This window comes from Streptomyces sp. NPDC048434 (genome assembly GCF_043200375.1).
GTDB lineage: Bacteria > Actinomycetota > Actinomycetes > Streptomycetales > Streptomycetaceae > Streptomyces.
On sequence record NZ_JBICXQ010000010.1, the window covers coordinates 1 to 57,671 of the forward strand.

Consider the following 57,671-nt stretch of genomic DNA (forward strand, 5'->3'; position numbering starts at 1 on the left):
GCGGGCGCGGGGGGGGGGGGGGGGGGCGCGCGCCGCCCCCCCGCCCCCCCCCGCCGCCCCCCCGCCGCCGGGCCGGGCCCCCCCCCCCCCCCCCCCCCCCCCCCCCCCCCCCGCCTGCGTCTTTGGGACCAGGCCGGTCCCCAAACCCGGCCGGTGATCACTCCTGCTGGTAGCGTGCTCTTGCACATCAATTGCAATAAGAAGTCGTAAGCAGTTGGAGAGGCTCGGCATGGCCACCTACACACTTCCTGAACTTCCGTACGACTACTCGGCGCTGGCCCCGGTCATCAGCCCCGAGATCATCGAGCTGCACCACGACAAGCACCACGCGGCGTATGTGAAGGGCGCGAACGACACCCTGGAACAGCTCGCCGAGGCGCGCGACAAGGACCAGTGGGGCAACGTCAACGGCCTGGAGAAGAACCTCGCGTTCCACCTCTCCGGCCACATCCTGCACAGCATCTACTGGCACAACATGACCGGCGAGGGCGGCGGCGAGCCGCTGGCGAAGGACGGCGTGGGCGAGCTGGCCGACGCGATCGCCGAGTCCTTCGGCACGTTCGCGGCCTTCAAGGCCCAGCTGACGAAGGCCGCGGCCACCACCCAGGGTTCCGGCTGGGGCGTGCTGGCCTACGAGCCGGTCAGCGGCCGGCTGATCGTCGAGCAGGTCTACGACCACCAGGGCAACGTCGGGCAGGGCTCGGTCCCGGTCCTGGTCTTCGACGCCTGGGAGCACGCCTTCTACCTGCAGTACAAGAACCAGAAGGTGGACTTCATCGAGGCCATGTGGCAGGTCGTGAACTGGCAGGACGTCGCCAAGCGCTACGCGTCCGCCAAGGCGCGTGCGCACAGCCTGCTGCCGGCGCCGTAACGGCCCCGCCCGCGGCCGCAGTCGTCCTGCCTCGTGATCGTCTTCTCACCGTTCACCCGGCAGGCGGAATGACGGAGCGCCTTCGCACGTCCGATACGTGCGGAGGCGCTCCCCTGTGTCTCGGTGCCGGACCTCAGTCGAAGATCGGGCCCTGCGTCCGCGTCCGCTTGATCTCGTAGAAGCCGGGGATGGACGCGACCATCAGCGTCCCGTCCCACAGCTTGGCGGCCTCCTCGCCCTTGGGGGCCGGGGTGACGACCGGCCCGAAGAAGGCGATCTGCTCGCCGTCGTGCCCGGGGACGGCGATGACCGGGGTGCCGACCTCCTGGCCGACCAGGTCGATACCGTCCTTGTGGGAGGCCCGCAGCTGCTTGTCGTACGCGTCGGAGTCCGCCGCATCGGCCAGTTCGGCGGGCAGACCGGCCTCCTGGAGGGCGTCCACGATGGTCTCGCGGGTGCGCTCCAGGCCGCGGTTGTGGAAGCGGGTGCCGAGCGCGGTGTAGAGCGGGCCGAGCACCTCGCTGCCGTGCTGCTGCTCGGCGGCGATGCACACCCGCACCGGGCCCCAGGCGGTCGCCAGCAGGTCGCGGTACCCCTCGGGCAGCTCGTCGAGCTTGTCCTCGTTCAGCACGGCCAGGCTCATCACATGCCAGCGCACCTCGACCGGCCGGACCTTCTCCACCTCCAGCATCCAGCGGGACGTCATCCACGCCCAGGGGCACAGCGGGTCGAACCAGAAGTCTGCGGGGGTCTTCGCGGTGTCGGACACGGGGTCTCCTTATGAGAGCTGTGCTGCGTCGGTCAACGGTGCTGTTCCGTGGAAGGTTCAACCGACAGCGGGCGTGCCATGATTCCCGTTGTTCGATATTCGAGACGAGGACGAGGGAGTCACGCCGTGCCAGGTGAGAATCTGTCCCGGGACGAGGCACGTGAACGGGGCCGGCTGCTGAGCGTCGACGCCTACGACGTGGCACTGGACGTCCGCTCAGCGGTCGCCTCCGGTCCGGCCGCTGAGACCTTCCGCTCCCGGACGACCCTGCGCTTTTCCTGTGCCGAGCCCGGCGCCTCGACCTTCGCCGACCTGCTGGCGCCCGCGGTCACCTCCGTCACCCTCAACGGCCGGGAGCTGGACCCCGCGGCGGTCTTCGACGGCACCCGGATCACGCTGGACGGGCTGGCCGCCGAGAACACCCTCGTCGTCGACGCGCGGTGCGCATACAGCCGGACCGGCGAGGGCCTGCACCGCTTCGTGGACCCCGAGGACGGCGAGGTCTACCTCTACACCCAGTACGAGCCGGCCGACTCCCGCCGGGTTTTCGCCAACTTCGAACAGCCCGACCTCAAGGCCCCGTTCACCTTCGAGGTCACCGCCCCCGAGGGCTGGCGGGTGCTCAGCAACGGCGCGCAGGAGGGCGGGGCCGAGGGCGGCCGGCACCGCTTCGCCACCACCGAGCCGATCTCGACGTACATCACGGCCGTGGTCGCCGGCCCGTACCACTACGTCTCCGACAGCTACCGCCGCACCTTCGAGGACGGCACCGAGCTGGAGATCCCGCTGGGCGCGCTGTGCCGCAAGGGCCTGGCGAAGCACTTCGACGCGGACGACATCTTCACCGTCACCAAGCAGGGCCTGGACTTCTTCCACGACCACTTCGACTTCCCGTACCCCTTCGGGAAGTACGACAGCGCCTTCGTCCCGGAGTACAACCTCGGCGCCATGGAGAACCCGGGCTGTGTCACCTTCCGCGAGGAGTTCATCTTCCGCGGGAAGGTGACCGACGCCTCCTACGAGAGCCGGGCCAACGTCATCCTGCACGAGATGGCGCACATGTGGTTCGGCGATCTGGTCACCATGCAGTGGTGGAACGACCTGTGGCTCAAGGAGTCCTATGCGGACTTCATGGGCGCCTTCGCCCTGGTGGAGGCGACGCGCTTCACGGGCGGCTGGATCACCTTCGCCAACCGCCGTAAGTCCTGGGCCTACCGCGCCGACCAACTGCCCTCCACCCACCCGGTCACCGCCGACATCCGTGACCTGGAGGACGCCAAGCTCAACTTCGACGGCATCACCTACGCCAAGGGCGCCGCGGTTCTCAAGCAGCTGGTGGCGTACGTGGGGCAGGACGCCTTCCTGGAGGGCGCCCGGCGCTACTTCAAGCGGCACGCCTACGGCAACACCCGGCTGACGGATCTGCTGACGGTGCTGGAGGAGACCTCCGGCCGGGACCTGGCGTCCTGGTCACGGTCCTGGCTGGAGACCGCGGGCGTCAACTCCCTGACGCCACAGGTCACTTATGACGCCCAGGACCGGATCACCGAGCTGAGCGTCCTCCAGGAGGCGGCCCCCTCGCACCCCGAGCTGCGGCCGCACCGGATCGCGGTCGGTCTCTACCGGCGCCGGGACGCGGACTCGGCACTGGTGCGCTACGCCCGCGCCGAGGTGGACGTCTCCGGGCCGCGGACCGGCGTGCCCGAGCTGGCCGGCCTCGAACGGCCCGAGCTGGTGCTGGTCAACGACGAGGACCTGACGTACGCCAAGGTCCGTTTCGACGAGGGGTCGCTGGCCACCCTGCGGGCCCGGCTCGGCGAACTGGCCGACCCGATGGCGCGGGCGCTGTGCTGGGCCGCGCTGTGGGGCCTGACCCGCGACGGGCTGATGCCGGCCCGCGACTACCTCGATCTGGTGCGGCGGTTCGCCGGCCGGGAGAGCGACATCGGCGTGCTGCAGTCGCTGCACGGGCAGGCGCAGACGGCGCTGGAGCAGTACTCCGCGCCGGACCGCCAGGAGCGCGCCACCCGGGAGTCGGCCGAGGGCGCGCTGCACGAGCTGCGGCTGGCCGAGCCCGGCAGCGGCCATCAGCTCGCCTGGGCCCGGCACTTCGTCGCCCTCGCCGCCGCCCCCGCCGATCTCCAGCTGCTCCAGGGGCTGCTGGACGGTACGGCGAAGATCGACGGCCTGGACGTCGACCAGGAGCTGCGCTGGACGATCCTGGAGCCGCTGGCCGCGCACGGCGTCGCGGACGAGAAGGTGATCGCCGCCGAGCTGGCCCGCGACAACACCGCCTCCGGCAAGCGCCACCAGGTGCGCTGCCTGGCCGCCCGCCCCTCGGCCGAGGTCAAGGCGCAGGCGTGGGCCCAGGTCGTGGAGTCCGACGCACTCTCCAACGCCCTGGTGGAGGCGACGATCGCCGGGTTCGCGCAGTTCGGGCAGCGGGAGCTGCTGGCCCCGTACCTGCCGCGCTACTTCGCGGCGATCGAGCGGGTGTGGCAGGAGCGCTCCATCGAGATCGCGATGGAGGTGGTGCGCGGGCTGTTCCCGTCCTGGCAGGTGGAGCAGGCCACGCTGGACGCCGCGGACGGCTGGCTGGCCGGGCATGCACAGGCGGCGCCCGCGCTGCGGCGGATGGTCCTGGAGAAGCGGGACGATCTGGCGCGGGCACTGCGTGCACAGGCTTGTGACGAGGCGGCCGGACCGAGGCCGTAACCCCCCTGGCGACCAGCTCTTTTCGGCAGTCGAACGCCCGTACTTTAGTACAGGGTTGTCCGGTTTGTGGTACGGGCGTGTAACAACGGTTAGGGGGTGGAGCGGGTGCGGGAATCGACGGGTCATGAACCACGACGCCCCGCTCTCCCCCCTCCCCCTCCGCCACCTCTCCGAGGCGCAGTGCCGGGTGATGACCACCCGTCAGCTGCGTGAGCACGGCATCCCGGCGGCGGAGACCGCCGAACGCTGCCGCCCCGGCGGCCCCTGGCAACAACTGCTCCCCGGCGTCTATCTCCTGCACCCGGGACCGCCCACCAGCGAGGAACGGCTGCATGCGGCCCTGCTGTACGCCGGCCACCGGGGGCCGACGGTGCCCCGGCAAAGCGACGGGTCCGACGACGCCCCCGAGGCGATGATCACGGGACTGGCGGCGCTCGCCCTGCACGGCTTCGCCGAGGTGCCCCCGCTGCTCGCCCTGGAGCGCATCGAGGTACTGGTGGCCCGCACCCGGCGGCTGCGCTCGACCGGTTTCGCGCGGATCGTGCGGACCGTGGAACTGCCCGTCGCGCAGGAGATCACCGGAGTGCCGGCCGCGCCGGTGCCGCGCGCGGTGGCGGACGCGGTCGGCACGCTCACCGACGCCACGAGAGTGCGCCGGCTGCTGACCGAGGCGGTGCGCGGCGGCCACTGCGAGGCGACCTCGGTGGTACGGGAGCTGAGCCGGGCCCGGCTGCTGACCCGGCCGCACGTGATGGACGCGGTGGACACCCTGCTGGCCGAGGGCCGGGCGCTGGCCGAGCAGCGGCTCTATGCGATGGTCCACGCCCACGGCCTGCCCGACCCGCTGTGGAACGTCGAGCTGCGGCTGCCGGGAGGGCCGCACCTGGGCGGCGTGGACGCCTTCTGGCCGGAGCACGCGGTGGCCCTGGAGATCGACACCCGGACACCGCGCCCCGAGGAGGACCCGCTGCAGTCGCCGTTCTTCCACAAGCGCGAGCATCTGGAGCGGCTGGGCATCACCGTCGTCCGCTGTCTGCCGCGCACCCTGCGCACGGCACCCGAGCAGCAGGCCGCGGTGATCCGTACGGCCCTGATGGCGGCAGGGGACCGGGAGCCGAGCGCGTATGTCGTGGTCCTGCCGCGCTAGGTGCGCCGACCGGACCGCCGGGGCCCGGCGCTCGGACCGGACGCCGTCAGTGCCGCTTGAGCAGCAGCTCGACGTTACGGTCCCGGGCCGTGCCCGCGAGGTCCGTACGGGCCTCGGGGGCGTTGAAGGACAGCTCGCGGTAGAGGGCGGCCAGTCCGGTCTGCGAGAGGTCGCTGAAGTCCGTGCGGTGCGGGGCGGCCGACTCGACCAGGGTGGTGAACAGCGACAGCGTGCCGTCGTGGTTGTCCACCAGCTCGATGACCCGGGCCAGCTGCGGGAAGTCGATGTGGGAAGCGGTGGAGATCTCCCAGAAGCTGCCGTGCGCGACGATGTCGTTCTTGTGGCTGTGGCCGTTGATCCAGCCGACGACGCGGGGGTGGGCGGCCAGCACGTCCACCAGCTCCGCGCCGGTGTGCCGCCGCTCCTGCGGGTGGGCCGGGTCGGGCCGGGTGTTGTTCATCGTCTTGCTGGTGTGGTGGCTGAAGACCAGGACATGGGCCTTCTCCCCCTTCTCGTTCTCCTTCAGCGTCCGCTCCAGCCAGCGCAGTTGGGCGTCACCGACGGAGCCGGTGTAGTGGCCGCCGGGGTCGGTGGTGTCCAGGCTGATCCCGAGGACATCGTCGGAGACCCGGAAGGTGTAGTAGAGGCGGTTCGTGTCGAGATGCGCGGCGGTGTAGCCGTGGCCGTGCGGGCCGGGGCCGGTGTGCGCCGGGTCGAGGTGGGCGCGCAGATACTCGGCCCGGGTGAAGGGGGCGCGCCGCTCGTCGGGGGTGACCGCCCTGGCCTGCTTGGCGTGCGCCTTCAGCAGCCGCTTGAAGTCCGCCCCCTTGGGGTCGAGGCCGTCCTTGACCGCCTTCCAGACCTTTGCGGCCTCCGCGGCGGGCAGCGTCTCCAGCTTGCGGCCGCCGGTGGCGATCTCGGTCCAGAAGGAGTCGCCGGGGGCGTAGCACCCGCCGGGCAGCGAGTCGTGGTTGCCCACCGTCGAATACCAGGGCAGTCGCAGTCCCGGGCTGTGGACGGTGCGGATCGCGGCCTGCAGGAACCCGTCCAGCTGCGGGAAGCCCAGCTTCTTGTCGGCGTCGCGCAGCGCGCTGTCCGGCTGCCAGTACAGCTTGTGCCCGCTGTCCTGGACGCCTTCGTAGCGGCGCGGGTCGCCGGAATTCGGGGTGATCCGGCCGCCGCTCATCGCGGTCAGGAACCACTCCAGCTCCAGCTTGGAGTTGTTGTCGGTGTTGTCGCCGGTGGTCATCACGAAGGACAGCGGGGCGCCGGTGGCGGGCCCGCCGGGCAGCGCATTGACCCGCTCGATCAGCGAGACGACCCCGGCCACCGACAGCGCCTCCTGCGGCCGCCAGGCGCTGGCGGTCTCGGCGCGCAGGTACTCGTAGCGCAGCGGGCTCTGCACATCGACCAGGTGCAGATCGGTGAACTGCACGAACGACGCCAGTGCGGTGCGCCGCCGGTCGCGCCCGCCGTGTGCCGTGGCGAGATCGGCGCGGACGACCCGGTCCCAGGCGGGGCCGTCGGCGAGCCGGCGATAGCCCCCGCTGCCGCGCGGGGCGGACACCCCGCCGAGGGTGGTGCCCCGGTGGTACGGCGTACGGGGAACGGCGGGGGCATCGACCGGGACGGGCGCCGCCGGGGCCGGGCCGGAGGTGACGGTGGCGGCCTGCGCCGGCCGGTCCGGGCCGACGCCGAAGGCCAGCCCGAGACCGGTGGCGGCACCGACGGCTCCGGTGGCGGTGAGGAACGTACGGCGGTCGAAAGTAGCGGCGGCGGACCGTATACGGGACATACGCAGGCTCCCCGGGTGCGAACGCGAAAGCGGCCGGGCAGCACAACTGCCCTGTCACCTGGGATGCTTGGCATCGGGGATGACCTGAGCGTGAACGCCACCGCAACGCGGAAAACCCATCACCGCACAGGGATCTGCCGGCCATCTGCCGGTCATGGAGCCCTGCCCGCGGGTGCGGCCGGCGGTCACCGGCCGTTCATCCCCCGGGGTACCCGGACCGCTCAGCCCCCGCCGACCCGGCCACTACGCACCGCGCATACATCGACACACTCTGTCGCCGTCCGGCCTCCCGACCCGCCACGGAATGGAACGGATTGGACAAGGCGACGGGTGTCACACACATGATGGAGGCACTACTGAGCAGGTGTTCCGAGCAGACACCTATGTCAGGTCCAGAAAGAAGGAGTCCCATGAGGATCGGAATCGTCGGAGCCACCGGACAGGTCGGCGGCGTGGTGCGGGGCATCCTCGCCGAGCGAAACTTCCCGGTCGAGCAGCTGCGGCTGTTCGCTTCGGCCCGGTCCGCCGGACGTACGCTCCCGTGGCAGGACACCGAGATCACGGTCGAGGACGCGGCCACCGCCGACTTCTCGGCGCTGGACATCGTGATCTTCTCGGCCGGCGGCGCCACGTCCAAGGCGCTGGCGGAGAAGGTCGCCAACGCGGGCCCCGTCGTGATCGACAACTCCTCGGCCTGGCGCCGTGACCCCCAGGTCCCGCTGGTCGTCTCCGAGGTCAACCCGTCGGCGATCACCGAGCGCCCCAAGGGCATCATCGCCAACCCGAACTGCACCACCATGGCCGCGATGCCGGTGCTGCGCCCGCTGCACGACGAGGCCGGTCTGGTCTCGCTGGTCGTCGCCACCTACCAGGCGGTCTCCGGCAGTGGTCTGGCCGGTGTGGAGGAGCTGGACGGCCAGGTCCGCAAGGCCGTCGAGCAGGACGCCACCAAGCTGACGCACGACGGTGGCGCGGTGGAGTTTCCGGAGCCGGACAAGTACGTCGCTCCGATCGCCTTCAATGTGCTGCCGATGGCCGGCTCGGTCGTCGACGACGGTCTGAACGAGACCGACGAGGAGCAGAAGCTCCGTAACGAGAGCCGCAAGATCCTGGAGATCCCGGAGCTGAAGGTGTCCGGCACCTGCGTCCGCGTCCCGGTCTTCACCGGCCACTCGCTGCAGATCAACGCCCGCTTCGCGCGTCCGATCAGCCCCGCCCGCGCCCAGGAGCTGCTGGCCGGCGCCCCCGGTGTCACCCTCTCCGACGTCCCCACCCCGCTCCAGGCCGCCGGCCAGGACGCGTCCTTCGTGGGCCGTATCCGCACGGACGAGACCGCCGAGAACGGCCTGGCGCTGTTCGTCTCCAACGACAACCTCCGCAAGGGCGCGGCGCTGAACGCCGTCCAGATCGCGGAGCTGGTCGCGGCGGAGCTGCGCGGCTGACCGCACCGCACCGCAAACGGCGGGTGCCCGTACGGAGACTCCGTACGGGCACCCGCCGTTTTCAGGCCCTAGCGGCCCGGCCGGACCTCGAACTGGAAGCACCCGTACTCCACGGCCCGGACGTGCACCAGAGCCACCTCCGGGTCCGCGAACGCCTCCGTGAGGGCCGCGTCGAACGCGGCCTGGGCGTCCTCGGGCACCTCCAGGGGCCGGCCGCCGACGATCCGCCCCTGGGTGTTGTAGCGGCGCAGCACGCGCAGCGCACCGGCCCGTACAGCCGGATACCTGCCGGCCGCACCGTCCGGCCCGCCGCACGCCCCGGCATGGATGAACACCGGCCCCTGCTCGTCGTACGCCCCGGGCTTCGCCCCGGTCCCGGCCGCCCAGCGGCGCAGCGGCGCGTACGCGACCAGGGCCACCCGCTCGCCGGCGCGGGCGTCGCGCAGACAGCAGCGCAGCAGCGACCCGACGCAGTCGTGCGGCACACCGTCCTCACGGGCGGTGAACGGTTCGGTGGGCCACCCGGCGTCGTCGGTGACCCGGAGTTCCTTGAGGGCGGTCTCCGGGATGGCAAGGGCGGTGTGGGCCGTCGGGTGCGGGGCTCGGTGGGTCCGGTGCGCGGTGTGGGTCGTCATGGGTCCAGCGTCGGCGTCGCGGGCGCGGAGCGCTGGCGGGAATCGGACGCCGCGTTTGCGGCCGCGGGCGGCGGGCGGCGGGCGCGGACCGGGCGGCGCCCGATCGCAAACTGTCCGCGATCACGGGCCCCGCGCCGTGGAAGGATGACGGGAACGCCGCATACGAGGACGCTTACGAGGAGATGACCTGGTGCCTGGCACGAATCTGACCCGCGACGAGGCGCAGCAGCGGGCGCGCCTGCTGACCGTGGACGCGTATGAGATCGATCTCGACCTCTCCGGCGCGCAGGAGGGGGGTACCCCGGGCGACGCCGAGAGCGGGGGTGGCACGTTCCGGTCGGTGACGACGGTGCGTTTCGATGCGGCCGAGGCGGGCGCGGACTCCTTCATCGACCTGGTCGCGCCGGCCGTGCGCGAGGTGGTGCTCAACGGCGAGGCGCTGGATCCGGGCGAGGTGTTCAAGGACTCGCGGATCGCCCTGTCGGGGCTGCGGGCCGGCGGCAATGAGCTGACGGTGGTGGCGGACTGCGCCTACACCAACACCGGTGAGGGGCTGCACCGCTTTGTCGACCCGGTGGACCAACAGGCCTATCTGTACACGCAGTTCGAGGTACCGGATGCGCGACGGGTGTACGCGTCCTTCGAACAGCCGGATCTGAAGGCGACGTTCCGGTTCACCGTGAAGGCCCCGGAGGGCTGGACGGTGATCTCCAATTCGCCGACGCCGGAGCCGAACGGAAACATCTGGCAGTTCGCCCCGACACCGCGGATCTCGACGTACATCACGGCGCTGATCGCCGGTCCTTACCACAGCGTGCACAGCTCGTACGAGAAGGACGGGCGGACGGTGCCGCTGGGCATCTACTGCCGGCCGTCGCTGGCGAAGCACCTCGACTCCGAGCAGATCTTCGCGGTCACCCGGCAGGGCTTCGACTGGTTCCAGGAGAAGTTCGACTACGCCTACCCGTTCGAGAAGTACGACCAGCTCTTCGTGCCGGAGTTCAACGCCGGCGCGATGGAGAACGCGGGCGCGGTGACCATCCGCGACCAGTACGTCTTCCGGTCGAAGGTGACGGACGCGGCGTACGAGGTGCGTGCCGAGACGATCCTGCACGAGCTGGCGCACATGTGGTTCGGCGACCTGGTCACCATGGAGTGGTGGAACGACCTGTGGCTGAACGAGTCGTTCGCCACCTACACCTCGATCGCCTGCCAGGCCTACGCCCCGGGCTCCAGGTGGCCGCACTCGTGGACGACGTTCGCCAACTCCATGAAGACCTGGGCGTACCGGCAGGACCAGCTGCCCTCCACCCACCCGATCATGGCCGAGATCAACGACCTCGACGATGTGCTGGTCAACTTCGACGGCATCACCTACGCCAAGGGGGCCAGCGTCCTCAAGCAGCTGGTCGCCTACGTCGGCATGGACGAGTTCTTCCAGGGCGTACAGGCCTACTTCAAGGCGCACGCGTACCGGAACACCCGGCTGTCGGACCTGCTCGGCGCGCTGGAGGAGACCAGCGGGCGGGATCTGAAGACCTGGTCGAAGAAGTGGCTGGAGACGGCGGGGATCAACATCCTGCGGCCGGAGATCGAGGTGGACGCCGAGGGCGTCGTCACCTCCTTCGCGGTCAGGCAGGAGGCCCCGGCGCTGCCGGCCGGCGCCAAGGGCGAGCCGGTGCTGCGACCGCACCGGATCGCGATCGGCGCCTATGAGCTGCAGGGCGGAAAGCTGGTCCGCACCGAGCGGATCGAGCTGGACGTGGACGGTGCGCTGACCCCCGTACCGCAGCTGACGGGCAAGCAGCGTCCGGCCGTCCTCCTCCTCAACGACGACGATCTGTCGTACGCCAAGGTCCGGCTGGATGAGGAGTCGCTGAAGGTCGTCACCGAGCACCTCGGCGACTTCACCGAGTCGCTGCCGCGCGCCCTGTCGTGGGCGTCGGCCTGGGACATGACGCGGGACGGCGAACTGCCCACCCGCGACTACCTCTCGCTGGTGCTGTCCGGCATCGGCAAGGAGTCGGACATCGGCGTCGTCCAGTCGCTGCACCGCCAGGTGAAGCTGGCGCTGGACCTGTACGCGGCGCCGGAGTGGCGCGAGACGGGGCTGGCGGCCTGGACGGCGGCGGCCCTGGAGCAGCTGCGGGCGGCCGAGCCGGGCAGCGACCACCAGCTGGCCTGGGCCCGTGCGTTCGCCGCCTCGGCCCGTGAGGACGAGCAACTGGACCTGCTGCAGGGCCTGTTGGACGGTACCGAGGAGATCCCCGGGCTCGCCGTGGACACCGAGCTGCGCTGGGCGCTGCTGCACCGGCTGGCCGCCACCGGCCGGGCGGACGAGAAGGCCATCGCGGCGGAGCTGGACCGGGACAAGACCTCGGCGGGCGAGCGGTACGCCGCGACGACCCGCGCGGCGCGTCCCACGGCGGAGGCGAAGGCCGAGGCCTGGGCCACGGTGGTGGAGTCGGACCAGCTCCCCAACTCCCTGCAGGAGGCCGTCATCGGCGGCTTTGTGCAGACCGACCAGCGGGAGCTGCTGGCGCCGTACACCGCGAAGTACTTCGCCGCGGTGAAGGACATCTGGAACTCCCGCAGCCATGAGATGGCCCAGCAGATCGCGGTGGGTCTCTACCCGGCGCTGCAGGTCTCGCAGGAGACGCTGGACGCCACGGAGGCCTGGCTGGCGTCGGCCGAGCCGAGCGCGGCGCTGCGCCGGCTGATGACCGAGTCGCGGGCGGGGATCGAGCGGGCCCTGAAGGCGCAGGCCGCGGACGCGGCGGCCTGACCCGCTGCCCGGTGGTGTCCGCCGGCGCGGATCGCGCCAGGCCCCCGTCCTCGGGGGTTGCCCGCCGTGGCGGCGGGATCTCCTTCCGCCGCCACGGCCGGTGCTGACGCCCGGCGGACGGGCCCGGTGGCTTCCGTCCGCCGGACGCGCCGGTGTCCACCGGGCCCCGCCCCTCCGTCGGGGCCCGGTGGAAGAGGGGGTTGCGGCTCAGCCGTCGAGGGCGTCGAAGCGGCTGCCGAGGGCGGCGCGGCCCGCCGCGGTGAGGGCGCCGTGCAGGCGCAGCCGCGCGAGGCCGCCGTCGGGGAAGACGTCCAGCCGTACGTGGGTGGCCGTCACGGCCGCCGGCAGCTTGAAGCGGTGCGGGGTGTCGGGCTGGAGCTTCGTCTTCGGCAGGATCTCGAACCAGGAGGCCTCGTCGGACGGGTCGCCGTCGCACCCGGACAGGGCGGCCCAGCCCGCTGAGTTGCCCTTGAGGTAGGCGGTGTCGATCTCCACGGCGCGGATCTCGCCCTGGGCGGCGAGACGGAAGCGCACCCAGTCGTTGGTGTTCTTGACCCGGCGGCGGCGGTTCTCCCAGCCGTCGTCCATCTTGCGGGACAGATCGGGCCGGATGACCTGGGTGGGCGAGGAGTAGAAGCGGTCGGAGGCGTCCTCGACGGTGCCCCCGTGCATGACGGAGGCCAGGTCGAGGGTGCCCAGCACATCGAGCCACTCCGGGTCCGGCACGACCTCGCCGTGGACCCGGAGGCGGGCTATGCCACCGTCGGGATGCTGCTTGAGCCGCAGGTGGGTGAAGCGGCGCTCCACGGTGACCGCGAAACCGTTGGCGGCGTGGCCGCGGACGGGGGTGCGCGGGACCAGCTCCTCCCACTTCACCTCGTCGGCGAGCAGCTCCTCGGGGCTCGGGCTGCCGGGGAGGGCGGTGGCCTCGACGGTGACCTGCTGGGGGTAGTTGCCGCGGAAGTGGGCGGTGTCGACGATGACGCCGCGGATCACGCCGGGGGCGGCGAGGCGGATCAGGGCCCAGTCGTGCTCGTCGTCGGCCGGGAAGGGGTTCTCGCCGTCGGTGCCGCGGCGGCGCCGGGTCTCCCAGCCGTCCATGATCTTGCCCTTGTGGCCGAAGTGCTCGGGGTCGAAGACCGCCGGGGTGGGCTTCAGCAGATTCTCGCGCTCGGCGAAGAACTCGTCGTTCGCGGCGATCACTCCGGCGCCGAAACGGCGGTCGGCGAGATCGACGAACGAGGTGAAGGGGAAGTCCCCGCCGCGGTAGTCGGCGTAGGGGTCTCCGCCACCGTACGGGTTGGCGTCGTTGGCGTGCGGATCAGTGGTGTCGGCGGCCGGGTTGGCGGTCATCGTGGCCTTTCGATGGGCGGGAGGTGCGGACCGCTCCACGGTCGCAGCGGGCGACCCCTCAGGTCCATCGAAAGTTTTTGAGGAATACGTTCAGCTGGACTGAATGGTGGTGTCCCCCGGCGTCTGCGCGGCGGCCGCCTGCCGGAGCGCGGCCAGCACCCGGGCCGGGCCCGGCGCCCCTTCGGAGCCGCGCCGGGCGGCGGCGATCACATGGCGGCGCGGCTGGTCGGCGTGCAGGACCCGCAGCACCACTCCCCCGGCGCCGCGCTCGGCGGATACGCCGTGCCCCTCTTCACCGCGCCCGACGGCTTCCTGACGTCCGACGGCGCCGAGGCCGCCCGCCATGGCCATCCGCGGCACCAGCGCCACGCCCATCCCGGCCGCGACCATCGCCCAGATCGCGCTCCAGTCGGCGGCGGCATGCGCCTGCTCGGGCACGAACCCGGCGCTCTCGCAGGCGGTGGTGGTGATCTGCGACCAGGGCCCGCTGCTGCCGAAGATCCAGGGCTCGCCCGCCAGATCGGCCAGCCGCAGCCCCGGCTCACCGGCCAGCGGATGGCCGGCCGGCAGCGCCACGTCCAGCGGGTCGGCGAGCAGCGAGACCCGGCTGAACTTGGGGTCGCGCGGGGTGGGGGCGTGCGCGGCCAGCGACAGCGCCAGATCGACGCTGCCCTGTGCCAGCAGTTCGTAGGCGGCCTCCGCCTCCGCCTCCCGTACGGCGACCGACAGGCCCGGATGCGTACGGCGCAGCTCTCGGACGGCCGGGACCACCAGGGCCGGGATGGCCGTGGAGAACGCGCCGACCCGTACCTGGCCCGCCTCGCCCTGGAGGTAGCCGAGCAGGTCCGCGTCCGCGCGCTCCAGCTGGGCGAAGACCGCCTCGGCGTGCCGCAGCACCAGCTGCGCGGCGTCGGTCAGCCGTACCCGCCGGCCGTGGGCCTCCAGCAGCGTGACCCCGAGCGCCTTGGCCAGCCCGGTCAGCTGCTGGGAGACCGCCGAGGGCGTCATGTGCAGCGCCTCGGCGGTCGCGGTGACCGTGCCCAGCTCTTGGAGGGTGCGCAGGATACGCAGCTTTTTGAGGTCCCAGTCGGCCATGCGGGCAGCGTACGCACCCGCCGCGGCCACCCGCCCGCGGGCGACGGCGGCGGGAAGCCGGCCGGGTCAGCCGTCAGCCGCGGCGGTTGGCCTCGCGGCGGGCGAGGATGGCGGCCTGGCGCTCGTCGAACTTCCGCGCCTGGCTGTCCAGACCGTCCATGAACAGCCCCAGCTCCTCCTGCGCCGCCAGCCCGGCCGGGCCGAGCCCGCCGATCTCCAGCACCTTCAGATAGCGCAGCACCGGCTGGAGCACATCGTCGTGGTGGATCCGCATGTTGTAGATCCCGCCGATGGCCATCCGGGCGGCCGAGCGCTCGAAGCCGGGCATGCCGTGGCCGGGCATCCGGAAGCCGGTGACGACGTCGCGCACCGCGCTCATGGTCTGGTCGGGCGCCATCTCGAAGGCCGCGCCGAGGAGGTTGCGGTAGAAGACCATGTGGAGGTTCTCGTCGGTGGCGATCCGGGCCAGCATCCGGTCGCAGACCGGGTCGCCGGAGTGGTGGCCGGTGTTGCGGTGCGAGATCCGGGTGGCCAGCTCCTGGAAGGCGACGTACGCCACCGAGTGCAGCATGCTGTGCGAGTTGTCGGACTCGAAGCCCTCCGACATGTGGGCCATGCGGAACTGCTCCAGCTCGTCCGGGTCGACCGCACGGCTGGTGAGCAGGTAGTCGCGCATCACGATGCCGTGCCGGCCCTCCTCGGCGGTCCAGCGGTGCACCCAGGTGCCCCAGGCGCCGTCGCGGCCGAAGAGGGTGGCGATCTCGTGGTGGTAGCTGGGGAGGTTGTCCTCGGTGAGGAGGTTGACCACGAGGGCGATCCGGCCGATGTCGCTGACCTTGGACTGCTCGGGGTCCCAGGCCTCGCCGTCCAGCGGCCCGGGGAAGTTGCGCCCGTCGCTCCACGGCACGTACTCGTGGGGCATCCAGTCCTTGGCGATCTTCAGATGGCGGTTGAGTTCCTTCTCTACGACCTCTTCGAGCGCATAGAGCAGCTGAGCGTCGCTCCAGGCGGCCTGGCCGAGCTCTCCGTTATGGCGGGCGGGGGCGATGGTCACGGGGGGACTCCTGGGGACGATGACCTACGGGTCCGTAGGTTTGACCTACGGACCCGTAGGTTACGTCATCGTAGGTTAGGGCCGGTTAAACACCGGGCCCTGTTCAAACCGGTCGAAAAGCGCTCGATAGCCTCCTCGCAACCCCTTTTTCACCTGCGGAAATATCCGAGTACGACAAAGGGCACCCGCCGGTTCTTGTCACGGGTGGGTGCCCTGTCCGGGTACGACAAAGGGCGCCCCACGGTTCTGGTGAACCGAGGGGCGCCCCGAAGGCGTCACTGCTGCCCGGCGTCAGCCCGCGGACTTGGCCTGCTTGCGGGACTTGTCGCCCGCGACGACCAGCCCGGCGATGATCAGGAAGAGCACGATGGGTGCAGCGACATAGAGGCCGAGCGTCGCGATCACGCTCAGGCCCGGACCCGGGTCGTCACCATCGTCGCGGGTGAGCGCAAACGCGGGGGACGACATCAGCAGCATCAGCGCGGTGCCGGCGGTGATGGTTCCGGCGCGCAGGACATTCTTATTGACCTTGTTGCTCACGAAGTCAACGTATCGGACGCCCTGGCGCCCCGCGCGCCCGGGGTGGCACAACCGGCGCCCCGCCGGGCCGGCGCCGCTCAGCCGCCCGCGGCCCGGCTCCGGTGCAGCGTCACCGGCGCGAGGCGGCTCGGGCCGCGGGACTGCTCGACGGTGACCCGTACGGCGTCGGCGGTCACCGGCGCCGGGAGCGCGAGGATCCGCCGGTGCCCGATGGTGGTGCCCCGGGCGAGCGTCGTCCATGTCCCGCCGCTCCGCGCCTGAACGGCGAAGCGCTCGACCCGCTGCCCGTGACGGATGTCCTCGGCGAGCCCGATCCGGTCGAAGGTCCAGGGCCCGGGTCCGGCCGCCCGCAGATCCCTGCCGTAGGTGTCGCGCACGGCGGTCCCGAAGGCGGCGAGCGAGGCGACGTCCTCGGCGGCGATCCGGCCGTCCTTGGCGGGCGGGACGTTCAGCAGCAGCGAGGCGTTGCGTCCCACGCTCTTCTCGTACAGGTCCATCAGCTCGGCCGGGGTCTTGGGGTGTTCGCCGGGGTGGTGGAACCAGCCGGGGCGCAGCGAGACATCGGCCTCGGCCGGGTACCACTGGAGGTACTTGGTGGTGGGCGCGAGGAGCTTGGCGCGGGAGCCGATGTCGGGGTCGGTGGAGTCGTTGGGAAGTCCGCCGGCCATCACGGTCCAGGGGTCTTCGGCGGAGGGGGTCACACTCCACTCCGTCTCCCGTGCGACGCCACTCTCGTTGCCGACCCAGCGGGCGCCCTGCGGCCCGGCGAAGACGACGGTGTCCGGGGAGAGCCGGTGGATCAGCCGGAACCACTGGCCGACGTCGTATTTCTGGGTGATGCCGGAGTCCGTCCAGGGGTTGGCGCCGTCCAGCCACAGCTCGTCGAGGGGACCGTACTGCGTGAACAGCTCGTAGACCTGGTTGAGGTAGTACGCGTCGTAGTCGTCCGCCCGGACATGGAAGACGGGCAGTCTGCCGCTGCGGACGGCGGCGGCGCGGTCGTCGCCGGGGACGAGGGTGGGGATGGTGCGCTCGGTGACCTTGCTGCCGTTGCCGAAGCGGCCCAGGCCGCGCGGCGCCCGGTCGCCGTCCTCCAGGGCGACCCGCTCGGGCAGGCTGAGCGGCTTGCCCTCCTGCTGCTTCCTGCGGATCTCCTCGACCCACTGCGCATGCCAGGCGTGCGGGAGTTCGGCGCCGTCGGAGGGCGAGAGGTAGATCCCGACCTTCAGCCCGGCCTTGCGGGCGGCCCTGACGTACGCACCCACGACATCGGGGCGGCCGGGGCTCGCCGCGACGGAGTGCGGTGTGTAGCGGCTCGGGTAGAGCACGAACCCGTCGTGGTGCTTGGCCGTGAGCATCACCTGCTCGGCGCCGGCCGCCTTGTACGCGCGCATCCACTGGTCGGCGTCGATGCGGGAGCGGCCGGAGACGTCGAAGAGCTTCTCGTCCTCGGCGCCGGAGCCCCATTCCCGGTTGGTGAAGGTGTTCATGCCGAAGTGGGTGAAGGCGGTTATCTCCCTCTGCTGCCAGGCGAGTTGTCCCTTGGTGGGGACGATATGGGCGGCCTTCTCGATGACGCGGTCCGGGGTGTCGCAGGGCTCGACGGCCATCTGGGAGGCGGGGCGTACGGGCCGGTCGCAGGGGCCGGCGGCGGTCGGCGGTGACTGGGCCAGGGAGCTCTGGACGGGGACGAGCGCGGCGGCCGCGGTGAGCGCAAGCGCGCACAGCGTCCGCCGGGTGCTGCGGAGTGCCATGGTTCCCTCCAACTCGCCGACCACGCACGATGAATGGTCGGATGTCTGGATGGTTTCCACGGCATGGTGCCGGACGGCGTGGCGTACCGGAAGGGTGTGTGCAGTGGCGGGTTCCGGGCGCTTCCGGCCCTGATCCGCGGGGCGGACTACCGCTGCCCGTCGGCCAATTCCCGCATCAGCGCATGCAGGCGGGGCGAGGCGGCCAGCTCTTCAAGGCTGAGCGGACGCCCGTCGGGGCCGGCGATCGGCAGGCGCCAGTTCGGGTATTCATCCCATGTCCCGGGGAGATTCTGCGGACGCCGGTCCCCCACCGCGTCGGGCAGCCAGACGCCCACCATCCGTGCCGGCGTGCGCAGCAGAAAGCGGTGTACGGCCTTGACGGCCGCTTCCTCGTCGCCCGCCCCTTCGGGCAGCAGGCCGTGCCGCACCAACTCCCGCAGCCACTCGGCGCGTTCGTACCGGGCCCGGGACCGCTCCCGCTCCGGCGGTCCGGCAAGCAGCCCGAGCCGCTCGCGCAGGGCGACGTCCTCGCCGGTCAACCGGGCCGCGGTGGGCGGCAGATCGTGGGTCGTGACGGTGGCCAGACAGGCGCTGCGCCACTCCTCGGGCGCCAGGATGCGGGCCACGGCGACGGGCTCGGGGGCGGCGGTCGGGGCGGACTCCGGGTCGGGCTCCGGGACGGGCTCGGCCACGGCCGTCGGCGCGGGCTCAGGGTCGGGCTCCGGAACGGGCTTGTGGGCGGACTCCGGGTCGGGCTTGTGGGCGGGCTCGGCCACGGCCTCCGGCGCCAGGGCCGCACCGGGGCCGTCCGCCGCCCCGTCCCGCCGCGCCCCGCCCCCGTCTCCCTCCCCGTCCTCGGCCTCCCGCTCCCCGCCCCCGTAGTCCCGCTCGAACCACAGCACCGACGTCCCCAGGACGCCCCGTTCGGCGAGCGCGCCGCGGACGCCCGGCTCGACGGTGCCCAGGTCCTCGCCGATCACCGCGGCGCAGGCCCGGTGCGCCTCCAGGGCCAGCACCGAGAGCATCGCCTCACCGTCGTAGCGGACGTAGGCACCCTCCGTCGGCGGCCGGCCCTCCGGGACCCACCACAGCCGGAACAGCCCCATCACATGGTCGATGCGCAGCGCCCCGGCGTGCCGCAGCAGTCCGCGCAGCAGCTCCCGGTAGGGGGTGTAGCCCGCGGCGGCCAGCGCGTCCGGGCGCCAGGGCGGCAAACCCCAGTCCTGGCCACGCGAGTTGAAGGCATCCGGCGGCGCCCCGATGGACATCCCGGCGGCGAAGGCGTCCTGCTGCGACCAGGTGTCGGCGCCGGAGGGATGGACGCCGACGGCGAGGTCGTGCACCAGCCCGATGCCCATCCCCGCCTCCCGCGCGGCCCGTTGCGCGGCGGCCAGCTGCTGGTCGGTGAGCCAGACGAGCCGGCAGTGGAAGTCGATCCGGTCCAGCAGCTGGGGCCGCAGCCGGGCCGTGCCCGGGGAGCGCGGATCGCGCAGCCCGTCGGGCCAGCCGCGCCAGTCCGGACCGTGCCGCTCGGCGATCGCGCACCAGGTGGCGTGGTCCTCCAGCGCCTCGCCCTGCTCGGCGAGGAAGTCGCAGTACGCGGCCCGCCGGCCCGGGGTGAGCGGGATCGCACACACCAGCTCCAGGGCCTCGCGCTTGAGCGCCCAGACCGCGTCCCGGTCGATCAGCGCGCCCCCGTCGAGCACCCCCTCACGCAGCGCACGGGCCTGCCCGGCCAGCTCGTCGGCCCGTAAGCGTGCGGCGCCGGTGAGCTGGGCGTACTCCGGGATGTGTTCGATCCGCAGATGGACCGGGTCGGGGAAGCGGCGCGAGGAGGGCCGGTAGGGCGAGGGGTCGGTGGGCGGACCGGGGACGGCCGCATGCAGCGGGTTGAGCTGGAGGAAGCCGGTGGCCAGGGCACGTCCGGACCAGGCGGCGAGGTCGGCGAGGTCCCCCAGGTCGCCCATGCCCCAGGACTGCCGGGACAGCAGCGAGTAGAGCTGCACCAGGAAGCCGTGGCTGCGGCCGGGCGGTGCGGGCACCCGGTCGGGCGCGACGATCAGCCGGGCGCGGGCGCTGCGGCCGTCGGGGGCGCGGGCGTGCAGCAGATGGACGCCGAGGGGCAGCCGGGTGAGGGCCGCCGGCTCGGACGCCGCCAGGTCTTCCGCGGCCACTCCGCTCTCGGTCTCGACCCGCAGGACGGTGCCTTCGGGGAGACCGGCGAGGTCGGGCGGCCGGTCCGGGCGGGCGACGACGGTGCCGGGAAGCAAGACGCGGCCCGCGCCCTGCTCGTACGCGGCCAGGGCGGTGCGTACGGCGTGCGGGGTGGAGGCATCGACCCCCAGTGCGGCGAGCACGGCGACGACGGTGTCGCCGGTGATCGGGACGCTCCTGCCCGGCGAGGGCTCGTAGGACGTGGCGATGCCGTGCAGCCGGGCGAGCCGCGCGCGGCCCATGGGTCCTCAGACCTCCATGGACTCCGTACCCAGGCCGGCGGCTGTCGGCTCGCTGGTCAGCGGCAGCTCGGCAGCGATCGGGACCTCACTGGTCAGCGGCGCGGCATCGGCGAGCGGGGGCTCGCTGGTCAGTGGCGGCTCGATGAAGCTGAAGGATCCGGAGCCGTCCAGGCCGGAATCGGGGTCGGACACCCCGTCGAAGATGTCGGGCTCCATCGTCGCACCTCCCGGTTTGGAGGACAGAGCGTCGAGGAGCAGCTGAGCGGATGCGGCCACGAGGGCCTCCCGTTCATCGGTAATGGGACACGTGGGCCCTACCCACTCGACACGATCGCAGACGCATCTGCTCACGAAACGTGACCCACGTCACATTATGCCTCACGCAGGCGATTTCACTGTGGGGGAGCTCGGCGGACGCAGAGAACGCCGGGAAAGCGGGCATCGGGACGGAAACTCTGCGGACCTGCGAGCCCCCGGATACCGCCCTCGGAACGGCCGGCGGCCACTACCGGCCAAACTGTCCGGGACCCCCGCCATCGCCTTGTTGACACCCGAACCGCCACAATGGTGGGCTCACGGCCGAAGGTCTGTCCGAACGGGCATCGGCGGGGAAAAACGGGGCGCCGGTGCAGACCGGCGAGTGATGGACGGGGACGAGGAGCAGCCGTGCGAGGCCGGGGCGTATGGAGCGTCGGAAGTATCGGTAGGGGCGGCAGGGGGAACGGCGCGGGCGCCCGTGCGCGGGTGGCGGGGACCACCGCGCTGGCCGCCGCCGTCATCGGAGGCCTGCTCGGCGGGGTACCCAGCGCCCAGGCGGCGCCCGCGGACCCCACCATCGGCGCCCCCGACCAGCCGGACCGGCCGGCCGACGGCGGGCAGCTGCCCGCCGTCTGGCCGCGCCCGCAGTCGATGCAGGAACTCGGCGCCGCCGTGCCGCTCGGCGGCGAGGCGGCGCTGGTGGCCGCACCGGACACCGACCCCTACGCGCTGGACGTGCTGCGCGGCCTGCTGCGGGACGCCGGGGTGCACACGGTCCACCGGCCGGCGCCCGGCGACCGGCTGCCCGCGGCCGGGCCGGTGATCCTGGTCGGCGGCAAGCAGGCCACGGACGCCCTGCGGGCGCTGCGGGCACCGGCCCGCGGGGATCTGCCCGCCGGCGGCTACCGGCTGGCCGTGGGCCAGATCGCGGGCCGGGACACCGTCGCCCTGGACGGTGTCGGCCCCGACGGTCTCTTCCACGCCGCGCAGACACTGCGGCAACTGGTCACCGACGGCGCGGGGGGAGATTCCGGCCGGGGCGCCGGCGGGAGTCGTGCGGGCGGCCGGCAGCTGGCCTCGGTGACCGTACGGGACTGGCCCGGCACGGCGGTCCGCGGCACCACCGAGGGATTCTTCGGGCAGCCCTGGAGCCAGTCCCAGCGGCTCGCCCAGCTGGACTTCATGGGCCGCACCAAGCAGAACCACTATCTGTACGCACCCGGCGACGATCCGTACCGCCAGGCCCGGTGGCGCGACCCCTACCCGGCCGACCGGCGGGCCGAGTTCCGGGCGCTGGCCGAGCGGGCCCGCGCCAACCACGTCACGCTGGGCTGGGCCCTCGCCCCGGGCCAGGCGATGTGCCTGTCGTCCGAGGAGGACCTGCGGGCGCTGCGGCGCAAGGTGGACGCGATGTGGGCGCTGGGGGTGCGCTCCTTCCAGCTGCAGTTCCAGGACGTCAGCTACAGCGAATGGCACTGCGACGCCGACGCGGACGCCTTCGGCACCGGTCCCGGGGCCGCGGCCAGGGCCCAGGCCCGGGTCGCCAATGCGCTCGCCGAGCATCTGGCGCAGCGGCACCCGCAGTCCGCGGCACTCTCGCTGATGCCGACCGAGTACTACCAGGACGGCTCGACGGCGTACCGCCGGGCGCTGTCCGATGCGCTCGGCGACCGGGTCGAGGTGGCCTGGACCGGTGTGGGCGTGGTCCCGCGGACCATCACCGGCGGGGAGCTGTCCACCGCCCGCCAGGCGTTCGGCCACCCCCTGGTGACCATGGACAACTACCCGGTCAACGACTACGCCCAGGACCGGATCTTCCTCGGCCCCTACCGGGGCCGGGAGCCCGCCGTCGCCACCGGCTCCACGGCGCTGCTCGCCAACGCCATGCAGCAGCCGCTCGCCTCGCGCATCCCGCTGTTCACGGCCGCCGACTATGCGTGGAACCCGCGCGACTACCGCCCGGCCCAGTCCTGGGACGCGGCCGTCGACGATCTGGCGGGCGGCGATCCGCGGGCCCGTGCCGCGCTGCGCGCGCTGGCCGGCAACGCCTCCTCCTCGGTGCTGGACCGCACCGAATCCGGCTATCTGCAGCCCCTGATCGACCGCTTCTGGAAGGCCCGCGAGGTGGCGGTCAACCACGGCCGGCCCGGCCGTGACCCGGACCTCGCCAAGGCGGCCAAGGCACTGCGGGCCGCGTTCCGCACCATGAGCACCGCGCCCCGGGACCTGCGCTCGGACCTGGCCGCGGAGATCCGCCCCTGGGCCGAGCAACTGTCCCGCTACGGCAGCGCCGGCGCACAGGCCGTCGACACGCTCATGGCGCAGGCCCATGACGACGGTGACGCCGCCTGGTCGGCCCAGCGCGCGGTGCAGCAACTGCGCAAGGAGTGCGCGCACAGCCCGGCGACGGTCGGCAAGGGGGTGCTGGCACCGTTCCTGGAGCGGGCCATGACCGAGGCCGACGCCTGGACCGGCGCCCGCCACGACGCCCCCCGGCCCGACGACGGCGCCGCTCCGACGTCCCTGACCGTCCCCTTCGAGCGGACCCGCCCGCTGGCCGCGGTGACCGCACTGACCGATCCGGGCCCGTCCGCGGGTGCCGTCTCCCTGGAGGCGCACGTCCCGGGCGAGGGCTGGCGCCGTCTCGACCGGCTCTCCGCCACCGGCTGGACCGAGTCGAAAACGCCCCGGCTGCGCGCCGACGCGGTGCGGCTGACCTGGGCGAAGGGGGCGGACGCCCCGACCGTCCACGCAGTCACCCCATGGTTCGACGACACCTCCGCCGCCGGGCTCGAACTGTCCCGCAAGGAGTCCGACGCCCCGACCGGCGGCAGCGCGACGGTGGACGCCCGGATCTACTCCCGCCGCCCCGGCGATGTCCGCGGAAAGCTGACGGTCAAGGCACCCAAGGGCTTCACCGTGCACGCCCCCAAGGAGGTCACCGCACCGCGCGGCGGCACGGCCATGGTCCGTATCACGGTCGACGTCCCCGAGGACGCCCCCTCCGGGACGTATGAGATCCCGGTGGGCTTCGGCGGCGCGGAGCGGACGCTGACCGTGCGGTCGTATCCGCGCACCGACGACAAGGACCTGGCGCGCGGCACCGTCGCCACCTCCTCCGGGGACGAGACCGCCGGCTTCCCGGCGTCGGCGGCCACCGACGGCAACCCCAGGACCCGCTGGTCCTCCACCGCCGAGGACGGCGCCTGGCTGCAGTTCGCGCTGGCCCATCCGACCCGCCTCGGCCGGCTCGTCCTCAACTGGCAGGACGCCTACGCCGCCCGCTACCGCATCCAGGTCTCGCCGGACGGCCGCAGCTGGCGCACGGCGGCCACGGTCCGGGACGGCAAGGGCGGCCGCGAGTCCGTCCGGATGGACGCCAAGGACGCCCGGTTCGTCCGCATCCAGGGCGACAAGCGGGCCACCCGCTTCGGCTACTCGCTGTGGTCGGTGGAGGCGTATGCGGTCGCAGACCGCGGGACGGCAGACGCAGACCGCGGGACAGCAGACGCAGACCATGGGAGAGCAGGCGCAGACCGCGGGCCGGCAGACGCAGGTCGCGGGCCGGCGGACGCGAACCACGGGTCAGCGGGCAGGGACCACGGGGCAGCAGGCGAGGCCCACGGGTCAGCGCCTGCCGACCGGGGGTGAGCGGTACGGCGTACGCGGTGACCGCCGTCATGGGCACGGGCACGCCGTACGGCGTGCGGGCCGCGGCCGCGCACCGCGGGTGAGCCGTACCACGGAGAAGGGTTGCCGTCGTGGGCGCCGCGGGACCCTCGTCGTCGTGGCGGTCGGCCACGGGGCGAGGGTCCGGCGGCGTCCGCCCCGGCCGGAGCGAGACGTTCGACACCACCGTCACAGACGGAGAAACCCGGACCTACGCCGATACGGCGTCGATCCGGGCCAGGGCGTCATCCGCGCCGTACGGCTGCAAATATGGCAGCCAGCGCGGGTCACGATGGCCCGTGCCGATGATCCGCCACGCCAGTCCTGACGGCGGGGCGGGCTGATGCCGCAGCCGCCAGCCGATCTCGGCGACATGGCGGTCGGCCTTGACGTGGTTGCAGCGCCGGCACGCGGCGACGACGTTTTCCCAGGTGTGCTGACCTCCGCGGCTGCGCGGGATGACGTGGTCGACGCTGGTTGCGACGCCACCGCAGTACATACAGCGCCCGCCGTCACGGGCGAACAGCGCCCGGCGGGTCAGTGGCACGGGGCCGCGAAAGGGCACCCGCACAAACCGCTTCAAGCGGACCACACTCGGAGCGGGTATGACATGGGTCGCACTGTGCATCAGGGCGCCGGACTCCTCGAGGCTCACAGCCTTCTCATTGAGTACGAGGATGAGCGCGCGGCGGAGCGGTACGACGCCGAGCGGCTCGTACGACGCGTTGAGGACCAGGACATGCGGCACGGGTGCCTCCTTGTACGCCGGCGGCGCGTGGCTCGCGCCGGGACGATCTCCCCACAGTGTCCCCCGGTGCCTGGTGGGAGCGCCACCATGACCGAGTAACGGGTCGGAGGTGTTTTCCACCACACATCCGGCAGGCCCGTCCGGATCCGGCTCATTCGGGCCCGCGCACAACTATCCGACTCGAACAAGGGCGCGGACCGCTCCCGTTGCCCCGTTAGTGTGGTTGGTCTGCCCGGTTTCTGGGGTCCCCCCGAGACCCGGGTCTGCTGTCCCACACGGAAGGTTCGACTGTGTTCTGGTCCGCTTCGCCGGCCGCTGCCGCGCACCTGAGCGCCGCCACGCCCGGCTCATCCGGCCCGACGTCGCTCGACGACGCCACCCAGAAGGCCACCAACGCCGCCGGCTGGGTGCAGGAGAACTGGGGGACGTGGCTCACGTCCGGCCTGCAGATCTTGCTGATCATCGTGATCGCGGTGGTGCTGCGGCATGTGATCCGCCGCACGATCACCAAGCTCATCGAGCGGATGAACCGCACCGCGGCCGCCGCCCAGGGCACCGCGCTGGGCGGTCTGCTCGTCAACGCCGAGAGACGCCGGCAGCGCTCCGAGGCCATCGGCTCGGTGCTGCGCAGCATCGCCTCCTTCGTGATCATGGGAACCGCCGCCCTGACGGTGCTCTCCGTGCTGAAGATCAACCTGGCGCCGCTGCTGGCCAGTGCCGGTGTGGCCGGTGTGGCCATCGGTTTCGGCGCCCGCAACCTCGTCACCGACTTCCTCTCCGGCGTCTTCATGATCCTGGAGGACCAGTACGGCGTCGGCGACGAGATCGACGCGGGGGTGGCCACGGGTACGGTCATCGAGGTCGGTCTGCGCGTCACCAAGCTGCGCGGCCCCAACGGCGCGATCTGGTACATCCGCAACGGCGAGGTCAAGCGGATCGGCAACCTCAGCCAGGGCTGGTCCACCGCCGCCGTCGATGTGGTGATCGCCGCCGACCAGGACCTGGAGCGCGCCCGCGAGACCATCACCGGCGCCGGCGAGGAGATGTTCAAGGCCGAGCCCTGGAACGAGCAGCTGTGGGAGCCGGTGGAGGTCCTCGGCCTGAGCGAGGTGCACCTGGACACCGTCACCATCAGCGTCTCGGCCAAGACCATGCCCGGCAAGGCCGCCGGTGTGGAGCGTGAGCTGCGCTGGCGCATCAAGCGCGCCCTGGACGGCGCCGGTGTCCACCTCGCCCCGCGCCCGGCCCCCGAGGACGAGGACGAGGAGGCCGCCGACCCCAGCGACGCCGTGGCCGCCCCCTCGGCCCTCAACAACCCGCTCTCCCCGCAGTCCGTGGCGACCAGCCCGATCGCGTCGCCGTCGAAGATGGGGAAGTAGCACCCACCGCGTTCGTCGCCGCGACGCCCCGGACTCGCTCGTCGAGCCCGGGGCGTCGCGGGTTCGTGGCATCGCGGGTTCGTGGCATCGCGGGTTCGTGGCATCGCGGGTTCGTGGCATCGCGGGTTTTCGCGGGCATCGCGTACGGAGACCTCCGGGAACCGGATGCCGCTGCTTCTCGGCCAGTTGCTGCTGCCGGCCGTGAGGGTGATCGGCTCGACGCCGTGGACGTGACCGCACAACGGCAGAGCCCGTTCTCCGTCTGCCGTGCCCGGGGTCGCGTGCAAGGTCAGCCTGCCGTACCCATTGACTCGTCCCTGCCCGCCGCCTACCTTCCTGTTCATCGATTGGAAGGTTTCTTAACAGATGCTCGGCGGGCGTCACGGCCGCCGGTGAACGGGGTGACGGTCATGGCCGGTGGGCAGAGCGCGCAGGGGACGCCCGGGACGCCGCGGGTGTTGCGGGCCATGAACGACCGGGCGGCGCTCGATCTGCTGGTGTCGCAGGGGCCGCTGACCCGTACGCAGATCGGGGAGCTGACCGGGCTGTCGAAGCCCACCGCCTCGCAGCTGCTGGCGCGGCTGGAGGCCGCGGGACTGGTACGGACGACCGGGAACGTGACCGGGCGGCCGGGGCCCAGCGCGCAGCTGTACGAGATCAACCCGACGGCGGCGCATATCGCCGCGCTGGCCGTCGATCAGCTGGGGATCACCGCCGCGGTCGCCGACATCACCGGGCAGGTGCTCGGGGAGGAGCGGGTCGACACCGGCGCCGTTGCCGAGGACGCGCCGAACCGGACCGCGCAACTGGTCGCGCGGGCCGTCGACGGGGCGCTGGCCAAGGCCGGGCTGGGGCGCGAGCAGCTGCACGGGGCGGTGATCGGCACACCCGGTGCGCTGGACCCGCAGACCGGGCGGCTGCGCTATGCGCCACATCTGCCGGGCTGGCACTCGCGGGCGCTGAAGGAAGAGCTCGCCGAGGTGCTGGGCACGCCGATCACCATCGAGAACGATGTGAACCTGGCGGCGGTCGCCGAGCAGCACGACGGGGCCGCACAGGACTTCGACGACTTCGTGCTGGTGTGGGCCGACGAGGGGGTCGGCGCCGCCATCGTGCTGGGCGGCCGGCTGCTGCGCGGGGCCACCGGCGGCGCGGGCGAGATCGGCTATATGCCGCTGCCCGGCGCCCCGTTGTCCCGGGGCGGCGACCGCAGCGCCGCGCAGGCGGACGCCGGCGGCGGCTTCCAGCGGCTCGTCGGCTCGCCGAGCGTGATCGCGCTGGCGCGGGAGTACGGGGCCCCACAGGTCCGTACGGTCGCCGAGGCGCTGGCACACGACGAGGTCCGCGCCGAGATCGCGCGGCGGCTGGCGACCGGGATCGCGGCCGTGGTCGCGGTCGTCGACCCGCGGCTGGTGGTGCTCTCCGGTGAGGTCGCCCAGGCCGGCGGGGAGGCGCTGCGCGCCCTGGTCGAGGAGGAGTTCACCGGGCTCGCGCTGCCCCGCCCCGCACTGCGCCTGAGCCATATCGACGGCCCTCCGATCCTGATCGGCGCACTGCGGACGGCGCTCGCGGATGTGCGCGATGCGGTGTTCCGCACCGGCTGAGCGGCACGCCGGGCGCGATGCCTGCGCCGTGGCGGCCGGACGGTGCCGTGAAGCCGGACCGACCGGGCGCGGTGCAGTTGCCGGACCGGCCGGACGCTTCCGGCGCCGGACCGGCCAAGTGGACGACCACGCACGTCATTTGGTTACTTCCCCTTCCCTCCGCAGCAAAGGAAGTCCGCCATGCCGTTTCCGCGTCTGCGTGTCTGGTTGTCGGCGGTGCTGGCCGGCGCCGGGCTGCTCGTTCCGGGCTGCGCCAATCCCGGCGTCGGCAGTGCGCACGACGATCCGGCCGAGCCGGCCACGCTCACGTTCTGGCACGGCTGGTCCACCCCCGGCGAACGGAAGGCCATCAATGACAGCGTCGCCCGCTTCGAGAAACGGCACCCCAGCATCACGGTGAAAGTGGTGCCCAATGTCACCGACGAGACCATGAATCAGGCACTGCGGGCCGGCGGGGACGAGGCACCCGATGTGGTGTCGTCGTTCACCACCAACAATGTGGGGCAGTACTGCTCGTCGGGCATGTGGGTGGACCTCGATCCGTTCCTGAAGAAGACCGGGGTGGACAAGGAAAAGGTCTTCCCCAAGACCTTGCTGGATTACACGAGTTATGAGGGAGAGCAGTGCGCGTTGCCCCTGCTCGCCGATTCCTACGGGCTGTATTACAACAAGGACGCATTCCGGAAGGCCGGTATCAAACGGCCGCCGCGCACCATGTCCGAGCTGAAACGGGACGCCGTCAAACTCACCCGACGGGACAGGAACGGCTCGTACGAGCAGGTCGGCTTCATGCCCGACTTCCGGCTCTACCAGAACAGTCCGGACCGGATGCTCGCCCAGTGGGGACCCGAGTACTTCGACAAGAACGGCAAGGCCAGGCTCGCCAAGGACCCGGCCGGCAAGAAATTCTTCGCCACCACCCGCGAGTTGATGGACGCCCAGGGCGGCTACGGGCCGTTGGAGAAATTCCGGACCACCTTCGGCGATGAGATGTCGTCGCAGAACGCCTTTCTGACGCAGAAGCTGGCCATGCACCTGGACGGCGAGTGGCGCGGACTGATGCTCCGCCAGGCAAAGGCACCCTTCGCCTGGGGCACCGCGCCGATGCCGGTCCCGGACGACCAGGCGGACACCTACGGCCGGGGGTATCTGACGGGCACCGTCGCCGGGATCGCCCACAGCAGCCGGCACCAGAACGCGGCGTGGGAGCTGGTGAAATTCCTGACCGTGGACACCGACCAGGTGGTCCGGTTCGCCAATGCCATCCATAACGTGCCGTCGACGCAGGCGGCGCTCAATTCGCCCGAACTGGACGCCGATCCGACGTTCCGCACGTTTCTCGATATCGCGCAGAACCCGCACAGCGTGGCCCTGCCGCCGTCCAACAACGGCGGTCAGTACGTCACCACGCTGCAGGACTTCTCCTACCGCGTCGAGGCCGGAAAGGTCCCCGATCTCGACGCCGGCCTGCGCGGACTCGACGCCCAGATCGACGCCGACAACCTTCAGTCCGAGAACTGACGGAGAACCGACATGGCATCCACCACTCTCACGCCGCCCGCACTACGGCGAAAGCGCACGCGCGCGCGGCTGCGCACCCTCGGCTTTCTCTCCCCCTGGCTCATCGGCTTCTCGGTCTTCTTCGGCTATCCGCTGATCGCCACCGTGTACTTCTCGTTCATGCACTACAACCAGATCGAACCCCCGGACTTCGTGGGGCTGCGGAACTGGAAATATGTGCTGACGCAGATGCCGCTGCTCGGGCCCGCACTGTGGAACACCCTGTGGCTGGTCGTGGTGATGGTCGCGCTGCGGGTGCTCTTCGGACTGGGCATCGGCCTCCTCGTCACGAAAATCAAGACGGGCGCCGGCCTCTTCCGTACGGCCTTCTATCTGCCGTATCTGGCACCCCCGGTGGCGGCCACCGTGGCATTCGTCTTCCTGCTCAACCCCGGCACCGGGCCCGTCAACGACCTCCTCGGGGCGATCGGCATCCCCGCCCCGTCCTGGTTCAACGACCCCGCCTGGGCCAAACCGTCGCTGGTCATGCTGTCCCTGTGGGGCATCGGCGACCTGATGGTGATCTTCGTGGCGGCGCTGCTGGACGTCCCCAGGGAGCAGTACGAGGCCGCCGAGCTGGACGGGGCCGGTGCCTGGGGGAAGTTCCGCTATGTCACCTGGCCGTCGCTCACCCCGATCGTGATGTTCGCGGTGGTCACCGGTGTCGTCCAGACCATGCAGTACTACACCCAGGCGCTGGTCGCCGGAAAGCTCGCCTCCGGCATCTCCATCGGGCCCGGCACGGTCATCCAGCCCGGCTACCCGGACCACTCCACCCTCACCGTCCCGCAGCTCGTCTACTCCCTGGGCTTCCAGAACTTCAACACCGGCGCGGCGTGCGTGCTCTCCCTCGTGCTGTTCGTCCTCGCCATGGCCGTCACCACCCTGCTGCTGCGCAAACGCGCCGGCCTGCTCCGGGCGGAGGACTGATCCGACATGGCCACCACGACCCTCGACACGCGCCGCGCCCCGGCCCGCGGCGGCACCGCCGTCGGCCCGGCCGGCCGCGCCCGCCGCACCCGGCTGCTGCACTGGATCGCCGTACACGCCGTCGCCCTCGCCGCCGCGCTGTTCTTCGTCCTCCCGTTCGTGTTCGTCTTCCTCACCTCCGTCATGAGCGACGACCAGGCGATGAGCGGCGAGTTGTGGCCCCACGCATGGCACTGGTCCAACTACGTCACCGTCTTCCGGACCCCCGGGTTCCTGGACTGGTGGAAGAACTCCCTGCTGTACGCGGGCCTGGGCACTCTGTTCACGGTCTGCTCGGCCGTCCCCGTCGCCTATGCGCTCGCCAAGTTCCGCTACCGCGGCCGGCGCACCGCGCTGATCCTGGTCATCTCGACGATGATGCTGCCGCCGCAGGTCATCGTGATCCCGATGTATCTGGTCTGGGCGCAGCAGCTGCATCTGGCCGGGTCGCTGTGGCCGCTGATCATCCCGATGGCATTCGGCGACGCGTACTCGATCTTTCTGCTGCGGCAGTTCCTGCTGACCATCCCGCAGGAGTACATCGAAGCGGCGAAGGTCGACGGCTGCGGGGAGCTGCGCACCCTGCTGAAAATCGTCGTGCCGATGGCCAGGCCCGGCATCGCCGCCATCGCCCTCTTCCAGTTCTTCTACTGCTGGAACGACTACTTCGGCCCGCAGATCTACGCCGCGCAGAACCCGGCGGCCTGGACGCTCTCCTATGGGCTGGAGTCCTTCAAGACCGCCCACAGCGTCAACTGGAACCTCACCATGGCGGCGACGCTGCTGGTCATGGCGCCGGTCATCATCGTTTTCTTCTTCGCACAGAAGGCCTTCGTCGAAGGCGTCACGCTCACCGGAGTGAAGGGCTGATCCTGCATGCCGTCTCCCGAGGGACGCACCCCGCACCCCCGCATCAAGCTCGCCGTGGTCGGCGGCGGCTCGACCTACACCCCCGAACTCATCGACGGCTTCGCGCGCCTGCGGGACGTCCTGCCGCTGGAGGAACTCGTCCTCATCGACCCGGCCGCTGACCGGCTGGAGCTGGTGGGCGGCCTGGCCCGGCGGATCTTCGCCAAGCAGGGGCACCCGGGCCGGATCTCCTGGACCGACGACCTGGACGCCGGTGTCGACGGCGCGGACGCCGTGCTGCTGCAACTGCGGATCGGCGGCCAGGCCGCTCGCAACCAGGACGAGACCTGGCCGCTGGAGTGCGGCTGCGTCGGCCAGGAAACCACCGGCGCCGGCGGCCTGGCCAAGGCGCTGCGCACGGTCCCCGTCGTCCTCGACATCGCCGAGCGGGTACGCCGCCGCAACCCCGACGCCTGGATCGTCGACTTCACCAACCCCGTCGGCATCGTCACCCGGGCGCTGCTCACCCACGGCCACAAGGCCGTCGGACTGTGCAACGTCGCCATCGGCTTCCAGCGCAAATTCGCCGCACTGCTGGGCGTCTCCCCCGGCGAGGTCGAGCTGGAACACGTCGGCCTCAACCACCTCACCTGGGAGCGGGCGGTACGCGTCGCGGGCAAGGACGTCCTCCCCGAACTGCTGGCGGAACACGGCGACGCCCTCGCCGACGACCTGCGCATGCCCCGCCCGCTCCTCGACCGCCTCGGCGTCGTCCCCTCTTACTACCTGCGCTACTACTACCAACACGACGCGGTCGTACGGGAGTTGCGCAGCAAACCCTCCCGCGCGGCGGAGGTCGCCGCCATCGAGCAGCAGCTCCTCGGCATGTACGGCGACCCGGCACTCGACGAGAAGCCGGAGCTGCTGTCCCGGCGCGGCGGTGCCTTCTACTCGGAGGCCGCGGTGGCGCTCACCTCCTCCCTCCTGCGGAACACCGGAGACACCCAGGTCGTCAACGCCCTCAACCACGGCACCCTGCCGTTCCTGCCCGACGACGCGGTCATCGAGGTCCCCGCGACCGTGGACTCGACGGGCGCCACGCCCCTCCCCGTACGCCCCCTGGAACCGCTGTACGCCGGGCTGGTCGCGAACATCACCGCCTACGAACACCTCGCACTGGAGGCCGCGCTGCGAGGCAGGGACGGCCGGAGCGCCGACCGGGCCGGCGGGCGCAAAGCCGTCTTCTCCGCCCTGCTCGCCCACCCCCTCATCGGCCAGACCGACCACGCGGACCGGCTCACCGACGAACTGATCGCGCACAACCGGGAGCACCTCACGTGGGCCTGACCTGCACGACGCTCGCCATCGACGCGGGCAACAGCAAGACCGACGTGGCGCTGGTGGCCGCGGACGGCAGACTGCTCGGCACGGCACGCGGCGGTGGCTTCCAGCCGCCGGTGGTGGGCGTCGGCCGGGCGGTCGACGTCCTGGCGCCGCTGGTGCGGTCCGTCCTCGCACAGGCCGGGGTGACGGGCCCCGTCGGGCATCTCTCCGCCTTTCTCGCCAACGCCGACCTCCCCGTCGAGGAGGAGGGCCTGACCACCGAGATCGCGGGCCGGGGATGGGCCCGCACGGTGAGCGTCCGCAATGACACCTTCGCGCTGCTGCGGGCGGGGCTGCCGGACGACGGGGAGCCCGTGGGCGTCGCCGTGGTGTGCGGGGCGGGCATCAACTGCGTGGGGCTCGGTCATCAGGGGGCCACCGCACGCTTCCCGTCCATCGGCCGGATCTCCGGTGACTGGGGCGGCGGTTCGTTCCTCGCCGAAGAGGCACTGTGGTGTGCGGCCCGCGCCGAGGACGGCCGCGGCGCACCGACCGGGCTGGCCAAGGCCCTGCCCGCCCACTTCGGCCTGACCACCGTGCAGGAACTGATCGAGGCCCTCCATCTGCGGGCCATCCCCGACCGCCGCCGCCATGAAATGACGCCGCTGCTCTTCGCCGTCGCGGATTCCGGCGACCCGGTCGCCCGGACCCTCGTGTCCCGCCAGGCGGAGGAGGTCGCAGTCCTGGCCACCGTGGCGCTGGAACGTCTCGGCCTCCTCGGCGAACCGACCCCCGTGGTCCTGGGCGGCGGCGTCCTGGCCGCCCGTCACCCTCTTCTCCACGACCGGATCACCCAGCTCCTCTCGGAGCGCGCCCCCAAGGCGGTTCCCCATGTGGTGACCGTCCCACCGGTGTTGGGCGCCGCCCTGGACACCTTGGACCGGGCGGGGGCGGAGCCGGGGGCTTATGAGCGGTTGAGGGGGGCTTGGGGGTAGGGGAAGGGGAAGGTGGGGGCGAGGGTGGGGCTGGGGTTGGTGGGGCTGGGGGCGACGCCGTGCTGAGCCTCCGCGCTGGGCCGCCTCCCTGGGGGGCCTCCCCCTCCCCCCACCCCGTGCCCCAGGCCCCGCGCCCCCGTCACCCCACCCACACGCTGTCTCCCCGTCGCGTCACCGTCCGTTCGCCCGGAGCGAGGACGAGGTCCGGGCGGGAAGTGTGGTCCGGGAGGGATGTGTGGCCGGGTGGCGCATGGGGGTCGCGGGAGTCGCGCTCCGTGACGATGGTGACGGGTTGGTCCGTGTCGTTGATGATGAGCGTGGCGGAGCCGTCCACGCTCAGGTCGAGGGGGTAGCTGCCGTCGGGATCGACGTAGGTGGTGCCGCCGATGGTCAGGAAACCTCTGGCGGAAGGGGGTCTGTCGGAGGTCGGCTCGTCTCCGGTCGCGGCGGTCGTAAGGGAGTTGAGGAGTCTGTTCATACGGCGCATGGCGTGCTCTCCGATTCGCCGGGCGCAGGGCGGCTCCGGGTCGATTGCTGGGACGAGGTTCAACCTTCGTCACTCAGAGTAGTCGGAGAGGGGTTCGCGGGACAGCGGCGCGTGGGAGCGAAACGGGGAGCGCGAAGACACCGCAGTGCGCCTCCGAGTCACCGGCCCGCCAGGCCTCCGGACCTCCGGGTCGCCGGACCACCGGCCCGCCAGGCCACCGGCCCACCGGCCCACCCCTCCCGAATCAGTCACCCACCGGTCAGTCACCCACCGGTCAGTCATCCACCGGAAGCGCAAGATCCCGTACATGACCGGCAAGGAGAAGGACCGCGGCGTCCACGGCGGCCTGTGGGTCCTGGGCGCGGATGGCATCGGTGAGGCGGGAGTGCGGGTCGTCGGGAGCCGCCGTGGCGGTGTCCAGGCAGGCGGCGCGGCGGAGTTCCTCGCGGAGGGCGGCGCTCAGGGAGCGGTAGATGTCGGCGAGGACGGGGTTGTCGCTCGCCTCGGCGACCAGGACATGGAACTCGGCGTCGGCGGCGGTGAACGCCTCGCTCTCATGCGCGGCGAGGGCGGCCTTGCGGCGGTTCAGTGCGGTTTCGATGCCGGCGAGCTGGGCGTTCGTACGGTGCTTGGCGGCCTGGCGGGCGGCGACCACGTCGAGGCCCTGGCGGACCTGGGTGACATGGCTGAGCTCGGCGCGTTCGAGGCGGCGGCGGAGGGCGACCGCACTGTCGTCGTCGGAGATCACGAAGGTGCCGTCGCCCTGCCGGGGCTCCAGGAGGCCGGAGTGCACCAGGGACCGTACGGCTTCGCGGACCGAGGCGCGGCTGACGCCGAGGGTTTCGGAGAGCGCGCTCTCGGGCGGGATGCGGCCGCCCACCGGCCAGGTGCCGTTCACGATCTGGGCGCGGATCTCGTCGGTCGCGGTCTCCACGAGCGACACCCTGCCCTTGCGGACCGACTGCACGAGATCACTCCCCCTTCGGCGCGGTGTCCGGGCTCCGGCATCACCTGATGTCTGACGACTCTCCGCCAACTCTAGTGCCGGTCCCGGTGGCACGGCGGGCTCCCGCCGGATCGCGATCCGAACAAGATCGGGGCAATCGCGGTGTGTGTGTCAGCGGCTACAGACATACTGCTGCCCATGCACCAGTCCTTCTCGTGAGCGCTCCCGGGCGCTGTGCGCGGGGGCCGGTCCCGAAGCCAGCGCCCAGGGGGAGGTTCCGTGTCGACCACCAGCGTGTCACCGCCCGTCCCGAGGCGCAGGACGGCCTGGGCCGAGGGGCTGGACGAGCTGCGTGCCGCGGCGACGACCGAGCCGGGCCGGCTGCGGGTGATCGGTGCCGTACTGGCCCTGCTGGTGGTGCTGTTCGGCGCGGTCACGGCCTGGCAGGTGGCGGACCGGGTGGCGGCCGCGGACGATGTGGTGGAGCACAGCCAGCCGCTGACCGCGGACGCGGCGAGCATCTACCGCTCGCTGGCGGATGCCGATACGACGGCCGCGGCGGGCTTTCTGGCCGGTGACAAGGAGCGCGAGGCGACCCGCGACCGGTATGCCGCCGATATCTCCACGGCGTCCGCGCTGCTGGTCAAGGCAGCGGCCAACAGCAGTGGTTCGGACGGGGCGGATGCGCAGATAGCGAAGCTCAACAGCCGGCTGCCGCGCTATACGGGGCTGGTGGAGACGGCGCGGGCGAACAACCGGCAGGGGCTGCCGCTGGGCGGCGCGTATCTGCGGTACGCCAATGAGCAGATGCGTACGGAACTCCTCCCGGCCGCACGGGCGTTGTACGACGCGGAGACGGACCGGCTGGCGGCGGACTACGGCGCGGCCAAGGCGTGGCCGTGGTACGCGCTGGCGGCGGGGGTGGTGGCGATCGGTGCGCTGGGGTGGGCGCAGCGGCGGCACTACCGGCGCACCAACCGGGTGTTCAGCAGGGGCCTGCTGGCGGCGACGGCGGCGTCCGTAGTGGTGTTGTTGTGGCTGGTGGCCGGGCATACGGTGGCGCGCACGGGGCTGACCGGTTCGTATGAGCACGGTGCCCGGTCGCTGCGGGTGCTCAACGAGGCGCGGATCGATGCGCTGCAGGCGCGCGGGGACGAGAATCTGACGCTGGTGGCGCGCGGTGCGGTGCTGACCGATGGCCAAGAGGATTTCTACGAGGCCGGTTTCCGTTCCGGGATGGCGGATCTGGCGGGCGGGGGCGAGCACGGGGATGCGTCGGCGAAGAGCAGGCTCGGGGCGGCGCTGGCGCTGGCGGACGACGAGGCGGGGCGGCGTCCGGTGCGCGACGCGCTGACGCAGGTGCGGCAGTGGCAGGTGCGGCACGGCGCGGCGCGGGCGGCGGACAACACCGGCGATTACGAGCGGGCGCTGGCCAAGGTGATCGGCACGGGCGGGTCCACCGGGGAGTCCTTCGACCGGGTGGCTGCCGGGCTGCAGCAGGCGCTGGTGCATGAGCAGGCGGAGTTCCGGTCGGCGGCGGACGCCGGGCGGGGGGCGCTGGACGGGCTTCCGGTGGGGGCCGGGGTGCTGGCGGCGTCGGCGGCGGTGGGCGCGGTGCTGGGGATCGGCCGCAGGCTGGCGGAGTACCGGTGATGAGGCCTGGTGGGAGGGACATGAGGGTGCGCGCGCGAGGGCTGGTGAATCTGCGTGCCGTCCTGGCGCCGGTCGCCGCCGGGATGTGTGTGATGGCCGCGGCCGCCGCCGTGCTGGTGCCGACGCTGGGCGGTGACGCAGGGCGGGCCGGGCGCGGTCCCGACCGTGTGTCCCCGCCCGCGGCGACGCATCGGGCGCACGGCCCGGGGGCGGCGCCGGCCGGTGCGCCGTGCACGGCGCGGAACGCCGCGGAGAGTCTGCGCCCGTCGCCGGACGACGGCGCGGCGGTGAAGCGGATCAAGGAGAAGGGCCAGCTGGTCGTCGGGGTGGACCAGAACACCTACCGGTGGGGGTACCGCGATCCGGCCACCGGCACCCTGGAGGGCTTCGACATCGATCTGGCGCGGGCGATCGCCGAGGACCTCCTGGGGCCGCACCCCAAGGTGGTCTTCAAGGCGGTGCCGACCAACCAGCGGATTCCGGCGCTGCAGAAGCGTTCCGTCGACATGGTGGTGCGGACGATGACGATCAACTGTGCGCGTAAGCAGCAGGTCGCGTTCTCGACCTCGTATTTCCAGGCGGGGCAGCAGGTGCTGGCTCCGATCGCCTCGAAGGTCAGGGCGTTCGACGATTCGCTGCGGGGCAAGCGGGTGTGCACGGCGGCGGGTTCGACGGGTGAGACCGCGCTGACGGCGCAGCGGCACGGCGCGAAGGTGCTGACGGTGCCCAATCAACTCGACTGTCTGGTGCGGCTGCAGCTGGGGCAGGCGGACGCGGTGGTCACGGACAGTGCGCTGGCCGCGGCGCAGGCGGCGCAGGATCCGGCGGTGGAGCTGAAGGGCGAGCCGTTCACGGACGAGTCGTACGGCGTGGCGATGAACAAGGACGACACGGATCTGGTGCGGCGGGTCAACAAGGTCCTGGACGACTACCGGGGCGGCGGCGACGACAGCTCGTGGATGCGGGCGTACCGCAAGTGGCTGAAGGCCGATCTGCCGGGCATATCGGGGCCGCCGTCGCCGGAGTACGGCGACTGATCGCTCCAAGGAGCGGAGTACCGCCACTGGCCGCCCCGGGAGGGCCGGATGCCGTCACTATGGAAGGGGACGCGGGAGGAGCAGACCGCATCGGCCGTCCGGCCGCAGCAACCGCCGTGCACCGTACGCGTATTGGAGAGGTGATCGATGGGGGTCCCTGGACCCTTCCCCGGTTCTCCGGGGAGGCCCGATGCCCCGGTGCTGGGCCGGGAGGAGGTGGACCGCGCCCTGGCGCGGCTCGATGCCGAGTACGAGGCGATCGAGACGTCGCTGCTCGCGTTGCAGGATCACGCGGGGCGCCGGCTGCTGGAGGGCGCCGATCTGTCCGGCACCACCAAGGAGCGCTGGGCCGCGGCGGAGCGGTCCATCACGGTCCTGTGGTCGCTGTTCGATGCGTATACGGCGGCGCTGGAGGCGGCGCGTGAGCTGCGGGCGCGGCGGCGCTGGCCGTCCCCGGAGGATCTGGCGGAGCTGACGGAGCTGCTGCGCGGCGACGGGGTGACGGTGCCGGGTGCGGCCGCGGCCGGCGGCGGCGCGGAGAGCGGCCCGGCCCGGCTGAGCGAGCGGTTCAGTCTGGAGGGGCTCGTCGAGCGGATGAACGGGCTGTACGCGCGGTCGCTGGATGTCATCGTCGCCGCCGATGCGGTCTGGCTGGCGCTGCCGGCCCGTATAGACCTGCTGTCGGCCGAGTTGCAGCGGACGCGTTCGCTGGCCCATTCGGTGGGGGTGCGCCCCGGTGAGCATCCGGCGGGCGACGACCTGGAGCGGATCACGGATGAGCTGTTGCGGCTGCGTGCCCAGGTGATCGCGGATCCGCTGGCGTTCTGGGTGTCGTCGTCGACGGGGAGTTCGGCGCCGGGCGGGGGCCGTCCGGACACCGGGCGCTATGACCGTGCGGCGCGTGCGCTGGAGGACATCCGGCGTGAGGTGGCGGCGGTGCTGGATGTGCGGCAGGACGCGGAGCGGCGGCTGATGCAGCTGCGGGACGTGCTGTCGCGGGCGGACCGCACGCTGACCGAGGCGCGGCAGGCCCGTGGCGAGGTGCTGGCGAAGATCGCCGCGTCGGAGGTGCCGGCGGTCAGCGGCCCGTCGACGGCGCTGCACGAGCAGTTGGCGGCGGCCGCCGACTACCGCAGGCGGGCGCAGTGGCACCGGCTTTCGCCGCTGCTGGACAGCCTGGAGGAGCGGGCGGAGGACGAACTCCTGCGCGCCCGTGAGTCGTTGACGGCGGTGACCGCGCCGCTGGCGGTGCGGGCCGAGCTGCGCGGCCGGCTGGACGCGTACAAGGCGAAGGTCGCACGTCACGGTTTGGCGGAGGATCCGCTGCTGACCGAGCGGTACGACGCGGCGCGGCGGATGCTGTGGAGCGGGCCGTGCGATCTGCGGGCGGCGGAGCAGGCGGTGTGGCGCTATCAGCAGGCGGCGGCGGAGGCGTTGGTCCCGCAGCAGCTGGAGGGCAGGGGGGAGTCGTGACGGAGCGGGCCGACGAGCGCTGCCAGCGGCGGGAGTGCGCGGGCAGTTACGAGGATGTCGGCGGCGGTGAGCTGTACTGCGACCTGTGCGGGCTGGCGCCGGTGGTCTCGCCGGACGGTCTGCTGTCCTCGCCGCCCACGGGCCTGACGGGCCGGGCGCTCGCGGAGACCACGGCGGGCCGCGAGGCGGCGGGGGCGCTGTTGACGGTCCCCTCCCCGGCCCCCGGTTCCGGTCACAGCGTGCCCTCCGCCCGCGTGTCGACGTCGCGGCGCTCGGTGTCCGGGCGGCTGTCGCGCGCGGTGTCCGGCGGTGGTCCGACGCGCGGTATGTCGGCGGTGTCGGCGCGCGGTGCGGGCAGCGGCTCGTCGTCCGGGGCGGCGCGGGGGCGGCTGGGCGCGGGCCTGGTGGCGGTGCCGGAGGTGCCGCGGCCCGATCCGCGTACGGCGGTGCTGGAGCATCCGGAGGTCCCGGAGCGGAAGCGGTTCTGCAGCCGTACGGACTGCGGTGCGCCGGTGGGCCGGGCGCGTGGTGAGCAGCCGGGCCGTACGGAAGGGTTCTGCACCAAGTGCGGCCATCCGTACAGCTTTGTGCCCAAGCTGCGGCCCGGCGACATGGTGCACGGCCAGTACGAGGTCGTGGGCTGTCTGGCGCACGGCGGGCTCGGCTGGGTCTATCTGGCGACGGACCATGCGGTCTCCGACCGGTGGGTGGTGCTCAAGGGGCTGCTGGACACCGGCGATGAGGAGGCGCTGGCGGTGGCGATGTCCGAGCGGCGCTTCCTCGCCGAGATCGAGCACTCCAACATCGTGCGGATCTACAACTTCGTGGAGCATCTCGACCGGGCGACGGGCAGCCTCGACGGCTACATCGTCATGGAGTACGTCGGCGGCAAGTCGCTCAAGGACCTCGCCAACGACCGGCGCACGCCCCAGGGCCGGCGCGATCCGCTGCCGGTCGAACAGGCCTGTGCGTACGGCATCGAGGCACTGGAGGCGCTCGGTCATCTGCACAGCCGCGGCTACCTCTACTGCGACTTCAAGGTCGACAACGCCATCCAGCAGCACGACCGGCTCAAGCTGATCGACATGGGTGCGGTGCGCAGGATGGACGACCACGAGAGCCCGATATACGGCACGATCGGCTATCAGGCACCGGAAGTCGCCGCGCTCGGACCGTCGGTCTCCTCCGACCTCTACACCGTCGCGCGCACCCTCGCCGTCCTCACCTTCGACTTCCAGGGCTATACGAACGTCTTCGCGGACTCCCTGCCCGATCCGGACAACATCGAGGTGTTCCGCACCTACGAGTCCTTCTACCGGCTGCTGGTGCGCGCCACGGACCCGGACCGGGTGCGCAGATTCGCCTCGGCGGAGGAGATGGCCGAGCAGCTGACGGGCGTGCTGCGGGAGGTGGTGGCGCTCCAGTCGGGCGAGCCGCGGCCCGCGCTGTCGCAGCTGTTCGGGCCCGAACTCCGGGTCGTCGACACGGAGCTGATGGCCGCATCGGAGGGCGACAGCTCGCTGCTGGGCGCGCGGGGGACGGCGCCGGCCCGCCCGGCGGAAGCGGCGTCCGGCGGCCCCGTGCTGCGCCCCTTGGACGTCGCCGGCGCCGCCCTGGCCCTGCCGGTGCCGCGGGTGGATCCGGGCGATCCCCACGCCGGGCTGCTGGCCGGACTGCTGGCCGCCCCGCCCGCCGAGCTGCTGGGCGCGCTGCGCTCGGCGCCCGCCGACTCCCTGGAGGTCCGGCTGCTGGCCCTCCGCGCCCGCCTGGAGACGGGTGACGGTGCGGCGGCGCAGCGGGCGCTGGAGGCGATCGCGGCGGAGCCCGCGGAGCAGTGGGCCGCCGCGCGGCGGGGCGGTGGCACGGAGTCCGAGACCTGGGGCGCTGACTGGCGGGTGGTGTGGCACCGCGGCCTGGTGTCGCTGACGACCGGTGACCGCGAGAGCGCCGCGCTGGCCTTCGACGCGGTCTACGACGCCTTCCCCGGTGAGCCGGCGCCGAAGCTGGCCCTGGGGATCTGCGCGGAGCTGCTGGGTCAGCTGGACAACGCCGTGGAGTACTACCGCCTGGTGTGGGCGACCGACCGCAGCTATGTCAGCGCGGCGTTCGGACTGGCGCGGGTGCGGCTGGCGGCGGGCAACCGTACGGGCGCGGTCGAGGCGCTGGAGTCCGTCCCGGAGTCGTCCATCCATTACATCGCGGCGCGGATCGCGGCGGTCCGCGCCCGGCTGCGGGAGCGCCCGCCCCACGATCCGCTGCCGGCGGATCTGCGGGCGGCCGCCGAACAGGTCGAGGCGCTCGCGGACTTCGGTCTGGACGCCGAGCGAAGGGAACAACTCACCACCGAGGTACTGGGCAGCGCCCTGGACTGGGTACTCTCCGGTAGCCACGGTGCCGGGCCGGCCGGCCCGGCGGCCGTGGACGAGCGGCCGGCGCTGCTCGGCAGCCCGCTGGACGAGCGCGGTCTGCGGTTCGGCCTGGAGCGGTCGTACCGCCTGCTCGCACGGCTGGCGCAGCGTGGTGAGAAAAGGATCGAACTGGTGGAACGGGCCAACCGCTTCCGCCCCAGGACGTGGGTGTGACATGGGTGTGACTGGGCCGTCCCGGTGTCCGGGCTGTGACGAACCGCTGGATGCGGGAGACAACTTCTGCGGGCGGTGCGGCGCCGCTCTCCTGGCGCCCGCCGCGCCGCCGGCGTACGGCGCCGCGCCCGCGGCCGGCGCCCCCGCCGTACCGCCCCTGCCGCCGCTGCCGCCGGCGCCCCCTGTGCCGCCCGCTCCGGCCGGGCCGCCGCCCGCGCCCGCGGTGTCCGGTGGGACGGGTCCGGCCGGACCGCCGCCCCCTCCGGACCCGCAGTCCCTTCTCCCGTACGGGGACGCGGGCGCACCGCCGATGCCGGGCCACGCCCCGACGGTGCCCGGCCGTGCGCCCTCGGTGCCCGCTCCCGCAGCGGTGACCGACCCGCCGCCGGCCGCCGATCCGCGCGTCGTCGGCTACGAGGCGGTCGCCGACGCGGCGGCCGCGGAGTCCGGTGCGCCGGGCGCGGAACGGGGGGCGCCCGGCGCGGCCCCCGCTGCGCCGGACACGGAACCCGGCACGCCCGCCGCGCCCTCCGGTGCGCCCGCCGCGGACGGGGCGCCGTCCGCCACCCCCGCCCGGGGCACCCCCCTCTGTGCCGCCTGCCGGTCCGGTGCCGTGGGGGCGGACGGCTACTGCGAGCGCTGCGGCCACGCCCAGCCCTGCGGACGTGACCACATGGAAAGCGAGTTGGCGGGCATCGCGGCGGTCAGCGACCGGGGCCACCGGCACCACCGCAACGAGGACTTCTTCGCGCTCCGGGCCGCCGCCCTCCCGGACGGCACCCCCGCCGTGGTCGCGGTGGTCTGTGACGGTGTCTCCTCGGCGACCCGCCCGGACGAGGCGTCCACGGCGGCGTCCGAGGCCGCCGGGGAGGCGCTGCTCGCGTCGCTGCCGCGCGGTACGCACCCCCAACAGGCCATGCACGACGCCATCCTGGTGGCCTCCTCGGCGGTCGACGCGCTGGCCGCCGACCCCTCCTCGGCGCATGACGAGCACCGCCGGCAGAACGCCCCGGCCTGCACCTTCGTCGGTGCGGTGGTCGGCGGCGGGCTGCTGACCGTCGGCTGGGTCGGCGACAGCCGCGCCTACTGGATCCCCAACGACCGTTCGGCACCGCCCGCCCGGCTCACCGAGGACGACTCCTGGGCCGCCCAGATGGTCGCCAACAACCTGATGTCCGAGGCCGAGGCGAATGCCGACGAGCGTGCGCACGCCATCACGGGCTGGCTCGGCGCCGACGCCTACGAGATCGAGCCGCACACCGCCACGTTCAAGCCGGACGGGCCCGGTGTCGTGGTGGTGTGCACCGACGGGCTGTGGAACTACGCGGAGTCCGCGGAGCAGATGGCCGCGGCGCTGCCGTACGACGCTCCCAGCCGGCCCCTGAGCGGCGCCCGCACGCTGGTCACCCACGCCCTCGACGGCGGCGGGCACGACAACGTAACGGTGGCGCTGGTGCCGTTCCCCGCACCCGCGGTGCGGGCAGAATCGGCCTGACCAGCTCAAAACCGAACGAGTCGGGCGCCGGTGAGGCGCCCGGCAGAGGCACCACCGGCCAGGCAGGGCGCGCCGGCTGTGCGTTGCGGCGCGCCCCACGCCACGTACGAGGCCGCACGCACGAGGGACGAAGCGCCGCGCACCACGAGCCATGCACGGCGCGCATCACGCACGACGCACCACGTACGACGCGGCACGGCACGGCACCGATCGACCGGTTACGGCGTCTCAAGGAGCGGAACGGATGGCCAACTTCACCAAGTCCCGTGTGCCACGTTTCTCCGCCGAGGTGTACCAGAACCCGTACCTGCCCGAGGGCGGGCGCGAGGTGCACGCCATCGTCACGGTCACCGCGACCGGGGGCGGCACGACCGGGGGCCGGCCGGTCACCGCGGCGGGCACCGGCGGGCCGGACGCCGGCGTGGTGATCATGGTGGACTGCTCCGGATCGATGGATCATCCGCCGACGAAGATGCGCGGCGCCCGTGAGGCGACGGCCGCCGCCATCGACACCGTGCGCGACGGTGTCGGCTTCGCCGTGGTGGCCGGAACGCACCGGGCCGCCGAGATCTTCCCCGGCGGCGGCCGGCTGGCCGTGGCCGGTGCGGCCACCCGTGCGCAGGCAAAGGATGCGCTGCGGAAGCTGAGCGCCGTCGGTGGCACCGCCATCGGGACCTGGCTGCGGCTGACCGACCGGCTACTGTCGTCCGCCGAGGCCGGCATCCGGCACGCCGTCCTGCTCACCGACGGCCGCAATGAACACGAGTCGCCGCAGGAGCTGCGCGCCGCCCTGGACGCCTGCTTCGGCTCCTTCACCTGCGACGCCCGCGGCGTCGGCACGGACTGGGACGTCAAGGAGGTCACCGGCATCGCCTCGGCGCTGCTCGGCACCGCCGATATCGTCGCCGATCCGGCCGGCCTCGCCGCCGACTTCACACAGATGATGGAGAAGGCGATGGGCAAGGAGATCGCCGATGTCGCTCTGCGGCTGTGGACCCCGCTGGGCGCCGAGACCGTCTTCGTCAAGCAAGTGGCACCCACCGTGGAGGACTTGACGGGCCGGCGCAGGGACTCCGGTCCGCGGTCGGGGGACTATCCGACCGGCTCCTGGGGCGACGAGTTCCGCGACTACCACCTGTGCCTGCGGGTCCCGGCCGCCGCCGTCGGCCAGGAAATGCTGGCCGGCCGCGTCTCGTTGATCACCTCCGCGCCGGACGGCCTCGCCTCGCCCGCCACCCCGCCGCAGCCCCTGTCACAGGGGCTCGTACGGGCCGTGTGGACGGATGATGTGACCGTCTCCACATCGATCAATCCGCAGGTCGCGCACTACACAGGACAGGCGGAACTGGCACACGCCATCCAACAGGGGCTGGATGCGCGCAAGTCGGGCGATATCGACAGTGCCACGGCGAAACTGGGCCGTGCGGTACAGCTCGCCGGTGCCTCGGGGAACGAGGAGACTGCGAAACTGCTTGCGAAGGTGGTGGACGTCGTCGATGCGACGACCGGTACTGTGCGACTGAAGGCGAAGGTCGCCGAAGCGGACGAGATGACTCTTGAGACCCGCTCGACGAAGACCGTTCGCGTGAAGAAATAGCCACGATCAGTACCGAGCAGTACCACCGAAGCAAATCGGTACGGAGGGGGAAGAACCGACATGCCGACCTGCCCGAGCGGCCACCAGTCGGTGGCCGAAGACTGGTGCGAGGTGTGCGGCCAGCGGATGGCGGGCGCTGTCCCCCCGCCGCCCTCCCTGCCTGCAGGTTTTCTGAACACGCCGCCGCCCGGCCAGCCCGGCCCGCCCCCGGGGCAGCCCGGCCCGCCTCCAGGGCAGCCGGGTCCCCCGCCCGGACAGCCCGGTCCGCCGCCCGGTGGTCCCGGCCCCGGCTTCGGTGGCCCCGGCCCCGGCGGTCAGGACGGCCATGGCGGTCAGGGCGGCTATGGCTTCCCGCCCCCCGCACCCGGCCCCGACCCCCAGAGCGGCCAGGGCGGGTACGGCTTCCCGCCGCCCGCACCCGGCCCCCAGGGCGGACCCGGCCCCGGCGCTCCCGGCCCCGGCCCCCAGGGCGGCCACGGCGGGTATGGCTTCCCACCGCCCGCACCCGGCCCCCAGGGTGGACCCGGTCAGCCCGGTCAGCAGCCCGAGACGTGCCCGCAGTGCGGTACTCCGCGTGAGGCGATGGCGCCGTTCTGTGAGGCGTGCCGCTACAACTTCCTCACCAACTCCCCGACGTCCTACGCCCCGCCGCCCGGCGGGCAGCCGGGACCGCAGGGCGGCCAGGGCGGCTACGGCTTCCCGCCGCCGGCACCGGGCCCGCAGGGCGGCCAGGAAGGCTACGGCTTCCCACCGCCGCAGCAGCCCCAGCCCCCGCAGCAGCACGGCATGCCCCCCGGTGGTCCCGGTCAGCCCGGCCCCGGCGGCTTTCCCGACCAGGGGCCCGGCGGCTTTCCTGACCAGGGACCCGGCGCCTTCCAGGGACCCGGCGGCTTCCCTGACCAGGGACCCGGCGGCTTCCCTGACCAGGGACCCGGCGGCTTCCCCGGCCCGCCCCCCGGCATGCCCGGCCCCGGCCCGGCCGGTCAGCCCGGCCCGCCGCCGCAGCAGCAGGGCGGCGACGACTGGACGCTGAATCCGCCGAGCGCCCAGGCCGGCCCCCCGCCGATGGCACCCGCGCCGCCCGGACCGGGCCCGCAGGCCCCGTACGAGCAGCAGCAGCCCGCACCGTTCCCGCCGCAGCAGCCGCAGGCTCCGTACGAACAGCAGCAGCCGCAGGCTCCGTACGAACAGCAGATGCCGCAGGCTCCGTACGAGCAGCAGATGCCGCCGCAGCAGCAGCCCGGACCGGACCAGCAGTGGAACGGCGGCCCCGGCCAGGGGCCCGCGGCGCCGCCGCAGGGTCCGCCGCCGGTCGTCGGCAACGGCTGGGTGGTGGCGATCGCGCCGGACCGCGAGTACTTCATGGCGATGATGGGCCGCAGCGGCCCGGAGGCGGCGGGGCTCAATCTGCCCTCGTACTCCCCCGAGCAGGTACTCCCGCTCGCCAACGGCCAGATCGCGGTCGGCCGTCGCCGGAACAGCACCGGCGAGGCCCCGGACGTCGATCTGGGCAGCGCGCCGGAGGACCCGGGCGTCTCGCACCAGCATGCGCTGCTGGTGCAGCAGCAGGACGGCAGCTGGGCAGTGGTGGACCAGAACTCGACCAACGGCACGACGGTCAACCTCGCCGAGGACCCCATCCAGCCGTATGTGCCGGTACCGCTCCATGAGGGCGACCGGGTGCATGTCGGTGCGTGGACGACGATGACCGTCCGCCGCGGCTGACCGGCCACCGACCGCGAAGCGGCCCCGGGGGCGTGATCAACCGGTCACGCCCCGGCCGCATTTCCGGCCGTCGCCGGCCTCTCCGTCCTACGACCGAAGTCCTCGGCCGGGACGTCTGCCACCATGGACGGGTGAACAAGATTCCACGCGGCACGCTTGAGGAGCAGACCTTCTACGAACAGGTCGGTGGCGAGGAGACCTTCCGGCGCCTGGTGCACCGCTTCTACCAGGGAGTCGCCGAGGACCCGCTGCTGCGGCCGATGTACCCGGAGGAGGACCTGGGCCCTGCCGAGGAGCGGCTCGCGCTCTTCCTCATGCAGTACTGGGGCGGCCCCCGTACGTACAGCGACGGGCGCGGACACCCCCGGCTGCGGATGCGGCACGCCCCCTTCACCGTCGACCGGGCCGCCCACGACGCGTGGCTGCGCCACATGCGGGACGCGGTGGACTCCCTCGGCCTGTCCGAGGCACACGAGACGCAGCTGTGGGACTACCTCACGTACGCGGCCGCCACGATGATCAACGCCGCGGACTGAGAAACGCGTCACACCGGGCCGGCCTCCGTACGGAACCGGTCCGGCCGAGGCCCGTTCCAGCTCACCCGGCAGCGGGCGACGGCCCTTCCGGAGAGAGCGGCCCGTCTTCGCGCGGAGCGACCCGGCGGCACGGTCGCCGGGCCGCAGCCCGGCACGGTGCACCCACGTCCTGCGGCAACCGCCTCGTCAGGCGGGCGTCACCGTGAGCCCCGACAGCCCGGTCAGCCCTGCCGGGCCCCCGGTCCGTACGGCGATCGACCCGTACGGGGTGCTCAACCGCAGCCAGCCGCCCGCGGACAGCAGGCTCAGCGGCTGGGGCTGCGGTGCACGGCCGGCGGCTCCGGGAGCCGTACCGCCCCCCACGAGCGCACCGGCCCGCACCGGCCGCAGAAAGCCCAGCGACTGCGCGGCATGGGCGGCGCGCAGCGGAAGAGGGGTGTCGCCGAGGGTGCGCGACCAGATCTCCCGGCCGATACGGTCCCGTTCGCTGCGGGTGCGGTGCTGCGGCGGCGACGCCTCGTCCCGGGCGCGGAATTCGGCGACCGCGGCGGCCACCGCACGCACCAGCTGCTCGGGCGCGGGCAGTCCCGGCACCCGCTGCCAGCCGCCGCGCGGGGGCAGCAGCCCGGTCCACGGCGGGCCGGTGACGGAGGCGGGCACGGTCAGCTCGTCCGCCGACTCCGCGATGCCTTCGAGGAGTTCACCGGCGGAGACCGTCCGGTCCAGGGCGGTGTCGTCGGCGAGCCGGGCGGTGCGGATCGCCAGCACCTCGAAGGACGGCGGGCGGCCGAAGACGGCGAGCACGCCGCCGCCGGCCTGGAGGCGTACCGCGGCGGCCTTGTCGTAGTGGATCAGCCGGGCGAGGAAGGCGGCGAGGTCCGCCGCCTCCCCCGCGTCGGCCAGTTGCAGCGCCGTCATACCGCGACGGCCCCCTCCTGGTGCGACGCGTCCGCCAGATACTCCTTGAGGATCGCCTTCTCCTCCGCGGTGATGCGGCGGGGGCGCTCCTCGGCGAAGTTGAACGGGACGACGACGGTCGAGGCCCGCAGGTAGAGGGTGTCCTCGTCCTTGACCTCGTAGCCGACCGTCATCGACGCCGCGCTGATCTTCGTCACCCACAACTCGATGGTCACCGGGGCGGGCCGGTGCACCAACGGCCGCACATAGTCGATCTCGTGCCGGGCGACGACCGAGCCGCCCGTGAACGACGGGCTGCCGTCCCCGGGCGCCAGACCACGCATGAAGTCGATCCGCGCCTCCTCGAGGTAACGGACGAACACCGCGTTGTTGACATGGCCGAACGCATCCATGTCCGACCAGCGCAGGGGGCAGGAGTAGAGGTGACGCATGCCGGTCAGCCCCGGGTGAGCTTCTTGTACGTGGCGCGGTGCGGGCGGGCCGCATCCGCACCGAGGCGCTCGACCTTGTTCTTCTCGTACGAATCGAAGTTGCCCTCGAACCAGAACCACCTGGATTCGCCCTCGTACGCCAGGATGTGGGTGGCGACGCGGTCGAGGAACCAGCGGTCGTGGGAGACGACCACGGCGCAGCCCGGGAACTCCAGGAGCGCGTTCTCCAGCGAGGACAGGGTCTCGACGTCGAGGTCGTTGGTCGGCTCGTCGAGGAGCAGCAGGTTGCCGCCCTGCTTGAGGGTGAGCGCCAGGTTGAGGCGGTTGCGCTCACCGCCGGAGAGCACACCGGCCGGCTTCTGCTGGTCCGGGCCCTTGAAGCCGAAGGCGCTCACGTAGGCGCGCGAGGGCATCTCGACCTGGCCGACGTTGATGTAGTCCAGCTCGTCGGAGACCACGGCCCACAGGGTCTTCTTGGGGTCGATGTTCTCTCGGCTCTGGTCGACGTAGGAGATCTTGACGGTCTCGCCGACCTTGATGTCGCCGGAGTCGGGGGTCTCCAGGCCCTGGAGCATCTTGAACAGCGTGGTCTTGCCGGCGCCGTTCGGGCCGATGACGCCGACGATGCCGTTACGCGGCAGCGTGAAGCTCAGGTTCTCGATCAGGACCTTCTCGCCGAAGGCCTTGTTGAGCTTGTCGACCTCGACGACGACACTGCCCAGGCGCGGGCCCGGCGGGATCTGGATCTCCTCGAAGTCCAGCTTCCGCATCTTGTCGGCCTCGGCGGCCATTTCCTCGTAACGGGCAAGGCGCGACTTGGACTTGGCCTGCCGCCCCTTGGCGTTGGAGCGGACCCACTCCAGCTCGTCCTTCAGACGCTTGGCACGCTTGGCGTCCTTCTGGCCCTCGACCTTGAGGCGGGAAGCCTTCTTGTCGAGGTACGTGGAGTAGTTGCCCTCGTAGGGGTGCAGGCGGCCGCGGTCGACCTCGCAGATCCACTGGGCGACGTGGTCGAGGAAGTACCGGTCGTGGGTGACGGCGACGACGGTGCCGGGGTACTTGGCGAGGTGCTGCTCCAGCCACTGCACGGACTCGGCGTCCAGGTGGTTGGTGGGCTCGTCGAGCAGCAGCAGGTCGGGGGACTCCAGCAGCAGCTTGCACAGCGCGACGCGGCGGCGCTCACCACCGGAGAGGGTGGTGACCGGCCAGTCGCCGGGCGGGCAGCCGAGCGCGTCCATGGCCTGCTCGAGCTGGGTGTCCAGGTCCCACGCGTTGGCGTGGTCGAGGTCCTCCTGGAGCTTGCCCATCTCCTCCATCAGCGCGTCGGAGTAGTCGGTCGCCATGAGCTCGGCGACCTCGTTGAAGCGGTGGAGCTTGCCCATGATCTCGGCGGCGCCGTCCTGCACGTTCTGCAGCACCGTCTTGGACTCGTCCAGCGGCGGCTCCTGCAGGAGCATGCCGACGGTGTAGCCCGGGGAGATGAACGCGTCACCGTTCGACGGCTGCTCAAGACCAGCCATGATCTTCAGCACCGTGGACTTACCGGCGCCGTTGGGACCCACGACACCGATCTTTGCGCCGGGCAGGAAGCTCAGCGTCACGTCATCGAGGATGACCTTGTCGCCGTGCGCCTTGCGCGCCTTGCGCATCGTGTAGATGTACTCAGCCAAGAGAAACCGTCCGGCAGATTGGATCGATCAGGGTCTGTGCGGCACCGCCCCCGGGCCATTGTGCGCCGTGACCGAGGGAGGGCAGATACACCCCATCTTGCCGTACGGCTGCGCTCTGGCGGAAACGAGTAGGTCAGAGCGCCCCTGCTCAGCACTGACCTGCTACGACACGGTGTCCGCTCGGTCGCCCTCCGTCAGCGTCGGTCGCCGGCGGGCGGGCCTTTCTTCTTTGTCCGCCGTCCGCCCCCTGGGCCGCTCCTTCCCCCGGGGGAAGGAGCGGCGCCGAGGCGGCGGACGCCAGCGGCCCCGGAGCGTCGCTGCGCTCCGGGGCCTTGGGTTACTCGATCGACTGCCGCCCGCTCACCGTGAGGTCACCGAGCGGCCGCCGATATTCACTGCGCGCCGGGTCTCACCGGCTCCGGCCAGGTATCACCGGACGCCGGGTTCCGCCGGGTGCCCGGTGTCACTGGGCGGGGGTGCCGGCCTTCTTCTTGCGGAGGAAGAACACCGCGCCGCCGCCGACCACGACGAGGACAACCGCGACGCCCGCGATCATCGGGGTGGCGTTGCTGGAACCGGTCTCGGCGAGGTCGCCGCCCTTGTCGCCGCCCGTGCTGCCGCCGACCGAGGCCGGGCTGGGCTGGCTGGAGGGCTTGCCGCCGCCGCTGCCGGCGGTCTTGCAGTCCAGGACCCCGGAGAAGGTCTTCTTGAAGCCGCCCTCACCCTTGATCGTGATGTTGTACGGCTGGTCCTCGGCCACCGGGACGGTCACGGTCTGCGACTTGCCCGGGGCGATCTCGTAGTCCTTGCCGGAGAGCTGGAAGCGGAAGGCCTCATCGCCCTTGTTGGCCGCCGTGACATCCACGCCGCCCTTGGCGCAGTTCTTCTCGGCGGTGATCGCCGGGATGGCACCCTGCTTCTTCCAGGAGACCGTGGCGGCCGCGGAGACCGTGGACTCGCTGGAGCCGGCCAGGATCTGGGTCTGGCTCTTGGCGTGCTCACCGATGCCGGTGAAGGCACGGCCGACCGGGACCTTGGTGGCGGCCTGCGCGGTCAGCGAGGTGCTGCCGTCGGCGGCGCCCTTGGGCACGTCGAAGAACAGCTGGGTGCCGTCGGCGGCGCTGGTGACCGGCTTGCCGTCCTTGCCGACGACCTTCACACCGGCCGGCACACCGGCGGCCGGGGAGACCGTGACGCTGTCGGCGTTGGTGTGCACGGTGACCGGGCCGAGCTTGCTGCCGGACTTGCCGGAGACAGCCGGCGGGTCCAGCGTCAGCGACGCCTTGGGCTCGCCGACGTTCTGCGCGTTCTTCTCCAGGTACGCGGCGAGCTTCTCGGCCGCCGGGTCGACCGCGTCCACCTTGGCGTGGTCGGAGAAGCGCCAGATCGCGACCTGGGTACCGGCCGCGGCGGTCTTCTCGGTGAGGTTACCGGCGCCCGACTTGGAGGCGAGCGCGGCCAGGTCGTTCACCTGCGGGTACGAGTTCTGCAGAATCCAACGGATCTTGCCCGCGTCCCCGTTGTTGTGCAGCGACGAGGCGCTCCAGGGCACTTCCTGGTACTTCGCCTGTTGCTGCGTCGGGTTGTGGATGTCGATGCAGTACGTCTGGAGCGTGCCGCCGTTGTCGACCGCCATCTCGAAGAGGCCGGCGCCTACGCGCTGGTCCCCTCCGTCGTTGTGCACGACCGCCTGGTCGAAGGTCTTCAGACCGCCCAGCGTGGCGGTGGCACCCCCATGCGTGGGGGTGGTCTCGTCCGCCGCGGCAGTTCCCGCGGTGGCTATCGCACCCGCCGCGACCAGGCCCGAGGCCAAGACCGCGGCGGCAAGGCGAGCTGCGCCCCGCCTCTTCATCGAAAGCATGAAATTCCCCTCTGGGCGAGGCGGGAGAGTGGGAGAGGATGCCTCGCCGGAAAGATCCCAAGAACTCAACAGCCGAACAGGTCAGCCCCCGTGAGTACTTGTCGGATCTTATGGAGCAGGTGCATCAGGGTCCCCAGTAATGGCATCCCATAAGCGATCCGAATCGTAATCGTTACCGGCAGCGGGCACCCTGACCTGGCATTATCGACAAATCCCCGGGATGTTTCAGGACACAGCGGCCTTCCGGGGCGAATGGGTTGCCCGTGAGGTCGGCGGAATGGCGGCGTCCAGGGGCTCGGCCGGTGGCGAAATCGCGGCGGTCGCCGTTCTCTTGGCGCCGGCCGACCTCTTGGCAGGGGTCCGCAGCCCAGCCTGTTCCGACGCCTCCGCGGGCGTCGGAACCCGGGCCTGTGTGGGTACCTCCGCAGGTGTGGGTGGCTCAGCAGGTGTGGGTGGCGTCCCGGCCGGCGGCGCTTCCCGTGTTGTCTGCGACCCGACGGCGCTCGGCGGTGTCCGGCCGGCGGGCAACATCCCCTCCCCGGCCTCTTGTTGTTCCGGTCCCCCTTGTCGCGACGGTCGTGAGGGGTGCGGTGACGGGGACGGTCCGTGGTCCGCTTCCGTACGCGCCGGCCGGGCGGCTCTCCGGAACGCGGCGGTGCCGCGCGCGAGATCGTGGCCGATCGCGACGGCGTCGACCTCCGCCGAGAACCAGCGCTGCCCGCCCCGTTCAGGAGACTGCTCCCCTTCCCGCAGCCGCAAGCGCCCCTGGACGACGAGCGGTTCCCCCACCGCCACCGAGGCCGCGACATTGTCGGCGAGCGCACGCCACGACCGGACCGTATAGAAACTCGTCCCCCCGTCGGTCCACCGCTCCTGCGCCCTGTCCCACCGACGGGACGTCGCGGCCAGCCGGAACCTCGCCACCGTCACCCCCGCCGTCGTCTGCCGGTGCTCCACCGCTGTCGCGGCATTCCCCACCAGCGTCACCATCGTGTCGTGCACGGAACATGCCTCCCCCGCGTCATGCGCTCGCTCCCGTCCTGTGCCGCTCGCGCTGCGTTGACCTCATGCTGCACGGCTGCGGCGGGCGCCGCGGCGGCTTGTGGACGGGTGGCCGGCTGTGGACAACCCGGCCACCCGGGAGAGGGAATCCGCCGTCACGCGCCCACCCGTCAGGAGCCCGACGCCACCGCGTACTGCTCCCGTACCTCGCGATAGCGCAACAGCTCGGCGGCGACCGGTTCCAGGACGCGCGCCCGTCCGCACCCGGCCGCCGCACTCCGCAGCCGCCGCTCGGCGTCCTGCCCGTAGCGCCTGGCCGGGCCGCGTGCCACCACCCGGCACAGCCACGCCAGCGCCGGCCCGCCCACCGAACCGAGAAGGGCCGGCAGCAGCCCGGAGACCCAACCCGCCGCGTCGCCCGCGCCCGTGACCGCCGCCAGCAACCAGAGCAAACCGACGACTTGGAGTACGGACAGCAGCCCCTGCAGCCAGGCGGCAACCGTCCACCACCGCGGTTTCACGGCCGGCCCGCCCCGCAGCGGCTCCTCGGCATCCGCGGCCACCTTGTCCAACGCCTCCGGCAGCCCGTAGGCGCCCCGGTCCGCCGCCTCCCGCACCGCCTGGGCCCAGGGCGCCGGCAAGCCGTGCGCCGCCTCACCGGCCACGGTGCGTACGGCCTGCTCCACCACGGGCCGCGCCGCCGCCCGTCCGTCGACCGCCGGCCCACCTCCCTCACCGGCCCCGGTACCGACCGGCGGCAGATGCCCGGACACCCCCTGCCGCCCGGCAAAACTCCGCCGCAGGCCGCCGCGCCACGGAGCGGCCCGACCGGCACTGGACTGAACGGCACCGGACTGACCAGTACCGGCCCTCCCCGCATCGGTCCCGCCGGTACCGGTGGTCCTGCCGGTACCAGTGGTCCGCCCCGTACCTGTGGTCCGCCCTGCCTCGCCGCGTCCCGCGCAGAACTGTCCCGTGGCGGCCCGTCCGCCGTCGCCCCGTCCCGCTCCCGTCCGCCCCGTACGGGCCCGCCGCGCACCGGCCCGTCCACCATCCGTCCTCCGGGCGCCCGTCGGCTCTCCCCCGAACGCCCCGGTGCCCGTCGTCTCCACCCCGGAGCCGCGGGTCCCCCACCGGCTCCCCCGCCACCCCCGCATCCGCGCCCACGGTGACCCGCACGCCCGCTCCGCATACCGCAGCCAATCGCGCTCCGCCGTACGCCCGGTGGCCACCGCCCCGACCGCCTCCGCCAGCCGGTCGTCGAACTCCGCCCGGGCCCCTTCGGTCAGCCCGACCGGGCTCTGCGCCACATAGACCGACCGCAACCGCTCGGCCGCCGCATCCACATCCGCCGCCAGCCGCCGGTCCGCCGCGCCCCGCTCCACGACGAACTGGCCGAGCGCCTCCCGCAGTTCGCCCACCCCCCTGCCCGTCGCGGCGGACAGCGCGAGCACCGCCGCCCCGGGCTCCCCGTGCTCGCCGAGCGCCAGCCCGTCCTCGTCCAGCAGCCGGCGCAGATCGTCCACCACCTGGTCGGCGGCGTCCCCGGGCAGCCGGTCCACCTGGTTGAGGACGACGAACATGACCTCGGCGTAGCCCGCCAACGGCCGCAGATACCGCTCGTGCAGCACCGCATCCGCGTACTTCTCCGGATCCACCACCCAGATCACCGCGTCCACCAGCTCCAGCATCCGGTCCACCTGAGCGCGGTGCTCGGTGGCCGAGGAGTCGTGGTCGGGCAGGTCGATCAGGATGAGTCCGTGCAGTTCGGAGCTGCCGTCCGCCGGTGCGTGCCGCCGGTGCGCGGGCACGCCCAGCCGGTGCAGCAGCCCCTCAGCGCCCTCCCGGCTGCCCGGCCAGACACAGGCCACCGGCTCCGCGGTCGTCGGCCGCCGCGGCCCGGCCTGTGAACGGTTCGCCCCGGCCAGCGCGTTGAACAGCGACGACTTACCGCTGCCGGTCGCCCCCGCGATGGCGACGACGGTGTGCTCACCGGACAGCCGGTAGCGCTCGTCGGCCGTCTCCAGCACCCGCCCGGCTCCCTCCAGGGCCCGCCCGTCCAGCCGGGTCCGGGACAGCGCGATCAACTCGCGCAAGGCATCCAGCCGTCCGCGCAGCCCGCCTCCCACGCCCCGGCGCCCGCCGTCCGCGACCCACCGGTACGCGCCCCCGCTCCCGCCCGCACCCGCCGGCGAACGCGGCGGAATCATCGCCTCACCACGGGAGTCGGCACGTGACGCGCCGTACGCCCGCGCGCCTGACCCGACGTGGGCCCCGCCCGACGCCACACCCGTCACCACAGGCGTCGCCGCCCGCTCCTCGCCCACTGCCTGCCGCACCACCGACCGTGGCACACCCCCGCCCCGCGCCCGCCGCGCAATCAACCCGTCGTCCCACGCCCCACCCGCCACCACCGCCCGTACGACCGACTCCGCCCCCACGTCCGTCTCCCGCTCCCCCACGGGCTCCACGAGCTCCCCGGCCCCTCCGTCCTCCGCAAGTCCTACGGACCCCACCGGCACCTCACACACCGCCGACATCACGCCCTCCGCCGACGTCACACACACCACCGGCCTCTCACCGGCCTCCCCACCCCCCGCTTCACGCCCCTTCCCCACACCCTCCCCGGAACCAGCAGCCACCTCGGAAACGCTCACCCCGACACCTCCTCCTTCTCCATCGCTCTCTGCCGCTCGTCCTCGTTCCGCTTCTGCTTCTGCTTCCGCTTCGCCGGCTCCTCCTGTTTCTCCCGCTGCAATACGGACAGCGCGGCGATCAGCTCCGCCTGTTGGTCCAGTGGCACGGTGAGCTGGTCCAGCGGTGCCAGCCGTCGCTCGCGCTCACCGTCCAGGGCGCGCTCCACGTACGTGGCCAACAGCCGGGCACCCCGCTCACAGAGCCGCAGCGCGGTCTGGGCCCCCAAGAGATCGGCGAGGTTCTCGCCCGCCGTACGGGCCCGGCGACCGCCGAGCAGGGCGGTGGCCAACAGCGCCGCCGACTCCTCCGGCTCCACCGACCCCGCCCGTTCACCGGCCTGCCCGGCTCGCGCCTCACGGGTCTCCTCCTCGGCCAGCTCCTCCAGACAGCGCCGCCAGCGCCGGACGATCACGCCGAGCCGTCCGCCCGCGCCCGCGGCGGACGACAGCGAGACCTCGGCCGCCGCGGGATCGCGCCGCCAGGCTTCCGCGGCCCGCTCGTCGGCCTCCTCCACGGCGCAGGTCAGCAGCGAGGTGAGCCCATGGGTCAGCGCGTCGAGCAGCTCGTCCGAGTGGCCGTCGAGCCCATGGTCACGCCAGTGGGCCCGTGCGTCCCCGGACAGCACCTCACCCGCCGCGACCTCCTGCCGTACCCGCTCCGCGGCACGCTCGTACGCCTCCTCGACCCGGCCGGCCAGCCGCAGCGCCGCGGCGTGCTGAGCGGCGGCGGCCCCGGCCAGCGCGGGCAGCCGGCTGCGCAGCGAAGCGATCACCCCGGCGGCCGTTCGGTCCGCGGCGGCGGCGCGGGCCACGGGGTCCTGGGCATGCCGCTCCAGCCAGTCCCGCAGCGCCGCCACGGCCGTGGCGGGCAGCAGCCCGCTCCCGCCGCCGGCCGACTCGGGCAGCTCGGGAATGGTGAACCGCGGGACGTGGCCGAGACCGGCCCGCTGGAGAAGTTCCGCGTACCGCCCGGAAATGTCCGTGGCGATCTGATGCGGCACCCGGTCCAGCACGGTCACCAGCGTGACGTCGTACTCCTTGGCCGTACGCAGCAGATGCCAGGGCACCGCATCCGCGTACCGGGCAGCCGTCGTGACCAGCACCCATACATCCGCCGCACAGATCAGCTCCGCGGCCAGCTCCCGGTTCCGCGCGACCAGCGAATCGATGTCCGGGGCATCCAGCAACGCCAGCCCACTGGGCAGCGCCCGATCCGTCTCGATCCGCACCGTGAGCAACCCCGGCTCGCCGCCGCTCCCCGCCGCGCCCGCACCCGGGCCGCCGCCCAGGCCTACGCCGCTGCCACCCCCCACACCGTCGTACGCCGCACCGTCTTCGGTCCCGTAGCCATCACCGCCCGCACCGACACCGGCCTCCCGCCCCCCGACCGCATAGCCATAGCCATACGCCGCGCCCTGCTCACCACGCTCCTGTTCCTCCCGCCGCGGCCCCGGGCCATGCGCCGTACGGGACCCATGGGCCACCCGCACTCCCTGCCCGCCGGCCGCCCCGCGCGCACCGCCGGGCGCCACCCCGCCCACGCCGTGCACCCCGTAGTCACCCCGGCCCAGGCCGTCACCCGCCGCGTACTCGCTCTCACCGCCGTCGTCCTGCTCAGGGACCCACACCCGGGCGAGCTGCGGCAGGACACGTGGTCCGGCGAACCAGTGGAGATCATCGGGATGACAGACCAGCACCGGTGTACGCGTCGTCGGCCGCAACACCCCCGCCGCCGAGATCCGCCGCCCCACCAGCGAATTCACCAGCGTGGACTTGCCCGCCCCGGTCGATCCGCCG

The 57,671-nt window shown here is 72.5% G+C and carries 41 protein-coding genes (1 of these 41 running past the window's edge); 21 read left to right on the forward strand and 20 right to left on the reverse strand.

Annotated features, from left to right (window positions below):
* The first annotated feature begins 229 nt into the window (after positions 1–229).
* Positions 230–871 carry a superoxide dismutase gene (locus ACGFWI_RS13820; RefSeq protein WP_393906172.1) on the forward strand — a complete coding sequence of 214 codons (642 nt, stop codon included), beginning with the start codon at positions 230–232 and terminating at the stop codon, positions 869–871.
* A 133-nt stretch (positions 872–1,004) separates the two neighbouring features.
* Here ACGFWI_RS13820 and ACGFWI_RS13825 read toward each other — a convergent pair whose 3' ends face one another.
* Entirely contained in the window at positions 1,005–1,640 is a 636-nt protein-coding gene (locus ACGFWI_RS13825; RefSeq protein ID WP_393906173.1) for a DsbA family protein, read from the reverse strand.
* A gap of 126 nt (positions 1,641–1,766) precedes the next feature.
* Between ACGFWI_RS13825 and pepN (ACGFWI_RS13830) the strand changes: the two genes are divergently transcribed.
* Both pepN (ACGFWI_RS13830) and ACGFWI_RS13835 read left to right on the forward strand, forming a co-directional pair.
* Entirely contained in the window at positions 1,767–4,355 is a 2,589-nt protein-coding gene (gene pepN, locus ACGFWI_RS13830) for an aminopeptidase N (protein WP_393906174.1), read from the forward strand.
* 124 nt (positions 4,356–4,479) lie between these two features.
* Complete coding sequence (locus tag ACGFWI_RS13835; protein WP_393906175.1) at positions 4,480–5,502, forward strand: hypothetical protein; 1,023 nt, start codon at positions 4,480–4,482, stop codon at positions 5,500–5,502.
* 46 nt (positions 5,503–5,548) lie between these two features.
* Here ACGFWI_RS13835 and ACGFWI_RS13840 read toward each other — a convergent pair whose 3' ends face one another.
* The gene (locus ACGFWI_RS13840; protein WP_393906176.1) at positions 5,549–7,297 is read right to left on the reverse strand and encodes a TIGR03767 family metallophosphoesterase; all 1,749 of its coding nucleotides are present in this window, start codon (positions 7,295–7,297) and stop codon (positions 5,549–5,551) included.
* A 410-nt stretch (positions 7,298–7,707) separates the two neighbouring features.
* On the opposite strand from ACGFWI_RS13840, the gene ACGFWI_RS13845 reads away from it, so the two are divergent.
* Positions 7,708–8,739, forward strand: coding sequence for an aspartate-semialdehyde dehydrogenase (locus ACGFWI_RS13845; protein WP_393906177.1), 1,032 nt, complete (start codon positions 7,708–7,710; stop codon positions 8,737–8,739).
* A gap of 68 nt (positions 8,740–8,807) precedes the next feature.
* On the opposite strand, the gene ACGFWI_RS13850 is transcribed toward ACGFWI_RS13845, so the two are convergent.
* Entirely contained in the window at positions 8,808–9,374 is a 567-nt protein-coding gene (locus tag ACGFWI_RS13850; protein ID WP_393906178.1) for a DUF1203 domain-containing protein, read from the reverse strand.
* A gap of 190 nt (positions 9,375–9,564) precedes the next feature.
* On the opposite strand from ACGFWI_RS13850, the gene pepN (ACGFWI_RS13855) reads away from it, so the two are divergent.
* A complete protein-coding gene (gene pepN / locus ACGFWI_RS13855; RefSeq protein WP_393906179.1) occupies positions 9,565–12,159 on the forward strand; it encodes an aminopeptidase N in 2,595 nt (864 codons plus the stop codon).
* 207 nt (positions 12,160–12,366) lie between these two features.
* Here pepN (ACGFWI_RS13855) and alc read toward each other — a convergent pair whose 3' ends face one another.
* From alc to ACGFWI_RS13890, 7 genes are all read right to left on the reverse strand, one after another.
* Entirely contained in the window at positions 12,367–13,512 is a 1,146-nt protein-coding gene (alc, locus tag ACGFWI_RS13860) for an allantoicase (protein WP_393906180.1), read from the reverse strand.
* A 90-nt stretch (positions 13,513–13,602) separates the two neighbouring features.
* Positions 13,603–14,607, reverse strand: a complete 1,005-nt coding sequence (locus ACGFWI_RS13865; RefSeq protein WP_393906181.1) for a LysR family transcriptional regulator — start codon at positions 14,605–14,607, stop codon at positions 13,603–13,605.
* A 73-nt stretch (positions 14,608–14,680) separates the two neighbouring features.
* On the reverse strand, positions 14,681–15,661 hold the full coding sequence (locus ACGFWI_RS13870) for an acyl-ACP desaturase (RefSeq protein ID WP_393906182.1): 981 nt from the start codon (positions 15,659–15,661) through the stop codon (positions 14,681–14,683).
* A 291-nt stretch (positions 15,662–15,952) separates the two neighbouring features.
* On the reverse strand, positions 15,953–16,201 hold the full coding sequence (locus ACGFWI_RS13875) for a hypothetical protein (RefSeq protein ID WP_393906183.1): 249 nt from the start codon (positions 16,199–16,201) through the stop codon (positions 15,953–15,955).
* Between the two features lie 77 nt (positions 16,202–16,278).
* Positions 16,279–17,955: an alpha-L-fucosidase gene (locus ACGFWI_RS13880; protein ID WP_393906184.1), complete on the reverse strand. Its 1,677-nt coding sequence runs from the start codon at positions 17,953–17,955 to the stop codon at positions 16,279–16,281.
* Between the two features lie 146 nt (positions 17,956–18,101).
* Positions 18,102–20,411, reverse strand: coding sequence for a 4-alpha-glucanotransferase (gene malQ, locus ACGFWI_RS13885; protein WP_393906185.1), 2,310 nt, complete (start codon positions 20,409–20,411; stop codon positions 18,102–18,104).
* A 6-nt stretch (positions 20,412–20,417) separates the two neighbouring features.
* Entirely contained in the window at positions 20,418–20,687 is a 270-nt protein-coding gene (locus tag ACGFWI_RS13890) for a hypothetical protein (protein WP_393906186.1), read from the reverse strand.
* 468 nt (positions 20,688–21,155) lie between these two features.
* Between ACGFWI_RS13890 and ACGFWI_RS13895 the strand changes: the two genes are divergently transcribed.
* Entirely contained in the window at positions 21,156–24,320 is a 3,165-nt protein-coding gene (locus ACGFWI_RS13895; RefSeq protein ID WP_393906187.1) for a beta-N-acetylglucosaminidase domain-containing protein, read from the forward strand.
* Between the two features lie 229 nt (positions 24,321–24,549).
* Here the strand turns inward: ACGFWI_RS13895 and ACGFWI_RS13900 are convergent, their stop codons facing one another.
* Entirely contained in the window at positions 24,550–25,086 is a 537-nt protein-coding gene (locus ACGFWI_RS13900) for an HNH endonuclease (protein WP_006605595.1), read from the reverse strand.
* Between the two features lie 290 nt (positions 25,087–25,376).
* Here ACGFWI_RS13900 and ACGFWI_RS13905 point away from each other — a divergent pair, with 290 nt between their 5' ends.
* The 7 genes from ACGFWI_RS13905 to ACGFWI_RS13935 all read left to right on the forward strand — a co-directional run bounded on the left by ACGFWI_RS13905 (position 25,377) and on the right by ACGFWI_RS13935 (position 33,765).
* Positions 25,377–26,465 carry a mechanosensitive ion channel family protein gene (locus ACGFWI_RS13905; RefSeq protein ID WP_393906188.1) on the forward strand — a complete coding sequence of 363 codons (1,089 nt, stop codon included), beginning with the start codon at positions 25,377–25,379 and terminating at the stop codon, positions 26,463–26,465.
* Positions 26,466–26,932: 467 nt separating this feature from the next.
* Positions 26,933–28,069, forward strand: coding sequence for an ROK family protein (locus tag ACGFWI_RS13910; RefSeq protein WP_393906335.1), 1,137 nt, complete (start codon positions 26,933–26,935; stop codon positions 28,067–28,069).
* A gap of 180 nt (positions 28,070–28,249) precedes the next feature.
* Positions 28,250–29,590: an ABC transporter substrate-binding protein gene (locus ACGFWI_RS13915; protein ID WP_393906189.1), complete on the forward strand. Its 1,341-nt coding sequence runs from the start codon at positions 28,250–28,252 to the stop codon at positions 29,588–29,590.
* Between the two features lie 12 nt (positions 29,591–29,602).
* Positions 29,603–30,559, forward strand: a complete 957-nt coding sequence (locus ACGFWI_RS13920; protein WP_393906190.1) for a carbohydrate ABC transporter permease — start codon at positions 29,603–29,605, stop codon at positions 30,557–30,559.
* A gap of 6 nt (positions 30,560–30,565) precedes the next feature.
* Positions 30,566–31,468 (forward strand): carbohydrate ABC transporter permease, encoded by a 903-nt coding sequence (locus ACGFWI_RS13925; protein ID WP_393906191.1) that lies wholly within the window; start codon positions 30,566–30,568, stop codon positions 31,466–31,468.
* 42 nt (positions 31,469–31,510) lie between these two features.
* A complete protein-coding gene (locus ACGFWI_RS13930) occupies positions 31,511–32,794 on the forward strand; it encodes a 6-phospho-beta-glucosidase (RefSeq protein ID WP_393906336.1) in 1,284 nt (427 codons plus the stop codon).
* Positions 32,785–33,765 (forward strand): N-acetylglucosamine kinase, encoded by a 981-nt coding sequence (locus tag ACGFWI_RS13935; RefSeq protein WP_393906192.1) that lies wholly within the window; start codon positions 32,785–32,787, stop codon positions 33,763–33,765. Before ACGFWI_RS13930 ends, ACGFWI_RS13935 begins: the two co-directional genes overlap by 10 nt.
* Before the next feature lie 139 nt (positions 33,766–33,904).
* Here the strand turns inward: ACGFWI_RS13935 and ACGFWI_RS13940 are convergent, their stop codons facing one another.
* Positions 33,905–34,243, reverse strand: coding sequence for a hypothetical protein (locus tag ACGFWI_RS13940; RefSeq protein WP_393906193.1), 339 nt, complete (start codon positions 34,241–34,243; stop codon positions 33,905–33,907).
* A 283-nt stretch (positions 34,244–34,526) separates the two neighbouring features.
* The gene (locus tag ACGFWI_RS13945; protein WP_393906194.1) at positions 34,527–35,219 is read right to left on the reverse strand and encodes a FadR/GntR family transcriptional regulator; all 693 of its coding nucleotides are present in this window, start codon (positions 35,217–35,219) and stop codon (positions 34,527–34,529) included.
* 258 nt (positions 35,220–35,477) lie between these two features.
* On the opposite strand from ACGFWI_RS13945, the gene ACGFWI_RS13950 reads away from it, so the two are divergent.
* From ACGFWI_RS13950 to ACGFWI_RS13985, 8 genes are all read left to right on the forward strand, one after another.
* Positions 35,478–36,851, forward strand: coding sequence for a hypothetical protein (locus ACGFWI_RS13950; protein WP_393906195.1), 1,374 nt, complete (start codon positions 35,478–35,480; stop codon positions 36,849–36,851).
* 20 nt (positions 36,852–36,871) lie between these two features.
* Positions 36,872–37,888, forward strand: coding sequence for a glutamate ABC transporter substrate-binding protein (locus ACGFWI_RS13955; protein WP_393906196.1), 1,017 nt, complete (start codon positions 36,872–36,874; stop codon positions 37,886–37,888).
* 147 nt (positions 37,889–38,035) lie between these two features.
* Positions 38,036–39,361 (forward strand): hypothetical protein, encoded by a 1,326-nt coding sequence (locus ACGFWI_RS13960; protein WP_393906197.1) that lies wholly within the window; start codon positions 38,036–38,038, stop codon positions 39,359–39,361.
* The gene (locus tag ACGFWI_RS13965) at positions 39,358–41,943 is read left to right on the forward strand and encodes a tetratricopeptide repeat protein (RefSeq protein WP_393906198.1); all 2,586 of its coding nucleotides are present in this window, start codon (positions 39,358–39,360) and stop codon (positions 41,941–41,943) included. The genes ACGFWI_RS13960 and ACGFWI_RS13965 overlap by 4 nt, the downstream gene beginning before the upstream one ends.
* A 1-nt stretch (position 41,944) precedes the next feature.
* Positions 41,945–43,438: a protein phosphatase 2C domain-containing protein gene (locus ACGFWI_RS13970; protein ID WP_393906199.1), complete on the forward strand. Its 1,494-nt coding sequence runs from the start codon at positions 41,945–41,947 to the stop codon at positions 43,436–43,438.
* Between the two features lie 244 nt (positions 43,439–43,682).
* A complete protein-coding gene (locus ACGFWI_RS13975) occupies positions 43,683–45,035 on the forward strand; it encodes a VWA domain-containing protein (RefSeq protein WP_393906200.1) in 1,353 nt (450 codons plus the stop codon).
* A 60-nt stretch (positions 45,036–45,095) separates the two neighbouring features.
* The gene (locus ACGFWI_RS13980; RefSeq protein WP_393906201.1) at positions 45,096–46,760 is read left to right on the forward strand and encodes an FHA domain-containing protein; all 1,665 of its coding nucleotides are present in this window, start codon (positions 45,096–45,098) and stop codon (positions 46,758–46,760) included.
* 131 nt (positions 46,761–46,891) lie between these two features.
* Positions 46,892–47,296, forward strand: a complete 405-nt coding sequence (locus tag ACGFWI_RS13985) for a globin (protein WP_393906202.1) — start codon at positions 46,892–46,894, stop codon at positions 47,294–47,296.
* Positions 47,297–47,482: 186 nt separating this feature from the next.
* On the opposite strand, the gene ACGFWI_RS13990 is transcribed toward ACGFWI_RS13985, so the two are convergent.
* From ACGFWI_RS13990 to ACGFWI_RS14020, 7 genes are all read right to left on the reverse strand, one after another.
* Complete coding sequence (locus ACGFWI_RS13990) at positions 47,483–48,214, reverse strand: hypothetical protein (protein ID WP_393906203.1); 732 nt, start codon at positions 48,212–48,214, stop codon at positions 47,483–47,485.
* Positions 48,211–48,645, reverse strand: coding sequence for an acyl-CoA thioesterase (locus ACGFWI_RS13995; RefSeq protein WP_393906204.1), 435 nt, complete (start codon positions 48,643–48,645; stop codon positions 48,211–48,213). The genes ACGFWI_RS13990 and ACGFWI_RS13995 overlap by 4 nt, the downstream gene beginning before the upstream one ends.
* A gap of 5 nt (positions 48,646–48,650) precedes the next feature.
* On the reverse strand, positions 48,651–50,315 hold the full coding sequence (gene ettA / locus ACGFWI_RS14000; RefSeq protein ID WP_393906205.1) for an energy-dependent translational throttle protein EttA: 1,665 nt from the start codon (positions 50,313–50,315) through the stop codon (positions 48,651–48,653).
* Positions 50,316–50,778: 463 nt separating this feature from the next.
* Positions 50,779–52,176 (reverse strand): LAETG motif-containing sortase-dependent surface protein, encoded by a 1,398-nt coding sequence (locus ACGFWI_RS14005; protein ID WP_393906206.1) that lies wholly within the window; start codon positions 52,174–52,176, stop codon positions 50,779–50,781.
* Positions 52,177–52,401: 225 nt separating this feature from the next.
* A complete protein-coding gene (locus ACGFWI_RS14010) occupies positions 52,402–53,166 on the reverse strand; it encodes a single-stranded DNA-binding protein (protein WP_393906337.1) in 765 nt (254 codons plus the stop codon).
* Positions 53,167–53,348: 182 nt separating this feature from the next.
* Positions 53,349–55,388: a YfjP family GTPase gene (locus ACGFWI_RS14015; protein ID WP_393906338.1), complete on the reverse strand. Its 2,040-nt coding sequence runs from the start codon at positions 55,386–55,388 to the stop codon at positions 53,349–53,351.
* A gap of 443 nt (positions 55,389–55,831) precedes the next feature.
* Positions 55,832–57,671 carry the 3' portion of an ATP-binding protein gene (locus ACGFWI_RS14020; protein WP_393906207.1) on the reverse strand. It continues 197 nt past the right edge of the window, so only the last 1,840 of its 2,037 coding nucleotides appear in the window; its start codon lies off the right edge, out of view — the gene reads right to left on this strand; it ends in the stop codon at positions 55,832–55,834.

Excerpts from the sequence above, each read along its gene's own strand:
- ACGFWI_RS13820 (WP_393906172.1), top strand. The coding sequence starts at position 230 with ATGGCCACCTACACACTTCCTGAACTTCCGTACGACTACTCGGCGCTG.
- ACGFWI_RS13835 (WP_393906175.1), top strand. The coding sequence starts at position 4,480 with ATGAACCACGACGCCCCGCTCTCCCCCCTCCCCCTCCGCCACCTCTCC.
- ACGFWI_RS13840 (WP_393906176.1), bottom strand. The coding sequence starts at position 7,297 with ATGTCCCGTATACGGTCCGCCGCCGCTACTTTCGACCGCCGTACGTTC.
- ACGFWI_RS13845 (WP_393906177.1), top strand. The coding sequence starts at position 7,708 with ATGAGGATCGGAATCGTCGGAGCCACCGGACAGGTCGGCGGCGTGGTG.
- ACGFWI_RS13850 (WP_393906178.1), bottom strand. The coding sequence starts at position 9,374 with ATGACGACCCACACCGCGCACCGGACCCACCGAGCCCCGCACCCGACG.
- alc (WP_393906180.1), bottom strand. The coding sequence starts at position 13,512 with ATGACCGCCAACCCGGCCGCCGACACCACTGATCCGCACGCCAACGAC.
- ACGFWI_RS13865 (WP_393906181.1), bottom strand. The coding sequence starts at position 14,607 with ATGGCCGACTGGGACCTCAAAAAGCTGCGTATCCTGCGCACCCTCCAA.
- ACGFWI_RS13880 (WP_393906184.1), bottom strand. The coding sequence starts at position 17,955 with ATGGCACTCCGCAGCACCCGGCGGACGCTGTGCGCGCTTGCGCTCACC.
- malQ (WP_393906185.1), bottom strand. The coding sequence starts at position 20,411 with ATGGGCCGCGCGCGGCTCGCCCGGCTGCACGGCATCGCCACGTCCTAC.
- ACGFWI_RS13910 (WP_393906335.1), top strand. The coding sequence starts at position 26,933 with ATGAACGACCGGGCGGCGCTCGATCTGCTGGTGTCGCAGGGGCCGCTG.
- ACGFWI_RS13915 (WP_393906189.1), top strand. The coding sequence starts at position 28,250 with ATGCCGTTTCCGCGTCTGCGTGTCTGGTTGTCGGCGGTGCTGGCCGGC.
- ACGFWI_RS13920 (WP_393906190.1), top strand. The coding sequence starts at position 29,603 with ATGGCATCCACCACTCTCACGCCGCCCGCACTACGGCGAAAGCGCACG.
- ACGFWI_RS13925 (WP_393906191.1), top strand. The coding sequence starts at position 30,566 with ATGGCCACCACGACCCTCGACACGCGCCGCGCCCCGGCCCGCGGCGGC.
- ACGFWI_RS13940 (WP_393906193.1), bottom strand. The coding sequence starts at position 34,243 with ATGAACAGACTCCTCAACTCCCTTACGACCGCCGCGACCGGAGACGAG.
- ACGFWI_RS13955 (WP_393906196.1), top strand. The coding sequence starts at position 36,872 with ATGAGGGTGCGCGCGCGAGGGCTGGTGAATCTGCGTGCCGTCCTGGCG.
- ACGFWI_RS13960 (WP_393906197.1), top strand. The coding sequence starts at position 38,036 with ATGGGGGTCCCTGGACCCTTCCCCGGTTCTCCGGGGAGGCCCGATGCC.
- ACGFWI_RS13970 (WP_393906199.1), top strand. The coding sequence starts at position 41,945 with ATGGGTGTGACTGGGCCGTCCCGGTGTCCGGGCTGTGACGAACCGCTG.
- ACGFWI_RS13975 (WP_393906200.1), top strand. The coding sequence starts at position 43,683 with ATGGCCAACTTCACCAAGTCCCGTGTGCCACGTTTCTCCGCCGAGGTG.
- ACGFWI_RS13980 (WP_393906201.1), top strand. The coding sequence starts at position 45,096 with ATGCCGACCTGCCCGAGCGGCCACCAGTCGGTGGCCGAAGACTGGTGC.
- ACGFWI_RS13990 (WP_393906203.1), bottom strand. The coding sequence starts at position 48,214 with ATGACGGCGCTGCAACTGGCCGACGCGGGGGAGGCGGCGGACCTCGCC.
- ACGFWI_RS13995 (WP_393906204.1), bottom strand. The coding sequence starts at position 48,645 with ATGCGTCACCTCTACTCCTGCCCCCTGCGCTGGTCGGACATGGATGCG.
- ACGFWI_RS14005 (WP_393906206.1), bottom strand. The coding sequence starts at position 52,176 with ATGCTTTCGATGAAGAGGCGGGGCGCAGCTCGCCTTGCCGCCGCGGTC.
- ACGFWI_RS14010 (WP_393906337.1), bottom strand. The coding sequence starts at position 53,166 with ATGGTGACGCTGGTGGGGAATGCCGCGACAGCGGTGGAGCACCGGCAG.
- ACGFWI_RS14015 (WP_393906338.1), bottom strand. The coding sequence starts at position 55,388 with ATGATTCCGCCGCGTTCGCCGGCGGGTGCGGGCGGGAGCGGGGGCGCG.